This is a genomic window from Belnapia sp. AC561 (genome assembly GCF_979252845.1).
The window spans coordinates 1-55,213 of record NZ_CEEDBP010000027.1 but is presented as its reverse complement, the minus strand read 5'-3'; the positions used below and the strand labels follow the sequence as shown (position 1 = coordinate 55,213).

The 55,213-nt window shown below is 72.4% G+C and carries 53 protein-coding genes (1 of these 53 cut by a window edge); 25 read left to right on the top strand and 28 right to left on the bottom strand.

Annotation, left to right across the window (positions count from 1 at the left end; genetic code table 11):
* From AC0IW9_RS20355 to AC0IW9_RS20330, 6 genes are all read left to right on the top strand, one after another.
* On the top strand, nt 1–829 hold the 3' portion of the coding sequence (locus AC0IW9_RS20355) for a helicase HerA-like domain-containing protein (RefSeq protein ID WP_471650126.1). Its footprint begins 770 nt before the window's first position; only the last 829 of its 1,599 coding nucleotides appear in the window; its start codon lies off the left edge, out of view; the stop codon is at nt 827–829.
* Between the two features lie 38 nt (nt 830–867).
* On the top strand, nt 868–1,701 hold the full coding sequence (gene dapF, locus AC0IW9_RS20350; RefSeq protein WP_471650156.1) for a diaminopimelate epimerase: 834 nt from the start codon (nt 868–870) through the stop codon (nt 1,699–1,701).
* Entirely contained in the window at nt 1,698–2,939 is a 1,242-nt protein-coding gene (mtaB, locus tag AC0IW9_RS20345) for a tRNA (N(6)-L-threonylcarbamoyladenosine(37)-C(2))-methylthiotransferase MtaB (protein WP_471650125.1), read from the top strand. Before dapF ends, mtaB begins: the two co-directional genes overlap by 4 nt.
* A 404-nt stretch (nt 2,940–3,343) precedes the next feature.
* Complete coding sequence (gene ftsY, locus AC0IW9_RS20340; protein WP_471650155.1) at nt 3,344–4,210, top strand: signal recognition particle-docking protein FtsY; 867 nt, start codon at nt 3,344–3,346, stop codon at nt 4,208–4,210.
* Complete coding sequence (locus AC0IW9_RS20335; RefSeq protein WP_471650124.1) at nt 4,207–4,713, top strand: hypothetical protein; 507 nt, start codon at nt 4,207–4,209, stop codon at nt 4,711–4,713. The genes ftsY and AC0IW9_RS20335 overlap by 4 nt, the downstream gene beginning before the upstream one ends.
* Nucleotides 4,710–5,507 (top strand): creatininase family protein, encoded by a 798-nt coding sequence (locus tag AC0IW9_RS20330; protein ID WP_471650123.1) that lies wholly within the window; start codon nt 4,710–4,712, stop codon nt 5,505–5,507. The genes AC0IW9_RS20335 and AC0IW9_RS20330 overlap by 4 nt, the downstream gene beginning before the upstream one ends.
* A gap of 59 nt (nt 5,508–5,566) precedes the next feature.
* Here the strand turns inward: AC0IW9_RS20330 and AC0IW9_RS20325 are convergent, their stop codons facing one another.
* From AC0IW9_RS20325 to tkt, 6 genes are all read right to left on the bottom strand, one after another.
* The gene (locus tag AC0IW9_RS20325) at nt 5,567–6,013 is read right to left on the bottom strand and encodes a hypothetical protein (RefSeq protein WP_471650122.1); all 447 of its coding nucleotides are present in this window, start codon (nt 6,011–6,013) and stop codon (nt 5,567–5,569) included.
* Nucleotides 6,010–6,555, bottom strand: coding sequence for an NUDIX hydrolase (locus AC0IW9_RS20320; RefSeq protein WP_471650121.1), 546 nt, complete (start codon nt 6,553–6,555; stop codon nt 6,010–6,012). The genes AC0IW9_RS20325 and AC0IW9_RS20320 overlap by 4 nt, the downstream gene beginning before the upstream one ends.
* A 71-nt stretch (nt 6,556–6,626) precedes the next feature.
* On the bottom strand, nt 6,627–6,929 hold the full coding sequence (locus AC0IW9_RS20315) for a hypothetical protein (RefSeq protein WP_471650120.1): 303 nt from the start codon (nt 6,927–6,929) through the stop codon (nt 6,627–6,629).
* 89 nt (nt 6,930–7,018) lie between these two features.
* The gene (locus AC0IW9_RS20310) at nt 7,019–8,215 is read right to left on the bottom strand and encodes a phosphoglycerate kinase (RefSeq protein WP_471650119.1); all 1,197 of its coding nucleotides are present in this window, start codon (nt 8,213–8,215) and stop codon (nt 7,019–7,021) included.
* A gap of 127 nt (nt 8,216–8,342) precedes the next feature.
* A complete protein-coding gene (gap, locus tag AC0IW9_RS20305) occupies nt 8,343–9,359 on the bottom strand; it encodes a type I glyceraldehyde-3-phosphate dehydrogenase (protein WP_471650118.1) in 1,017 nt (338 codons plus the stop codon).
* A gap of 32 nt (nt 9,360–9,391) precedes the next feature.
* Nucleotides 9,392–11,440 carry a transketolase gene (gene tkt, locus AC0IW9_RS20300; RefSeq protein ID WP_471650117.1) on the bottom strand — a complete coding sequence of 683 codons (2,049 nt, stop codon included), beginning with the start codon at nt 11,438–11,440 and terminating at the stop codon, nt 9,392–9,394.
* A gap of 136 nt (nt 11,441–11,576) precedes the next feature.
* Here tkt and AC0IW9_RS20295 point away from each other — a divergent pair, with 136 nt between their 5' ends.
* A complete protein-coding gene (locus AC0IW9_RS20295) occupies nt 11,577–12,323 on the top strand; it encodes a VIT1/CCC1 transporter family protein (RefSeq protein WP_471650116.1) in 747 nt (248 codons plus the stop codon).
* Here AC0IW9_RS20295 and AC0IW9_RS20290 read toward each other — a convergent pair.
* Complete coding sequence (locus tag AC0IW9_RS20290; protein ID WP_471650115.1) at nt 12,320–13,564, bottom strand: Zn-dependent hydrolase; 1,245 nt, start codon at nt 13,562–13,564, stop codon at nt 12,320–12,322. The two genes, AC0IW9_RS20295 and AC0IW9_RS20290, sit on opposite strands and share 4 nt — an antisense overlap.
* A gap of 128 nt (nt 13,565–13,692) precedes the next feature.
* On the opposite strand from AC0IW9_RS20290, the gene AC0IW9_RS20285 reads away from it, so the two are divergent.
* From AC0IW9_RS20285 to AC0IW9_RS20265, 5 genes are all read left to right on the top strand, one after another.
* The gene (locus AC0IW9_RS20285) at nt 13,693–14,673 is read left to right on the top strand and encodes a Bug family tripartite tricarboxylate transporter substrate binding protein (RefSeq protein ID WP_471650114.1); all 981 of its coding nucleotides are present in this window, start codon (nt 13,693–13,695) and stop codon (nt 14,671–14,673) included.
* A gap of 49 nt (nt 14,674–14,722) precedes the next feature.
* The gene (locus tag AC0IW9_RS20280; protein WP_471650113.1) at nt 14,723–14,965 is read left to right on the top strand and encodes a hypothetical protein; all 243 of its coding nucleotides are present in this window, start codon (nt 14,723–14,725) and stop codon (nt 14,963–14,965) included.
* 146 nt (nt 14,966–15,111) lie between these two features.
* Complete coding sequence (locus tag AC0IW9_RS20275) at nt 15,112–16,056, top strand: tripartite tricarboxylate transporter substrate binding protein (RefSeq protein WP_471650112.1); 945 nt, start codon at nt 15,112–15,114, stop codon at nt 16,054–16,056.
* A 106-nt stretch (nt 16,057–16,162) separates the two neighbouring features.
* Nucleotides 16,163–16,723, top strand: a complete 561-nt coding sequence (locus tag AC0IW9_RS20270) for a cytochrome P460 family protein (protein WP_471650111.1) — start codon at nt 16,163–16,165, stop codon at nt 16,721–16,723.
* Nucleotides 16,723–16,908 carry a hypothetical protein gene (locus AC0IW9_RS20265; protein WP_471650110.1) on the top strand — a complete coding sequence of 62 codons (186 nt, stop codon included), beginning with the start codon at nt 16,723–16,725 and terminating at the stop codon, nt 16,906–16,908. The genes AC0IW9_RS20270 and AC0IW9_RS20265 overlap by 1 nt, the downstream gene beginning before the upstream one ends.
* Before the next feature lie 69 nt (nt 16,909–16,977).
* Here the strand turns inward: AC0IW9_RS20265 and AC0IW9_RS20260 are convergent, their stop codons facing one another.
* The 10 genes from AC0IW9_RS20260 to AC0IW9_RS20215 all read right to left on the bottom strand — a co-directional run bounded on the left by AC0IW9_RS20260 (nt 16,978) and on the right by AC0IW9_RS20215 (nt 27,576).
* Nucleotides 16,978–17,904: a histone deacetylase family protein gene (locus AC0IW9_RS20260; RefSeq protein ID WP_471650109.1), complete on the bottom strand. Its 927-nt coding sequence runs from the start codon at nt 17,902–17,904 to the stop codon at nt 16,978–16,980.
* Nucleotides 17,901–18,137 carry a sulfurtransferase TusA family protein gene (locus AC0IW9_RS20255; protein WP_471650108.1) on the bottom strand — a complete coding sequence of 79 codons (237 nt, stop codon included), beginning with the start codon at nt 18,135–18,137 and terminating at the stop codon, nt 17,901–17,903. Before AC0IW9_RS20255 ends, AC0IW9_RS20260 begins: the two co-directional genes overlap by 4 nt.
* Before the next feature lie 40 nt (nt 18,138–18,177).
* Nucleotides 18,178–19,011, bottom strand: coding sequence for a TauD/TfdA dioxygenase family protein (locus AC0IW9_RS20250; protein ID WP_471650107.1), 834 nt, complete (start codon nt 19,009–19,011; stop codon nt 18,178–18,180).
* A 60-nt stretch (nt 19,012–19,071) separates the two neighbouring features.
* The gene (locus AC0IW9_RS20245; protein WP_471650106.1) at nt 19,072–20,658 is read right to left on the bottom strand and encodes an ABC transporter substrate-binding protein; all 1,587 of its coding nucleotides are present in this window, start codon (nt 20,656–20,658) and stop codon (nt 19,072–19,074) included.
* A gap of 51 nt (nt 20,659–20,709) precedes the next feature.
* The gene (locus AC0IW9_RS20240; RefSeq protein ID WP_471650105.1) at nt 20,710–21,654 is read right to left on the bottom strand and encodes an isopenicillin N synthase family dioxygenase; all 945 of its coding nucleotides are present in this window, start codon (nt 21,652–21,654) and stop codon (nt 20,710–20,712) included.
* Between the two features lie 90 nt (nt 21,655–21,744).
* Entirely contained in the window at nt 21,745–22,257 is a 513-nt protein-coding gene (locus tag AC0IW9_RS20235) for a hypothetical protein (protein WP_471650104.1), read from the bottom strand.
* Nucleotides 22,254–22,769, bottom strand: a complete 516-nt coding sequence (locus AC0IW9_RS20230) for a D-Ala-D-Ala carboxypeptidase family metallohydrolase (protein ID WP_471650103.1) — start codon at nt 22,767–22,769, stop codon at nt 22,254–22,256. The genes AC0IW9_RS20235 and AC0IW9_RS20230 overlap by 4 nt, the downstream gene beginning before the upstream one ends.
* Before the next feature lie 89 nt (nt 22,770–22,858).
* Nucleotides 22,859–24,499 carry a dihydroxyacetone kinase family protein gene (locus AC0IW9_RS20225; RefSeq protein ID WP_471650102.1) on the bottom strand — a complete coding sequence of 547 codons (1,641 nt, stop codon included), beginning with the start codon at nt 24,497–24,499 and terminating at the stop codon, nt 22,859–22,861.
* 37 nt (nt 24,500–24,536) lie between these two features.
* The gene (gene pyk, locus AC0IW9_RS20220) at nt 24,537–25,970 is read right to left on the bottom strand and encodes a pyruvate kinase (protein ID WP_471650154.1); all 1,434 of its coding nucleotides are present in this window, start codon (nt 25,968–25,970) and stop codon (nt 24,537–24,539) included.
* Nucleotides 25,971–26,280: 310 nt separating this feature from the next.
* Entirely contained in the window at nt 26,281–27,576 is a 1,296-nt protein-coding gene (locus AC0IW9_RS20215; protein WP_471650101.1) for a glycerate kinase type-2 family protein, read from the bottom strand.
* 89 nt (nt 27,577–27,665) lie between these two features.
* Between AC0IW9_RS20215 and AC0IW9_RS20210 the strand changes: the two genes are divergently transcribed.
* The 3 genes from AC0IW9_RS20210 to AC0IW9_RS20200 all read left to right on the top strand — a co-directional run bounded on the left by AC0IW9_RS20210 (nt 27,666) and on the right by AC0IW9_RS20200 (nt 31,306).
* Nucleotides 27,666–27,980, top strand: a complete 315-nt coding sequence (locus tag AC0IW9_RS20210; protein WP_471650100.1) for a DUF1244 domain-containing protein — start codon at nt 27,666–27,668, stop codon at nt 27,978–27,980.
* A gap of 69 nt (nt 27,981–28,049) precedes the next feature.
* Complete coding sequence (locus tag AC0IW9_RS20205) at nt 28,050–28,361, top strand: DUF2312 domain-containing protein (RefSeq protein WP_471650099.1); 312 nt, start codon at nt 28,050–28,052, stop codon at nt 28,359–28,361.
* A gap of 98 nt (nt 28,362–28,459) precedes the next feature.
* On the top strand, nt 28,460–31,306 hold the full coding sequence (locus AC0IW9_RS20200) for a PAS domain S-box protein (protein WP_471650098.1): 2,847 nt from the start codon (nt 28,460–28,462) through the stop codon (nt 31,304–31,306).
* 21 nt (nt 31,307–31,327) lie between these two features.
* On the opposite strand, the gene AC0IW9_RS20195 is transcribed toward AC0IW9_RS20200, so the two are convergent.
* From AC0IW9_RS20195 to AC0IW9_RS20170, 6 genes are all read right to left on the bottom strand, one after another.
* Nucleotides 31,328–31,804 (bottom strand): sarcosine oxidase subunit gamma, encoded by a 477-nt coding sequence (locus AC0IW9_RS20195; RefSeq protein ID WP_471650097.1) that lies wholly within the window; start codon nt 31,802–31,804, stop codon nt 31,328–31,330.
* Complete coding sequence (locus AC0IW9_RS20190; protein ID WP_471650096.1) at nt 31,797–34,736, bottom strand: sarcosine oxidase subunit alpha family protein; 2,940 nt, start codon at nt 34,734–34,736, stop codon at nt 31,797–31,799. Before AC0IW9_RS20190 ends, AC0IW9_RS20195 begins: the two co-directional genes overlap by 8 nt.
* Nucleotides 34,733–35,005 carry a sarcosine oxidase subunit delta gene (locus AC0IW9_RS20185; RefSeq protein ID WP_471650095.1) on the bottom strand — a complete coding sequence of 91 codons (273 nt, stop codon included), beginning with the start codon at nt 35,003–35,005 and terminating at the stop codon, nt 34,733–34,735. The genes AC0IW9_RS20190 and AC0IW9_RS20185 overlap by 4 nt, the downstream gene beginning before the upstream one ends.
* Before the next feature lie 70 nt (nt 35,006–35,075).
* On the bottom strand, nt 35,076–36,344 hold the full coding sequence (locus AC0IW9_RS20180; protein WP_471650153.1) for a sarcosine oxidase subunit beta family protein: 1,269 nt from the start codon (nt 36,342–36,344) through the stop codon (nt 35,076–35,078).
* 300 nt (nt 36,345–36,644) lie between these two features.
* Nucleotides 36,645–37,241 carry a hypothetical protein gene (locus AC0IW9_RS20175; RefSeq protein WP_471650094.1) on the bottom strand — a complete coding sequence of 199 codons (597 nt, stop codon included), beginning with the start codon at nt 37,239–37,241 and terminating at the stop codon, nt 36,645–36,647.
* Nucleotides 37,223–37,717, bottom strand: a complete 495-nt coding sequence (locus tag AC0IW9_RS20170; RefSeq protein ID WP_471650093.1) for a transcriptional repressor — start codon at nt 37,715–37,717, stop codon at nt 37,223–37,225. Before AC0IW9_RS20170 ends, AC0IW9_RS20175 begins: the two co-directional genes overlap by 19 nt.
* Nucleotides 37,718–37,758: 41 nt before the next feature.
* Between AC0IW9_RS20170 and hisI the strand changes: the two genes are divergently transcribed.
* From hisI to AC0IW9_RS20150, 4 genes are read left to right on the top strand one after another with little or no spacing between them, the layout of a single operon-like run.
* Nucleotides 37,759–38,211, top strand: a complete 453-nt coding sequence (gene hisI, locus AC0IW9_RS20165) for a phosphoribosyl-AMP cyclohydrolase (protein ID WP_471650092.1) — start codon at nt 37,759–37,761, stop codon at nt 38,209–38,211.
* Nucleotides 38,208–39,290 carry a CobW family GTP-binding protein gene (locus AC0IW9_RS20160; protein ID WP_471650091.1) on the top strand — a complete coding sequence of 361 codons (1,083 nt, stop codon included), beginning with the start codon at nt 38,208–38,210 and terminating at the stop codon, nt 39,288–39,290. Before hisI ends, AC0IW9_RS20160 begins: the two co-directional genes overlap by 4 nt.
* 54 nt (nt 39,291–39,344) lie before the next feature.
* Nucleotides 39,345–39,995, top strand: a complete 651-nt coding sequence (locus tag AC0IW9_RS20155) for a GOLPH3/VPS74 family protein (protein WP_471650090.1) — start codon at nt 39,345–39,347, stop codon at nt 39,993–39,995.
* A 12-nt stretch (nt 39,996–40,007) separates the two neighbouring features.
* Complete coding sequence (locus tag AC0IW9_RS20150; RefSeq protein ID WP_471650089.1) at nt 40,008–40,349, top strand: STAS domain-containing protein; 342 nt, start codon at nt 40,008–40,010, stop codon at nt 40,347–40,349.
* A gap of 45 nt (nt 40,350–40,394) precedes the next feature.
* Here the strand turns inward: AC0IW9_RS20150 and AC0IW9_RS20145 are convergent, their stop codons facing one another.
* A complete protein-coding gene (locus AC0IW9_RS20145) occupies nt 40,395–41,372 on the bottom strand; it encodes a Bug family tripartite tricarboxylate transporter substrate binding protein (RefSeq protein WP_471650088.1) in 978 nt (325 codons plus the stop codon).
* 97 nt (nt 41,373–41,469) lie between these two features.
* On the opposite strand from AC0IW9_RS20145, the gene AC0IW9_RS20140 reads away from it, so the two are divergent.
* From AC0IW9_RS20140 to lpxB, 3 genes are read left to right on the top strand one after another with little or no spacing between them, the layout of a single operon-like run.
* Nucleotides 41,470–42,069, top strand: coding sequence for a GNAT family N-acetyltransferase (locus AC0IW9_RS20140; protein WP_471650087.1), 600 nt, complete (start codon nt 41,470–41,472; stop codon nt 42,067–42,069).
* The gene (locus tag AC0IW9_RS20135) at nt 42,066–42,935 is read left to right on the top strand and encodes a carbon-nitrogen hydrolase family protein (RefSeq protein WP_471650086.1); all 870 of its coding nucleotides are present in this window, start codon (nt 42,066–42,068) and stop codon (nt 42,933–42,935) included. The genes AC0IW9_RS20140 and AC0IW9_RS20135 overlap by 4 nt, the downstream gene beginning before the upstream one ends.
* A gap of 55 nt (nt 42,936–42,990) precedes the next feature.
* Complete coding sequence (gene lpxB / locus AC0IW9_RS20130) at nt 42,991–44,166, top strand: lipid-A-disaccharide synthase (RefSeq protein WP_471650085.1); 1,176 nt, start codon at nt 42,991–42,993, stop codon at nt 44,164–44,166.
* A 179-nt stretch (nt 44,167–44,345) separates the two neighbouring features.
* On the opposite strand, the gene AC0IW9_RS20125 is transcribed toward lpxB, so the two are convergent.
* Nucleotides 44,346–45,290 carry a Gfo/Idh/MocA family protein gene (locus tag AC0IW9_RS20125; protein WP_471650084.1) on the bottom strand — a complete coding sequence of 315 codons (945 nt, stop codon included), beginning with the start codon at nt 45,288–45,290 and terminating at the stop codon, nt 44,346–44,348.
* Nucleotides 45,291–45,375: 85 nt separating this feature from the next.
* Entirely contained in the window at nt 45,376–47,979 is a 2,604-nt protein-coding gene (locus tag AC0IW9_RS20120) for a PAS domain-containing protein (protein WP_471650083.1), read from the bottom strand.
* 363 nt (nt 47,980–48,342) lie between these two features.
* Between AC0IW9_RS20120 and secD the strand changes: the two genes are divergently transcribed.
* The 3 genes from secD to AC0IW9_RS20105 all read left to right on the top strand — a co-directional run bounded on the left by secD (nt 48,343) and on the right by AC0IW9_RS20105 (nt 53,159).
* Entirely contained in the window at nt 48,343–50,937 is a 2,595-nt protein-coding gene (secD, locus tag AC0IW9_RS20115; protein WP_471650082.1) for a protein translocase subunit SecD, read from the top strand.
* Between the two features lie 61 nt (nt 50,938–50,998).
* Entirely contained in the window at nt 50,999–51,898 is a 900-nt protein-coding gene (locus tag AC0IW9_RS20110) for a tripartite tricarboxylate transporter substrate-binding protein (RefSeq protein ID WP_471650081.1), read from the top strand.
* A gap of 250 nt (nt 51,899–52,148) precedes the next feature.
* On the top strand, nt 52,149–53,159 hold the full coding sequence (locus AC0IW9_RS20105) for an EAL domain-containing protein (protein WP_471650080.1): 1,011 nt from the start codon (nt 52,149–52,151) through the stop codon (nt 53,157–53,159).
* Nucleotides 53,160–53,212: 53 nt separating this feature from the next.
* On the opposite strand, the gene AC0IW9_RS20100 is transcribed toward AC0IW9_RS20105, so the two are convergent.
* Together AC0IW9_RS20100 and AC0IW9_RS20095 are read right to left on the bottom strand one after the other, a co-directional pair.
* Entirely contained in the window at nt 53,213–53,806 is a 594-nt protein-coding gene (locus AC0IW9_RS20100) for a hypothetical protein (RefSeq protein ID WP_471650079.1), read from the bottom strand.
* Between the two features lie 182 nt (nt 53,807–53,988).
* Nucleotides 53,989–55,161: an iron-containing alcohol dehydrogenase gene (locus AC0IW9_RS20095; RefSeq protein ID WP_471650078.1), complete on the bottom strand. Its 1,173-nt coding sequence runs from the start codon at nt 55,159–55,161 to the stop codon at nt 53,989–53,991.
* Nucleotides 55,162–55,213: the final 52 nt, after the last annotated feature.

Sequence of the window (55,213 nt, the reverse complement as noted above, 5' to 3'; positions counted from 1 at the left end):
GCCCAAGCTCGTCTTCTTCTTCGACGAGGCTCATTTGCTGTTCCGCGACGCCCCGCGCGCCCTGGTCGAGAAGGTGGAGACCGTCGTCCGCCTGATCCGCTCGAAGGGCGTCGGGGTCTATTTCGTGACGCAGAACCCGCTGGACCTGCCGGCGACGGTGCTCGGCCAGCTCGGCAACCGGGTGCAGCACGCGCTGCGCGCCTTCACCCCGGCCGACCAGAAGGCGGTCCGCGCCGCCGCCGAGACCTTCCGCCCCAATCCCCGCCTCAAGGTCGAGGAGGTCATCGGCCAGCTCGGCGTCGGCGAGGCGCTGGTCTCGACCCTCCAGGCCGATGGCACCCCGAGCCCGGTGGAGCGCGCCCGCGTCCTGCCGCCGCGCGGCCGGATCGGCGCCGTCACGCCGGAGGAACGCGCCGGGCTGATGCAGCGCAGCCCGCTGGCCGGCCGCTATGACCAGCCGGTGGACCGCGAATCGGCCTATGAGCTGCTCCAGGGCCGCGCCACCGGCGCCCCGGCCAGCGGCCCGCGCCGCAGCGGCCCGGCACCGACCCGCGACAGCAACCCCTGGGGCGGCACCACCCTGCCTCCGCGCGCACCCTTGCCGGAAGCACCGCCCGCCCGCAGCCGCATCCCGCAGGTCTCCCGCACGCAGGACAGCGGCGGGCTTGGCGGCATGCTCGGCGATATCCTCACCGGCCGCGGCGGCAAGCGGGAGGGCGTCGCCGAATCCATGGCCAAGTCGGTGGCCCGCAGCATGGGCAGCTCGGTCGGCCGGCAGATCGGCAATGCCGTGTTGCGCGGGGTGCTGGGCTCCATCCTGAAACGGTAGGGTTGGAACCCGGGCCGCCAGAGGGCATATCTGCCCCGATCATGATCCCCTTCCACAAGATGCACGGGCTCGGCAACGACTTCGTCGTACTCGACGACCGCGCCGGCACCCTGGCCATAGGCCCGGCCCGCGCTGCGGCGCTGGCCGATCGCCGCACCGGCATCGGCTGCGACCAGCTCATCCTGCTGGAGCCCGGCACCGAGGGCGCCGACGTCTTCATGCGCATCCGCAACCCGGATGGCTCCGAGGCCGGCGCCTGCGGCAATGCGACGCGCTGCATCGCCTCCCTCGTCGCCGCCGAAGCCGGGCGCGACCGCGTCGTGGTCCGCACCATCTCCGGCGACCTGCCGGCCGAGAAGCTCTCCGACGGCCTCTGGCGCGTCGACATGGGCCCCGCCCGGCTCGGCTGGCAGGAGGTGCCGCTGGCCCGGGCGATGGAGACCCTCCACCTGCCGCTCGGCCGCGGCGTGCTGATGGACCCGGCGGCCTGCTCCATGGGCAATCCGCACGCGACCTTCTTCGTGCCGGACCTCGATGCCGTGCCGCTCGGGACCATCGGCCCCTCGCTCGAGACCGACCCGATCTTCCCGGAGCGCGCCAACATCGGCGTCGTCCAGGTCCTGAACCCGGAGCACATCCGCCTCGCCGTCTGGGAACGCGGCGCCGGGCTGACCCTCGCCTGCGGCTCCGGCGCCTGCGCCGCCCTGGTCAATGCCGCCCGCCGCGGCCTCACCGGCCGCCGCGCCACCGTCAGCCTGCCCGGCGGCGACCTGACCATCGAGTGGCGCTCATCGGATGACCATGTGCTGATGACCGGCCCGGTCGCCACCGCCTTCACCGGGATGCTCGACCTGGACGCCTTTCCGGCATGACGGTCGAGCTGCTGACCTTCGGCTGCCGGCTCAATACCTATGAGTCCGAGGCCATGCGCGACCTGGCGACGAAGGGCGGCCATGCCGATACCATCGTGGTCAATACCTGCGCCGTCACCGCCGAGGCCGAGCGCCAGGCCCGCCAGGCCATCCGCCGCGCGGCGCGGGACAACCCCGCCGCCCGCATCATCGTCACCGGCTGCGCCGCCCAGATCGCCCCCGCCGCCTGGGCCGCCCTGCCCGGCGTCGAGCGCGTCATCGGCAATGCCGACAAGCTGAACCCCGCCACCTGGGCGCTGGATGCCCCCCCGGCCCCGGTCACCGACATCATGGCGGCGACCGAGACGGCGGCCCACCTCGTCACCGAATTCGCCGGCCGCGCCCGCGCCTTCGTCCAGGTCCAGCAGGGCTGCGACCACCGCTGCACCTTCTGCGTCATTCCCTATGGCCGCGGCCCCTCCCGCTCCGTACCCATTGGCGCCATCGTCGAGCAGGTGCGGCTGCTGGTCGCCAATGGCTACCGGGAGGTCGTCCTCACCGGCGTCGATATCACCAGCTACGGCCCCGATCTCCCCGGCGCCCCGACGCTCGGCCAGATGGTCCGCCGGTTGCTCGCACTGGTGCCGGAACTCCCGAGACTTCGCCTCTCCTCGCTCGACCCGGTCGAGGTCGACGCCGACCTCTGGCGGCTGATCGAGTCCGAGCCGCGGCTGATGCCGCATCTGCATCTGTCGTTGCAACATGGCAGCGACCTGATCCTGAAGCGGATGAAGCGCCGCCACCTCAAGGCCGATGGCATCGCCTTCGCCCGCCGCGCCCGCGCCGCCCGCCCCGACATCGCCTTCGGCGCCGATTTCATCGCCGGCTTCCCCACCGAGACCGAGGAGCAATTCCAGGAAATGCTCGACCTGGTGGCGGAGATGGAGCTGAGCTTCCTCCACGTCTTCCCTTATTCGGAACGGCCCGGCACCCCGGCGGCGAAGATGCCCGCGGTGCCGGTCCCGGTCCGCAAGGCGCGCGCCGCCCGGCTCCGCGCCGCCGGCGAGGCGAGTGCCGCCCGCTTCTACCAGGCGCGGCTGGGCCAGGAGGAAGCGGTGCTCTTCGAACGCGACGACCGCGGCCATACCGCGCATTTCGCCCCCATCCGCCTGCTCGGCGGCAGCGCCACCCCCGGCGAGCTGCGCCATCTGCGGGTCACCGGCGCCGATGCCGCCGGCCTGCTGGCCGAGGTCGCCTGATGGCCCTGAAGGACTGGATCGGCCGGCTCCGCGGCAAGGCCCCCGAGCCGCCGCCCGTCGAGCCCCCCCTCACCACGCCGCCCGGCCAATTGCCGGAGCCGGCGCCGCCGCAGGGCGCGCCGAGCCTGCCGCCCCCGGCCGCCCCGAATATCCCGCAGCCGCCCCAGCCCACGGCGCCGGCGCCCTATACCGTGCCCGCCTCGCGCGAGATCCCGCCGCCGCCACCGCCGCCCGAGCCCTTCCAGGAGGAGGTGCTGCCGCCGCACGAGGATGCCGCGGCGCTGCGCGAGGTCGAGGCCCGCGAGGCCGCCGAGGCTGAGCCCCCTGCCCCGGAGCCCGAGCCCGGCGCCCCCGGCGGCTGGTTCTCCCGCCTCAGGACCGGGCTCTCCCGCTCCACCGCCCGGCTGACCGACAGCGTCACCTCGCTCTTCCGCAAGCGCCGCCTGGATGAGGAGGCGCTGGAGGAACTGGAGGAGACGCTGATCGCCGCCGACCTCGGCGTCGCTGCCGCCGGCCGCATCGTCGCCAGCTTCCGCCGCACCCGCTTCGGCAAGGAAGTCACGGACGAGGAGGTGAAGGCGGCCCTCGCCGAGGAGATCGCCGCCATCCTCGGCCCGGTCGCCCTGCCAATGCCGATCGACACCGCCCGTGCCCCGCATGTGGTGCTGGTGGTCGGCGTCAACGGCACCGGCAAGACCACCACCATCGCCAAGCTGGGCCAGCAGTACCGCGACCAGGGGCTGCGCTGCGCCTTCGTCGCCGGCGATACCTTCCGCGCCGCCGCGGTCGAGCAATTGCAGATCTGGGGCGACCGCACCGGCGCCCGCGTGCATGCCCCGGCCAAGCAGGGCGCCGACGCCGCCGGCCTCGCCTTCGACGCGCTGACCACGGCGCGCACCGACGGCACCCAGGTGCTGCTGGTCGATACCGCCGGCCGGCTGCACAACAAGTCCGCCCTGATGGAAGAACTGCGCAAGGTCATCCGGGTGATGAAGCGGGTCGACGCCACCGCGCCGCACTCGGTCCTGTTGGTGCTCGACGCGACCACCGGCCAGAATGCCGTGCAACAGGTAAAAGTCTTCGGCGAGATGGTGGATGTCACCGGCCTCGCCGTCACCAAGCTGGATGGCAGCGCCAAGGGCGGCGTCGTCGTGGCGCTGGCTCAGGAATTCGGCCTGCCGGTGCATTTCGTCGGCGTCGGTGAGAAGGCCGGCGACCTCCGGCCCTTCGCCGCCAAGGATTACGCGCAAGGCCTGCTGGGCCTTTCGTGAGCCCGGTGCTGCCGCGCCGCGCCGCCCTGCTGCTGGCCCTCGCCGGGACACGCACCAGGCCGGCCGGGGCGACGGAACCGGCGGCGCGCTTCATCGACATCCTGCCGAGCAGCGGCGGCGCCCCGGTGCGGCTGAATGCGCGGCAGGTGGTGCGGGTGGCGCGGCTGGAAGGCACCACCATCCTCGATACCACTGCCTTCGTGCAGCAGCGCTCCAGCGAGCCGCTCGAATCCGTGGCGCAGCGCCTGATCGCCGCCGGCCTGCCGCTGGTGCCGCTGACCGACCTGAACGGCGCCCATACCTACCTCGCCCGCGACCGCATCGTGCTGGTCCGCGCCTCCGAGGAACGCCATGCCGCCGGCGCCCGCGCCGCCATCGTCGTCACCGGCCTGCGCTTCGCCACCGATATCGCGGTGCGGGAAACGGTGGCCGAGGCCATGGCCGCCATCGCCCGTGCGCAAAGTCCCCTGGCCCAAGCTCCCCTGACAGGAACGCCCCCATGACCGAGATCCGCTGGGACCGCATGACCGGCCCCGAACTCAAGGCCCTCGCCGGCCGGGATGCCCTCGTGGTCCTGCCCATCGGCAGCCTGGAACAGCATGGCCCACACCTGCCGGTCTGGACCGACAGCGCCTGCGCCCATGAATTCGCCCTGCGCGCCGCCGCCGCCGTGGCCGAGGACCTGCCCGTCGCCGTGCTGCCGCCGATGTGGCTGGGCCTGTCCGAGCACCATCTGCCCTTCGGCGGCACCATCACCCTGGACCATGCCACCTTCCAGGCGGTGCTCCGCTGCATCGTCCGCTCCCTTGTCGCCGACGGCTTCCGCAAGCTGCTCATCGTCAACGGCCATGGCGGCAACATCGACCCGCTGGCGGTCGCGGGGCGGGAGCTGGCGGTGGAATTCGGCATCCCCATCGTCACCACCACCTGGCCGCAGGCGGCCTCGGCCGCCATCGCCGGCATCCTGACCACCCAGCCCGGCATCCAGCACGCCTGCGAGGGCGAGACGGCGCTCTGGCTGGCCCTCGACGCCACCCAGGTCCGGACCGACAGGCTGGAGGCGGCGCTGTCCAACCCGCCGCCCAACCCGCCCGCCGGCTTCCAGCGCTTCTATTCCTTCGAGGAGCGCGCCCCGCGCACCGGCGTCCGCGGCGACCCGCGCGCCGCCACGGCCGAGAAGGGCGAGGCGATCTTCGCCGTGGTGACCAAGGCGATCGCCGCGGCCATGCGCGACCCGGTCCTCTGGACCACGCCGGACCCGGTCTGGGATGCCGGCCGCGGCCTCAGGCCGCAATAGGTCTCTGTCCTGGCGCGTCATTCACGTCCTTCGGTGAGTCCACCTCGGACGATCACGCTCTAGAAGGAAAAGGGCACGTTCAGCCGGGCGCCGGGCGCCGGGCGGAACAGCTTGTCCTCGAGCAGGTTCGGCGCGCCATCGGCCGCCTGGCCCCGCCCGGGCAGGTTGCGGTTGATGATGCTGGGGCCCAGGCTGGCCCGGTCCTGCGGGATGACCCGCGGGGCGTCCAGGTTGCGGTCCGGCACCGGCGCCCGCACCCCGGCCTGGGCATTGGAATGCCGCGGCGCCTGCAACTGCGGCGGCAGCTTGGCGATCTCCAGCGGCGGCGGCTTGGCCGCAGAAGGCGGCCGCGGCCGGCGTGGCGCGGTTGCCGGCCGGGGTGAGGCCAGGCTTGGTGAGGCCGGGCTGGGCGAGGCCACGCTGGGCGCCGCCGGATCCGGCGTATCCTGAGCCCAGGCCCCCGGCGTTCCCAAGGCCAGCAGCAGGATCGGTACCGTCCACCTCATAGTCCCGCCCCCGTCAGCGGCTGGGTGCCCCGCGCATCCTCCGGCGGATTCATCGACGGCGCCCCCAGGGGCAGCCCCTCCATCTCCCGCCAGCGCTCCAGGGCCCAGCGGACGGTCGGGAAGGCGATCTCCTCCCAGGGGATGTCGTCCCAGTCGAAGAGCCGCACCTCCAGGCTTTCCGGCCCGGCGGCGAAACCGGGCTCGGCCAGGCCGGCGCGGAAGATCACCTGCACCTGCCCCAGCCGGGCGATGGAATAGACCGCGAGCACGCCTTCCAGCGCGATTCGCGCCTGGGCTTCCTCCCAGGCCTCGCGCATGGCGCCTTCCTCGACCGTCTCGGCCATTTCCAGGTAGCCGGCCGGCAGGGTCCAAAAGCCGCGGCGCGGCTCGATCGCCCGGCGGCAGAGCAGGATCTGCCCGCCGACGTCGACGACGCTGCCGACGACGATCTTCGGATTCTCATAGGCGACGTAGCCGCAGTCCTGGCAGGTCAGCCGGGTGCGGTCATCGCCTTCGGGAATGGTCCGGACAAAGGCAGCCATGCGCAGAAGATGCGCGGCGCCCGGCGCTTACGCAAGCATCCCCGGCATGCATCCGCCGGCGATCAGCCGCTTCAGACCCGGAGGTCGAGCAGCGAGCCCCGTGGCAGCGGCCGCGACGGCGCCGCGGGCACCGACTCCAGCTTGAGCTGCGGCGGCTGGGCATCCCCGGCCGGCGCGGCCGAAGCACCGGGCGAGACTCCCCGCACCGGCGTGGCCGGACGGGTCGGGGCCACCTGCGTCGTGAAGGCGGCGAGCGCATTGGTGCTGATCATGCGCAGGATAGTCGCCTGCAAAGCTGAATTCGGGGTGAAGGGCGTTTCGGTCGCGCCGAAGAACCAGGGACGGGGAGCAGGGGCGACCGGACGGATGCGCATGCCGCACCCTGGCGGCAGCGCCCGTTAACTGTCCAGTAAGCTTTGGTCACCGGCGACGCAGAGCCTCCGCCGGCGTTAACCGCCGCCGGTCAGGCCGCTTCCAGCGCCTTCACGCCCGGCAGGGTCTTGCCCTCCAGCCATTCCAGGAAGGCGCCGCCGGCGGCCGAGACATAGGTCATCCGCTCCGCCACCCCGGCATGCTTCAGTGCCGAGACGGTATCGCCGCCGCCGCCGATCGACTTCAGCCCGGCCGACTGCGTCAGCCCCGCCACGGATTGGGCGATGGCGACCGTCGCCGCATCGAAGGGCGGCGTCTCGAAGGCGCCGAGCGGGCCGTTCCAGACCAGGGTGCTCGCCTGCCGCAGCCGGCTCTCGATCATCGCCACCGTATCCGGCCCGACGTCGAGCGCCATCATCTCGGCCGGCACGGCATCGACGCTCACCTCCTTCGTCGGCACATGCGCGGCGAAGGCGGAGGCGACCACCAGGTCGGTCGGCAGGATGATCTCGCAATTGGCCGCCGCGGCCCCGGCCAGGATCTCCCGTGCCGTGTCGTACATGCCCGCTTCCTGCAGGGACTTGCCCATGGCGTGGCCCTGCGCCGCGAGGAAGGTATTGGCCATGGCCCCGCCGATGACCAGCACATCGACCTTCTTCGTCAGGTTGCCCAGCAGGTCCAGCTTGGTGCTGACCTTGGCGCCGCCGACGATCGCCATCACCGGCCGCGCCGGCGTGCCGAGCGCCGCATCCAGCGCCTCCAACTCCGCCTGCATCAGCCGTCCGGCATAGGCCGGCAGCAGATGCGCCACGCCCTCGGTGCTGGAATGGGCGCGATGGGCCGCGGAGAAGGCATCGTTCACATAGGCATCGGCCAGTTTCGCCAGGCCGGCCGAGAGCGCCGGGTCGTTCTTCTCCTCGCCGGCGTGGTAGCGGGTATTCTCCAGCAGCAGGACCTCGCCGTCCTTGAGCGCCGCCGCCGCGGCCTCGGCCGCCGGGCCGACGCAGTCGTCGACGAAAGCCACCGGCCGCTCCAGTGCCGCCGACAGCGCCGCAGCCATCGGCTGCAGCGACATCTCGGAGACGCGCTTGCCCTTGGGCCGGTCGAAGTGGGAGCAGACGATGACCCGCCCGCCCTTGTCCGCCAGTTCCTTGATGGTCGGCGCCAGCCGGTCGATCCGCGTCCGGTCGGTGATGACCCCGTCCTTAACCGGCAGGTTCAGGTCGGCGCGCAGCAGGATGCGCTTGCCCTGGGGGGAGAGGTCGTCGAGCGTGCGGAAGCGGGGCATCGAAGGGCTCCGGAAGGAAGCAAGACGGGGGAGCGAACTCCCCCGCCCCCCTCCTTTTTTTATTAGTTAACTAATAGAAATAGATGAGGGGTCCGGGGAGAATACCTTCTCCCCGGCCTTCTCTTTCCTACAGGCTGCCGAACAGCGCGGCGGTGTCGCTCATCCGGTTGGAGAAGCCCCACTCGTTGTCGTACCAGCTCATCACCCGCGCCATCGCGCCATCGACCACCGCCGTCTGCGTCGCATCGAAGGTCGAGGACGCCGGGTTGTGGTTGAAGTCGATGCTGACCAGCGGCGCGGTGTTGTAGGCGAGGATGCCCTTCAGCGCGCCCTCGGAGGCCGCCTTCATCGCCGCGTTAATGTCCTCCTTCGTGACGCCTTCCTTCTTCAGGTTCACGTCGAGGGAGACCAGCGAAACGTTCGGCGTCGGGATGCGGATGGCGGTGCCGTCCAGCTTGCCCTTCAGCTCCGGCAGCACGAGGCCCACCGCCTTGGCCGCGCCGGTGCTGGTCGGAATGGCGGAAACCGCCGCCGCGCGGGCGCGGTGCAGGTCCTTGTGCAGCGTGTCGACGGTGTTCTGGTCACCGGTATAGGCGTGGATGGTGACCATGTAGCCGCGCAGGATGCCGAAGTTGTCGTGCAGCACCTTGGCGACCGGCGCCAGGCAGTTGGTGGTGCAGGAGGCGTTCGAGACGACCGTCATGTCCTTGGTCAGCGTCTGGTGGTTGACGCCGTAGACGATGGTCGCATCGGCATTGTCGCCGGGGGCCGAGATCAGCACCTTGCGGGCGCCGGCCTGGATCAGCGCGGAGGCCTTCTCCTTGCTGGTGAAGATGCCGGTGCACTCGAGCGCCACGTCGACGCCCTGGAAGGGCACCTTGGTCGGGTCGCGCTCGGCGCTGACCACGATCGGCGCGTACTGGCGGCCATTGGCGCTGATGATGATCTTGTTGCCGTCCACGGCGACCTCGCCGGGGAAGCGGCCATGCACGCTGTCGTAGCGGAACAGGTGCGCATTCGCCTCGACGCTGCCGAGGTCGTTGATCGCGATGCATTCCACATCGGTCCGGCCGCTTTCGATCAGCGCCCGCAGCACCAGGCGCCCGATGCGCCCGAACCCGTTGATGGCGACCTTTACGGCCATGTCCCGACTTCCTTCTTTCTGCTTAAGCCAAACTACCCAAGGCGCTTCTTCACCGCCGCCACGACGGCATCCGGCGTGATCCCGAAATGGCGGAACAGGTCATCCGCCGGGGCGGAAGCACCGAAGCCCCCCATCCCGATGAAGATCCCGTCCGGACCCAGCCAGCGTTCCCAGCCGAAGCCCACCGCCGCCTCGACCCCGACGCGGAGCGCCGAGCCCAGGACCTGGTCCCGATAGGAGGCGTCCTGCGCGGCAAAGAGTTCCCAGCACGGCAGCGACACCACCGCGGTGGCGATACCTTCGGCCTCCAGCGCCGTGCGGGCAACCAGGGCCAAGGGCACTTCCGAGCCAGTGGCGATCAAGGTTGCGCGTCGTTCGCCCGAGGCCTCCTCGGCGACGTAACCGCCGCGGGCACAGCGATTCTCGCCGCTGTCGGTGCGGAAGGGGGTCAGGTTCTGCCGCGACAGCGCCAGCACGCTCGGCCCATCCGCCCGCTTCACCGCGAGTTCCCAGCATTCCGCCGTCTCCATCGCATCGCCCGGGCGGAACACCGCCAGGTTCGGGATGCAGCGGAGCCCGGCCAGGGTCTCGACCGGCTGATGCGTCGGGCCATCCTCGCCGAGGCCGATGCTGTCATGCGTCAGCACATGGATGACGCGCTGGCGCATCAGCGCCGCGAGGCGGATCGCCGGCCGCATGTAGTCGGCGAAGACCAGGAAGGTGCCGGAATAGGGAATGATCCCGCCATGCAGCGCCATGCCGTTCATGGCCGCCGCCATGCCGTGTTCCCGCACGCCCCAATGGATGTAGCGCCCGGCGAAATTCCCCCGCACCACCGCGGGGATGCCCTTCACGTTGGTGTTGTTGGACCCCGTGAGGTCGGCCGAGCCGCCCACCATCTCCGGCACCGCCGGCACCAGGGCCTCCAAGGCCCGCTGGCTGGCGATGCGGCTGGCGATCTTCGGCATGTCCTCGGCGGTCTTGGCCCGCAGCGCGGCCAGCGGCTCGTGCCAGGCTTCCGGCAGGCGGCCGGCGATGGCGCGCTCGAAATCGGCCTGCATCGGGTGCTTGGCCAGGCGCTTCAGCCAAGCCCGGCGGGTGCCGCCGCCCCGCTTGCCGGCGGTCTCCCAGCTGGCCCGCAGGCCTTCCGGCACCTCGAAGGGCGGGTAGTTCCAGCCCATGGCCGATTTCGCCGCCGCCGCCTCGGTACTGCCCAGCGGGCTGCCATGGCTGCCCGCGGTGCCAGCCTTGGTCGGGGCGGAGAAGCCGATGATGGTCCGGCAGGCCAGCAAAACCGGCTTGTTCACCCGCATCGCCCAGGCCATGGCCGAGGCCACCGCCGCCGGGTCATGCCCATCGACGCGCCGCACCGCCCAGCCATAGGCGGAGAAGCGCTTCAGCGTGTCGTCCGTGAAGGAGAGGCTGGTATCGCCATCGATGGTGATCTGGTTGTCGTCATACAGCACCGTCAGCTTGTCGAGCTGCAGATGCCCGGCCAGCGAGGCCGCCTCATGGCTGATGCCTTCCTGCAGGCAGCCGTCGCCGGCGATGGCCCAGGTCCGGTGGTCCACCAGGGACTTGCCGAATCGCGCCGCCAGCAGCCGTTCCGCCAGCGCCATGCCGACCGCATTGGCGATCCCCTGGCCCAGCGGCCCGGTGGTGGTCTCGATCCCCGGGTGCTCGCCGAACTCGGGGTGCCCCGCCGCCGGCGAATGCAGCTGCCGGAAGCGCTTCAGCTCTTCGATCCCCATGCCGTCATGGCCAGTGAGGTTGAGCAGCGCATAGAGCAGCATCGAGCCATGCCCGGCGCTGAGCACGAAGCGGTCGCGGTCCGGCCAGCGCGGGTCGGCGGCGTCGAATTTCAGGAATTTGGTGAAGAGCACGGTCGCCACATCGGCCATGCCCATCGGCATGCCGGGGTGGCCGGACTTCGCCTGCTCCACCGCATCGATCGCCAGGGCCCGGATGGCATCCGCCATCCGCCGTTCCTCGGTGGCCGGCCGGGCCAGGATGGCGGCCTGCGCCGCCCAGGCGGGGTTGGGCTTGGACTGCGGCTGGATATCGGGCTCGACGCTGGCCAAAACAGTAATCCTCTGGACTGCCGCGCCCTATACGGCGCAGGGCCGCCAGGGGCAACCGCCCGGCCCTCGCCCCGCGGCGGCAAGTTTCATCGCCCGGATGATTCCAGTCCGGCCCCGCATGCTCTAGCCTGCGGCCATGGATACCCCCGCCCCTGCCCCCTACCGCGAGGGGCTGCCGCCGCAGCCACCCGGCCCGCCCGAGGGCGAGCAGCATTTCACCGCCTCCGAGACCATCCGCGACCTCGTCATCGGCATGGCCGATGGCCTCACCGTCCCCTTCGCCCTGGCCGCCGGCCTCTCCGGCGCGGTCGCCGCCAATCCGCTGATCGTCACCGCGGGCCTGGCCGAGATCGCCGCCGGCTGCGTCGCCATGGGCCTCGGCGGCTACCTCGCCGCCCGCACCGATGCCCAGCACTACGTGGCGGAACGCGCGCGGGAGGAACAGGAGACCAAGGACTACCCAGACCGCGAGAAGTGGGAAGTCGCGGCCATCCTGCACCGCTACGGGCTGCGCGGTGAAACCCTGGCCCGCGCCAGCGATGCCATCGCCGCCGACCGCCGCCGCTGGGTCGATTTCATGATGCGCTTCGAGCTGGAACTGGCCGAGCCGGCCGCCGACCGGGCGGCGAAATCGGCCGCGACCATCGGCGGCGCCTATCTGGTCGGCGGATTGATCCCGCTCTCGCCCTATATCCTGATGGCGGAGACCGGCCCGGCGCTGGCGGTCTCGGCCGGGCTGACCGGCTTGGCGCTGTTCGGCTTCGGCTGGCTGAAGGCGCGGGCGACCGGGCTGCCGGCCTTCCGCGGAGCGGCGCAGACGCTGGCGATCGGCGGGCTGGCGGCCTGCGTCGCCTATGTCGTGGCCAAGGCGGTGGGTGGCTAGAGGGGCCGATTCGCCCGCGCCACCACCGCCTCGAACAGCACCTGGCACCCGGCCTCCGCCTCGCCCGGCTCGATGCTCTCCGCCTCGTTGTGCGAAAGCCCATCCTTGCAGGGCGTGAAGATCATCGCCGTCGGCACGCTGCGCGCCACATAGACCGCGTCATGCCCGGCACCCGAGACGATCTCCCGTGCCGGCAGCCCCAGCCGCGCCGCCGCCTGCCGCACCAGGTCCACGCAGCCCGCATCGAAGGGCTGCGCCGCCAGGCGGAACAGCTCGGTCAGCACCAGCCCGACGCCGCAGTCGCGCGCGATGAAGCCCGCCTCGCGCGGGAATTGCGCCGCCAGCCGGCCGATCTCGGCGGTATCGGGGTGGCGGAATTCGACGCTGAAGCGCACCTCGCCGGGGACCACGTTGCGGCTGTTCGGCAGCACATGCAGCTGGCCCACCGTGCCGCGGCCATCCTCGCCGCGCGCCCGCATCATCCGGTCCACCAGGTCGATGATCCGCGCGGCGCAGACCAGCGCATCCTTGCGCGCGGAAGGCGGCGTCGTGCCCGCATGGGCATCCTGGCCGGTCACCACCGCGTCGTACCAGACCTGCGCCTGGGCGCCGGTGACGATGCCGATCTGCCTGCCCTCCCGCTCCAGGATCGGCCCCTGCTCGATGTGCAGCTCGAAATAGGCATCCGCCGGGAATGGCGCCGCCGGCACCGCGCCCTTGTAGCCGATGGCGGTCAGCGCTTGCTCGACCGTCACGCCCTCGACGTCGGTCAGCCCATAGACCTTGTCCAGCGGATAGACGCCCGCCCAGGCGCCGCTGCCCATCAGCGAATGGCCGAAGCGGCTGCCTTCCTCGTCGGTCCAGTTCACCAGCTCGATCGGCGCCTCGGTGGTGATGCCGAGGTCGTTGAGGCTGCGCATCACCTCGAGCCCGGCGATCACGCCCAGCGCCCCGTCGAACTTCCCGCCCGAGGGCTGGCTGTCGAGGTGGCTGCCCAGCAGCACCGGCAGGCGCTTGGGGTCCCGCCCCTCGCGCCGGGCGAACATGTTGCCGATGGCATCGACCCGCACCGTCAGGCCGAGCGCCTCGCACCATTCCGAGAAACGCTGGCGGCCGCGCTGGTCCACCTCGGTCAGGGTCAGCCGCTTCACCCCGCCCTTCGGCGTCGCGCCGATCTCGGCCATGGACATCAGGCTGTCCCACAACCGCTTGCCGTCGATCCGCTGGTTGGTGCCGCTCATGAGGATGCCCGCCGCCGCTGGTTGCGCTGGCGGGGCTGTAGTCCCAGCCGCCCGAGCCTGTCCAGGCGGCACCGCAGCGGGCATGCTGGCGGCAAGGCCGACAAGGCCAGAGACCGGAGGACTGTCCCATGCCCCACCTGCCCCGCCGCGCCCTGCTCGGCGCCATCGCCGCGCCGCTGGTCGCCCGCCCCGCCCTCGCCCAGCCCGAGCCCTGGCCCAGCCGGCCGCTCCGCCTCGTCATTCCCTTCCCGCCGGGCGGCTCGGTCGATATCGTCGGCCGGCTCCTGGCCGAGCGCCTGGCGCCGCTGCTCGGCCAGCCGATGGTGGTGGACAACCGCCCCGGCGGTGCGACGGCGATCGGCGCGGTGCAGGTCGCCCGCAGCCCGGCCGATGGCTATACCCTGCTCTACGGCACGCCGGCGACGCAGATGGTGAACCCGTCGCTGATGCGCAGCCTGCCCTATGACCCGGACCGCGACTTCGCCGCCATCGTCAGCGTCATGCGCGCGCCCAACCTCCTGGCAGTGCATCCCTCGCTCGGCGTGACCGACGTGGCCGGGCTCATCGCCCTGGCGAAGCGCCGCCCCGGCGCCCTCAGCTATGCCAGCAACGGCATCGGCACCAGCAACCACCTTTCGGGCGAGATGCTGAAATCGATGGCCGGCATCGACCTGCTGCACGTCCCGCACCGCGGCTTCGCCGCCTATGCCGGGGACCTGCTGGCCGGGCGCATCGGCATGGCCTTTGGCACCATCTCGGACATGCTGCCGCATACCCGCTCCGGCGCCCTCGTCGCACTCGCCGTCACCAGCGCCGGGCGCACCCCGCTGCTGCCCGAAATCCCCGCGATCGCCGAGACCGTGCCGGGCTACGAGGCGGTTGCCTTCAACTACATCGCCGGCCCCGCCGGCCTGCCCGAACCCGTCGTCGCCCGGCTCAACGCCGCCTTCAACCAGGTCCTGGCCGAGCCGGACGTGGTCCGCCGCATGGCCGAGACCGGCGTCGAGGCGATCAGCGGCACCACCCCGGCGCAGACCGAGGCGACCATCCGCGGCGAGCGCGCCCGCTGGAGGCAGGTGATCGAGGCTGCCGGCATCCAGCCGGAATAGCCGCCGGGGAACCCTGGCACGCGCCGTCCGGCCTCCCGATATCCATCGGATGCACCGCCGCCGGCTGCTCATCGCCCTCGCCCTTGCCGCCTCGCCCGCCGCGGCCGAAACGCCACCCGCCGAGCGGCAGCGGCAACTGGAGGCCTGGTGGGCCCGCCAGCGCGAGAAGGAGGCCGCCGAGCGCGCCCGCAATGCCCCGAGCGAGGCCCGCCGCGACCAGACCCGCGACCAATTCGAGCGCTGGAACCGGCAGAACGACCGCCGCCGCGGCATCGCCCCCTACCCCTTCTGAAGGGGGATGCACGTCACCATTCGCGTCCCCACCGGGCCGGTCGGCCCGGGGCTGATCATGCCCGGAACGCTGCGCTCCCGGCCTTTGGCTGGAAAGTCCCGCCGCCCCTGCTAGCGTCGCCGCAAAGCCCGGGGATGGAGACAAGGATGATGCGCTGGCTGCTCGCGCTGCTGCTCGCCTGCGGGACGCTGCCTGCCCAGGCCGAATGGCCGGATCGCCCGCTGACCATCATCGTCCCCTTCGGCCCCGGCGGCGGCGGCGACGTCGCCGCGCGCAGCATCGCCCGCTGGATGGAACCGCGCCTCGGCCAGCCCGTGGTGGTGGTGAACCGGCCCGGCGCCGGGGGCGAGATCGGTTTCGCGGCGACCCGCCGGGCAGCGCCCGACGGCTATACCATCGGCGTCGTCACCCTGCCCAACCTCGTCACCATCCCGATCGAGCGCCGGGCGCAATATGCCGTCGACGACCTCGAGCCGGTCGCCAACCTCGTCGACGACATCGGCGGCATCTTCGTCCGCGCCGACAGCCGCTTCCGCAACCTGGCCGACCTGCTGCAGCAGGCGCGCGGCAATCCCGGCGGCGTCAGCTTCGGCACCACCGGCGTCGGCAGCTATGCCCATTTCGGCATGCTGGCGCTGGAGCGGCTGGCCGGCGTGAGCCTGACCGCCGTCTCCTACGGCGGCACCGCCGCCATGCGCAGCGCCCTGGTGCAGGGCGGGCTGCTGGTCGCCGGCCTGAGCATGGCCGATGCGGCGGAGGAGATGCAGTCCGGCCTGTTCCGCCCGCTCGGCCAGATGGCGGCGGAACGCTGGGCCGGGGCGCCGATGGTGCCGACCCTGCGGGAACAGGGCTTCGATATCCGCTACAGCTCCATGCGCGGCTTCGCCGCCCCGGCCGGCACCCCGCCCAGCGTCATCCGCCAGCTCTCGCAGCTCATGGGCGAGGCGACGCGGGACCCGGACTACCGCCGCGTCGCCGAAAGCCAGGCGATGCCGCTGCGCTTCCTGGACCACAAGGCCTTCGCCGCCGAGATCGCCCGCCAGCAGGCGGAGTATTCCCGGATCTGGCGCGAAAGCCCCTGGCGGGAGTGAGCGGGTGGGGCGCCAGGGTCCGCGGCGATCCGGGCCGGCCGCAGGCAAGGCTTGCGCCCCCGCCTCCGGCCGTTGTCCACTCGCCCTTCCCCGGGAGGATCCCAAGATGCCGCGCGCCCATCCCCTGCTGCTGGCGGCCGCCCTGGCGCTGCCCATCGCCCTCCCGCTGCTGGGCACGGCGCTTGCCCAGCGCCCCGCCTATACCCCCGGCCCGGAGAACATCACCCTGCCGGAGGGCTGGGAGAGCCGCTTCATCCGCTTCGCCACCCTCGACAATGCCCAGCGCAAGATCGTGCGGAATTTCTACGTGAACCCGGAAGCCTTCGCCGCGGCGAAGCCCGGCCAGCCGCTGCCCGAGGGCACGCTCATCATCCTGGCCGACAACCGCGCCCGGCTCGCCGCCGATGGCACGCCGCTGCGGGACCAGCAGGGCCGCCTCATCCCGGAACCCGGCTGGGCCGCCATCGGCGTGCAGCAGAAGGAGCCCGGCTGGGGCGAGGGCTATGGTCCGGAGAAGCGCAACGGCACCTGGGAATACGCCCGCTTCAACGGCGACGGCAGCCGCAACCCCGCCAGCGTGGAGGCCTGCTTCACCTGCCACTTGCAGACCCGCCCGCAGCAGGACTTCGCCTTCAACTTCTGGGACTTCGTGCAGTCGCGGCAGTAATGGACCCGATCGCCCGGCTCTCGATCCGCCTCGCCCGGCTGTTCCGCCACCCGCCCGGGCGGCGCAAGGCCATCGTCATGCTGGTGGCGCTGGTCCTGGCGCTGGCCATCGGCATCGCCGACCGCGCCTTCGACCTGTTTCCCAGGACGGAGCACGGCCACGCCCGCCTGCTCCGCTGGCACTAGGCCAGGTCCGGCGCTCCTGTCGGCACCGACCTCGGTCTCGTCGCGTGGTTCACCTCAGGCCATCACGCCCTAGGCCCGCATCAGCACCCGCACATGCGCCGCCGCGCTGCTCGCCAGCGCCTCCAGGTCGTAGCCGCCCTCCAGCGTGCTCACGACATGCCCGCCGCAGTGCCGTTCGGCGAGGCCGCAGAGCTCCGCCGTCAGCCAGGCGAAATCCGGCTCCCGCAGCCGCAGCTGCGCCAACGGGTCGCGCGCATGCGCATCGAAGCCGGCCGAGATCACCAGCAGCCCCGGCGCGAAGGCCTCGATCTCCGGCAGCAGCCGGGCCCAGGCCTCCCGGAACGCCACCCCATCGGCGCCCGGCCGCAGCGGCGCGTTGAAGATGTTGCCGACGCCGCGTTCCCGCGCATCCCCGGTGCCGGGATACAGTGGCCATTGATGCGAGGAGGCATAGAGGATGCTCGCATCCCCCTCGACGCAGGCCTGGCTGCCGTTGCCGTGGTGGACGTCGAAATCGACCACCGCAACCCGCGCCACGCCATGCGCCGCCTGGGCATGCCGCGCCGCGACGATGGCATTGGCAAACAGGCAGAAGCCCATCGGCTTGCCCGGCTCGGCATGGTGCCCCGGCGGCCGCACCGCGCAGAAGGCCCGCCGCACCCCGCCCGCCAGCACCGCATCCACCGCGGCGACGCCGGCGCCCGCCGCCCGCAACGCCGCCTCGGCGCTGCCCGCGCTCATGATGGTATCGCCATCAAGCGCGACGCTGTCGCCCGGCGCCGGGCGGATGCCGCAGATCGCCGCCACGTAATTCGCCGGATGCACCCGTTCGAGCTGCTCGGCCGTCGCCTCCGGCGCCTCGTCGCGGATCAGGTCGGAGAACTCCTCCCGGTCCAGCGCCTGCAGCACCGCGCGCAGCCGGTCGGGGCATTCGGGATGGCCCTCGCCCGGCTCGTGCAGCAGGCAGGCCCGGTGGGTCAGCAGCAGCACGCTCATGCCGGCTCGGCCCGCTTGCGCAGGGTGAAGCGCCAGACCCCGGCATTCTCCTCGGCCGCGAGCAGCGCGTGGCCGGTCTCCCCGCAATAGGCTGGGAAATCCTTCGCCGCGGCCGGATCGGTCGCCAGCACCACCAGCACCGCCCCGGGCGCCAGCCCACGCATCGCCTTGTTCGCCTTCAGCACCGGCAGGGGGCAGGCCAGCCCCTGCACGTCGAGCAATGTTTCCACCATGCCGGCGAGTCCAGCACCCGGCACCCGCGCTGACAAGGCTTCAGGTGAGCGCGGTTCCTTCCAGGGTGATCCGGTGCAGCAGCCGCCGCTCCCCCTGGTAGTCGTTGGCGGCGTAATGCCAGGTCGCCCGGTTGTCCCAGAAGGCCAGCGAGCCCTCCCGCCAGCGGAAGCGGCACTGGAATTCCGGCCGGGCGGCGTGGCGGTAGAGGAAGTCCAGCAGCGGCCGGCTCTCCTCGTCGGTCCAGCCCTCGAAGCGCAGGGTGAAGCCGGGGTTCACATACAGCGCCTTCCGGCCGCTCTCGGGATGGGTGATGACCACGGGATGCACCGCGTCCTGCACCGCCTGGTCGGGGTTGCGGTAGCGGCCATCGGCCTCCTTCTTCCCCGGGCCGAAGACATGCCGGCTGGAATGCACCGCCCGCAGCCCCGCCAGGGTCGCCTGCAACCCGGGGGAGAGCGCGTCATGCGCGGCATACATGCTGGCGAACAGCGTATCGCCGCCGTTCGGCGGCAGCTCCCGCGCCAGCAGGACGGAGCCCATGGCGGGGATCTGGTCGTAGCTGTGGTCGGTATGCCAGCCGCCGCCGATGTTCTTGCTCTGCCCCGGCTCCTTCCGCACCTCGGCGATCTCGGGGAAGCCGGCCGCCTGGGCGAAGAAACGGTTGACGTTGATGGGCGCGAAGCGCGCGGCGAACGCGATGTGCTGGTCCGGCGTCATCGCCTGGTCGCGGAAGAAGACCACGCCGCGGTCCGCCAGGGTCTTCCGGATCAGCCCCACTTCCGCCTCGCCCAGCGGCGCCGCCAGGTCGATGCCGCGGATCTCGGCGCCGACCGCCGTGGTCAGCGGCTCGACCTCGATGGAATTGCTCAGCATGGTGCACCTCCCTTTTGCCGCGCATTCCGCACGAAACGCCTCGCCGCTTCAAGCGAACCGCTAGGGCCGCCGCTCGATCCCCCAGAAGACCGGAAAGCTGAAGGGCACCACCCCCCGCAGGTTGGACCGCCAGGCCGGTGGCCCGGCGAATTGCCCGCCCGGGACGAAGGTCACGGCGTCATGCACCAGCGTCTGCAGCTCGTCCGCCACCGCCCGCTGCGCCTCCGGCGTCGCCGCCTCGGAGAAGCGCGCGACCACCGGGGTGATCCGCAGGTCGCAGTACCAGCCGGGATATTCCGTGCAGTTGTAGGCGATCAGCGGATTGGCCAGCGGATTCACCATGTCCACGCCATTCAGCACGATCGGCGCCACGCTCCAGCCGCCGTTCGCCACCGTCGCCCGGCTCAGCCGCTTCTGCGCGACCGTCGCATAGTCCGAGCTGCGCAGATCGACGTTGAACCCGGCGCGGCGCATCTGGTCCGCCATCACCAGCCCGATCGGGTTCAGCAGCGCCGAGGCCTGGGCATGCAGGAAGACCACCGGCTCGTTCGCGTAGCCCGACTCCCGCAATAGCTGCCGCGCCCGCTCGGTGCTGGCCGCCTGCAGCGCGGCGGTGCCCGCCGTGGTCGAGCCCGCGGCGTTGCACATGTAGATCGAGCCGCAATAGGGCACCACCATGTCGTCCGGCAGCCCCATCGCCGCCATGATTTCCGGCTGCAGGATCGCCGCCTGCAGCGCCTGCCGCACCTTCGGGTTGTTGAAGGGCGGCACCGCATGATTGATGTTCAGCACGGCGAGGAACTGGTCGATGCCGCGCGGCTGGCCGACGGTGATGGCGCGGTTCCGCCGCATCGGCGCGATGAAGTCGAAGGGCACGATCTCGAGGAAATCCAGCTCGCCGGATTGCAGCGCCGCCGCCCGCGTCGCCTGGTCGGCGATGCTCAGCAGCTCGATCCGCTCCATCCTCGCCACCTTGCCGCCCGAGAGCGCATCCGGCGCCTCCTCCCGCGGCCGGTAGCGCGGGTTGCGGACGAAGCTGGCGCGCTCGCCCGGCCGCCATTCGGATTGCAGGAAGCGATAGGGGCCGGAGCCGATGATCTCCGGCACCGCGGTCATCGCATCATGCGCCGCGAGCCGCGCCGGCATCATCACCGGGATGGTATGGCCGGCCTTGCCCAGCGCCTCGATGACGAAGGCGAAGGGCCGGTTGAGGACGATCTCGAAGCGCTTCGCATCCACCACGCGCATCTCGCGGGTCGCCGCCATCAGCTGCCCGCCGAGCGCCTCCCGCTTCGCCCAGCGGCGGATCGAGGCGACGCAATCCTCCGCCGTCACCGCCGCGCCGTCGCTCCATTCGAGCCCGTCGCGCAGGGTGAAGCGATAGGTCAGCCGGTCCGGGCTGATCTCCCAGCCGGCGAGCATCTGCGGCTTGTAGTGGCCCTGGCTGTCCAGCGAGACCAGTGTGTCGAAAACCAGATAGGCGAAGACCCGCGTCGCATTGATCGTGGTGACCAGCGGATCGAGGATCTGCAGCTCGGTATTCAGCGACACGCGCAGGGTGCGGTCTGGCACACGCTCCTGGGCCCCCGCCGGCGTGGCGCCGAGGGCGAGCAGGGCCAGCAGCCCAGCCAAGGGACGAATCATCATCGGCACGATCCTCGCTCGGGACAGGCCGCAGTCTGGCGTTATTGGGATGCGCTAGGCAGCAGCATCCTTGCGGAAATGCGCGTAATTCTGGCCGCGGAACCAGGCCATGTAGTCGCCCACCGTCTGCGCCGGGAAGCGCGCCGGGTTCTCCGCCGAGACGCAGCCCGGCAGCGCCTCGATCATCGTCTCCGGGTTCGGGTGGAAGAAGTAGGGGATGGCATAGCGCGCCGTCCCCATGGTGTTGAAGGCGCGATGCGGCGTCGACAGGAAGCGCCCGTTGGTCCAGCGGTTCAGCACGTCGCCGGTATTCACCACGAAGGTCTCGGGGATCACCGGCGCCGAGATCCACTCGCCGTCCTGGGTGCGGATCTGCAGCCCCGGCACCGGGTTCTGCGCCAGCAGGGTGAAGAAGCTGCTGTCGGTATGCGGCGCGATGCCATACTCGTCGGCACCATAGGCCACGGGGGGGTAATGCGTCAGCCGCAGGCTGGACAGCGAGCGGTCGCAGAGCGGCCCGAAGTAATCCGCCGGCAGGTCCAGCGCCCGCGCATAAATGGGCAGCAGCCGCATCGACAGCGCCTCGAGCGCGGCGAAGTAGCGCAGCGTGATGTCGCGGAATTCCGGAATGGCCGCCGGCCAGCGGTTGGCCGGCTTCGCCGGGTCGCGTTCCGGATTGACGAAGAAGGCCTCGTTCTCGTTCGGCTTGCGCACCGCGACCAGCCCATTGGCCCGCGTCGTGCTGCTTTTGTACGGCAGGTAGCCCTGCATCGCGTCGTCGAGCTTGACCTCGAGCTTCGCCTCCATCGGCTGCGCGTGGAAGCGCGCCGCCATGGCGAAGCAGTTCTGCACCAGGGTGAAGGGCACCCCATGGTTCGCGATGAACAGGAAGCCCACCGTCTCGCAGATGCGGCGCAGCTCGGCGGCGGTGGCCTCCAGCGCGCCGGGCTCGCCGGCGAAGGCCGGGCCGAGGTCAAGCAGGGGAATCGAATCGGGCATCGGATCAGCTCCTTCGGCTGGCGTCGCATTCCGTCCCGGCCGGAGCATGCGGGACGGAATGCAGCCGGTCAAACCTCGGCGCCAATCGGCTCAGCGCGGTGGCCTGCTGTAGTCCGCCGGGGCATTCGGCACGGGGCCGCCGTCGGCCCGGCGCAGCAGCTGGGCCACTGGCGGGTCGCTGCGCGATTCCTCCAGTCGCAGCAGGCCCTCGGCATCCGGCAGGAAGGCCATGCTGCCGCCACCCGGCGTCTCCACCTGCAGCACGCAGGCTCGCTGCGTCGGCGGGCCGAGACGCGCCAGCGCCGGGGCGTGGATGGCCGCGACCTGCGGCAGCGCCGCCGTCACCGCCTCCAGCGGGCGTTCCCGGATATCCTGGGCCGGTCGCAGCGGGATGCGGCTGCCGGCCGCGCCGGCATTGACGACGACCGCTGCCGCATCGATGGCGAAGCGGTCGCCGCGACCATCGGCGCCGACCCAGCTTCCCTGGAACTGGCCGAGCCCGCAGGCTGCCATGGACGGTGACGGCAAGGCCAGGCCGCAGATGAGCAGGGCGCCGGACAGCCACCAGGCGGCAGCGCCGCGGCGCGGCAGAGGCCGGCTCACATCGTGATCCCTGGCAGGTATTGCGTCTTGCCGGTGTGCTTCTGCTTCATGGCAGTCAGCACCTGGCCCCGGTTGCCGGAGGGCACGACCGAGCAATGGACCCAGCCCGAATTCGGCTCGCCCTGGGTGTAGAACTCCAGGATCAGCTGGTCGAAGACCAGCGTGTCCTTGATCCATTGGCAGATCTCGCCATTGGCGACACCGTCGATCTCGAAATCCACCGCCTCTCCCTTCATGTGCTGCGACGTCGTCGATCCGCCGATCCGGGTATTCAGCGCGGGCGACCGGTAGCCGCTATTGACCCGCACCGGCTTGCCATATTGGCTGCGCACCTTCTCGAGGATGTAGGTGCAGCAATAGCGCAGCTTCAGGATGGTTTCCGGCTCGGTGGGCCAGTTGTCGATGCCGGCCTGGTTGGACTTGATCAACTCCCGGAGCCGGAAATGCGGGGTCAGCAGGATGTCGCTCCGAGTCCGAATGACCTCGGCCAGCCCCTCGGTTGTGTAATCCATCGATCGATCTCTCCACCCCGGGTGATCCGGGGCGAAGTGATGCTATACCAGAACGACAGCCTTGACATTCCTGCAATGATACCGTCCGCCTACCGCAGCAGCGCCCGCAGCCAGACCGCGACCGCAGCCGCCCCGGCATCCGGCACGCCCAGCACCCGGTCGCCGAGATAGCTCGCCCGCCCGAGCTTCGGCGACATCCCCGCCGTCGCCGCGACCCCGGCCTCCGCCGCCGCGACCGCCGCCGCCAGCCCGGCCGTGGCGAAGGCCGCCGCCGCCGGCACCAGCGCATCCAGCATGGTCCGGTCGCCCGGCTTCGCCCCACCCAGCTCGCCGATGGCCGCGACGCCGGCTTCGAAAGCCGCCGCCCAATCCGCCGGCGAGGGCCGCGGCGGCAGACGTCTCGCCGCCCGCAGCAGCGCCGTCGCATAGAAGGGACCGGAACTGCCGGCGATCGCCCGCCGCAACGCCTCCCCCATCGCCGCCAGCGCGGTCGGCGGCTCGGCCCAGGCGCCATCCGGCAACGCCCGCAGCGCCGCCGCGCCGCGCACCATGCTGAGGCCGAGGTCGCCGTCGCCCGCCGCGGAATCCAACTCGGTCAGCCGCACCTCCGCCGCCTCCAGCGCCGCCGCCACCGCCAGCACCGCATCCCGCAGCACCGGGTCGGCCGGCCGTCCCGCCGCTGGCGCCGCCCGCGCCACCGCCGGCACCACCACCCGCTGCGCGATCCGCCCCGCCCCCGGCCAGGCCGGCGCGCTCCCGGGCGCGTCCAGCAGCGCCAGCCGCGCCGCATCCAGCCGCAGCACCGACAGCGAGCACCCCGGCATCTCCAGCGCGGTGAGGAAATCCCCGGCCCAGGCCCGGTCCACCACCAGCCCGGCCTCCCGCAGCACCGCGATGGCGCGGCGGGCGATGATCGCCAGCTCCATCGGCGGCGTCCCGCCCAGCCCGTTCACCAGCAGCGCCACCCGCTCCCCGGCCACCAGCCGGCCATCCGCGATGATGGTCGCCATGATCCGCTCGACCAGCGCATCCGCCGGGGCCAGCGCCGCCCGCTCCACCCCCTGCTCGCCATGGATGCCGAGGCCCAGCTCGATCTCGGCATCGCCGAGGACGAAGCCCGGCCGCCCCGCTGCCGGCACGGTGCAGGCGCCGAGCGCGACCCCCATGCTGCCGAGCTCCGCCGCCGCCGCCCGCGCCACCGCGGCGACCTCGGCCACCCCCTGCCCCGCCGCCGCCGCGGCGCCGGCCAGCTTGTGGATCAGCACCGTCCCGGCGATCCCCCGCCGGCGCTCCGGCGGCACGGTCTCGCGCAGCGCCACGTCATCGGCGACCACCACCACCTCGCAGGGGATGCCCTCGCCGCGCGCCAGCTCCGCCGCCAGGCCGAAGTTCAGCCGGTCCCCGGTGTAGTTCTTCACGACCAGCACCGCGCCCGCCGGCCCCGCCGCCGCCCGGATGCCGGCCAGCACCGCATCGACGCTGGGGGAGGTGAAGACGTCGCCTGCGATGGCGCCCGCCAGCAGCCCCGGCCCGACATAGCCCGCATGCGCCGGCTCATGCCCGGCCCCGCCGCCCGAAAGCACCGCGACCGGCCGCGCCCCTGGCTCGGGCAGCCGGGCGCGGACCACCACATCCTCGTCCTCCAGCAGGGCCAGGCCCGGATGCAGGTCGCAGAGGCCCTCCAGCATCTCCCGCACCACCCGGCGCGGGTCGTTCACCAGCTTCTTCATGGCCGCTCCTCCCGAGGCGCGGCCATGAGCCGGGCCGCTACTTCACGCTAGCAACCCGCAGCGCGTTTGTGGTGCCCGGCGTGCCGAAGGGCACGCCCGCCGTCACCACCACCTCCTGCCCCGGCTGGGCGAAGCCCTCGGCCTGGGAAGCCCGCAGCGCCTTGGCGACCATGTCGGTCATCGAATGCGGCTCCTGCGAGAGCAGCGGATGCACGCCCCAGACCACCGCCATCCGCCGCGCCGTCTCGATGCTCGCGGTCAGCCCGAGGATCGGGCAATCCGGCCGCTCCCGCGCGACACGCAGGGTGGTGGAGCCGGTGCTGGTGAAGGTCGCGATCACCTGCGCCTTGATGGTATGCGCCACCTGCCGCGCCGCCGCGGCGATGGCACCCGCGCTGTTCGGCTCCGGCTCCGGCCGGGAGTTGTCGGTCAGCTGCCGCCAGCCCGGATCCTGCTCCACCCGCGCCACGATGCGGTCCATGATGTTGACCGCCTCGAAGGGATACTGCCCCGCAGCGGTCTCAGCCGAGAGCATCACCGCATCGGCGCCGTCGAAGACCGCCGTCGCCACGTCGGAAGCCTCCGCCCGGGTCGGCGCCGGGGCGGAGATCATGCTCTCCAGCATCTGCGTCGCGACCACCACCGGCTTCCCGGCCGCCCGCGCAGCGCGGACGATCCGCTTCTGCACCAGCGGCACTTCCTCGGCCGGCAACTCCACGCCGAGGTCGCCGCGCGCCACCATCACGCAATCGGCGAGGGCGATGATGCCGTCGAGGTTCTCGACCGCCTGGGGCTTCTCCATCTTCACCATGACCAGGGCGCGGCCGGCGCAGATCGCCTGGCATTCCGCCACATCCTCCGGCCGCTGGACGAAACTGAGGCCGATGTACTCGATCCCCAGCGGCAGCACGAAGTCGAGGTCCTCGCGGTCCTTGGCGGTCAGTGCCGGGATCGGCAGCGCCACGTCGGGGACGTTGACGCCCTTGCGGTCGGACAGCGGCCCGCCGACCATGATCTCGGTCTCGAGGTGGTCGCTGCGGACATGCGTCACCCGCAGCCGCAGCTTGCCGTCGTCGAGCAGCAATGACGTGCCGATCTGCGCCGCGGCGATGATCTCGGGATGCGGCAGCTGCACCCGCCGCACGTCGCCCGGCGTGGGGCTGAGGTCGAGGCGGAAGGGCTGGCCGGTCTGCAGCTGGACCCGGCCGCCCTGGAAGCGCCCGACCCGCAGCTTCGGCCCCTGGACATCGGCCAGGATGCCGATCGGCCGCCCCACCTTCTGCTCCAGCGCCCGGATGATGCTGATGCGCTCGGCATGGTCGGCATGGCTGCCATGGCTGAAGTTCAGCCGGAAGACATCGGCGCCGGCGCGATAGAGCCGCTCGATCACCTCGGGCGTCGAGCTGGCCGGGCCGAGGGTTGCGACGATCTTGGTCCGCCGCCGGCGGCGCAGCGGAATACGGGTGGCCATGCGAGGGCTATTCCCTTCAGGGAGGCTGGCTTGGGATGTCTCGGGCGGATGCAGGTCGGGTGGATGCAGGTCCGGCCGCAGCCGGTGCGGCGGCAGGTCGAGCAGGCGGGCCAGCTCCCCCACCCGCTCCGCCGGGATGCGCTGCCACTGGGAGACGGCGGCGGGGGAGATGCCGAGGCCGGTGGCGATCCGCGTCACGGCGCCGCGGCGGGCCAGGATGTCTTCGAGGGCTTGATCACGCATGCATCCTACTTACGGATTGTAAGCTGCGTCGCCAAGCCCCCGCTTTACCTTAATATTCAGCCAAATGTTAAGCTATGATGACCGCCCGCACGTCGTTCACATTGGTCAGGGTCGGCCCGGTCACCAGCAGATCGCCCAGCGCGGCGAAGACCCCGTAGCTGTCGTGCCCCGCCAGCATCGCCCGCGGGTCCAGCCCCGCCGCCTTCGCCCGCGCCAGGGTATCCGGCGTGGCAACCGCGCCGGCGGCATCGGACTTGCCGTCGATCCCATCGGTATCGGCCATCAGCGCCCAGATCCCCGCATGCCCCTCCAGCGCCAGCGCCAGGCCGAGCAGCCCCTCCATGCTCCGCCCGCCCCGGCCGCCGCCGCCGCTCGGCAGGGTCACGGTGGTCTCGCCGCCCGAGAGCAGCACGCAGGGCGGCGCGAGCGGCAGCCCATGCAGCGCCGCGCTGCGCGCAACGCCTGCCAGCACCTTGCCCAGCACCGCGGCCTCGCCCTCCAGCGCATCGCCGAGGATCAGCGGCGCCAGGCCCAGCGCCCTGGCCTCCGCCGCCATGGCCTGCAGGGACAGCATCGGCGTGGCGATCATCCGGAGGTCGATGGCCCCCAGCCGCGGGTCGCCGGGCTTCGGGCTTTCCTCGGCCGCTGCGGCCAGCTGCCGCACCACGGCCGGCGGCAGCTCCATCCGGTAATGCGCCACCAGCGCCCGCGCCTCGGCGAAGCTGGTCGGGTCCGGCACGGTGGGGCCGGAGGCGATCACCGCCGGGTCGTCCCCCGGCACGTCCGAGATCGCCAGCGTCACCACCCGCGCCGGATGCGCCGCCACCGCGACGCGGCCGCCGGAGAAGCCGCTGAGGTGCTTGCGGATGCAGTTCATCTCCTGGATCGGCGCGCCCGACCGCAGCAGCTCCCGGTTCACCGCCATCAGGTCGTCGAGGCTCAGCCCCTCGGCCGGCAGGGTCGAGAGCGAGGAGCCGCCACCCGAGACCAGGAACAGCACCAGATCCTCCGGCGCCAGCCCGCGCAGCAGCCCGAGCATCGCCGCCGCCGCCGCCGCCCCGGCCGCATCCGGCACCGGATGGCTGCCGAAGCGCACCGCGATCCGCCGGCCCGGCGGCGGGTCGGGGACATCCGCCCCATGGGTGGTGATGACCATCCCGCTCAGCGGCACCGCGGGCCAGGCCCGCTCCACCGCCAGCGCCATCTTGGCCGCCGCCTTGCCGACGCCGATGACGATGGCCCGGCCGTGCCGGGGCGGCTCCGGCAGGTGCCGGGCCAGCGCCGTCAGCGGGTCCGCCGCGGCCAGCCCCGCCTCGAACAGCCGGCGCAGGGCCGCCCGCGCCGCCGCGTCATCCCATGTCATCCCTCGGTCTCCCGCCTTTCTCCGCCGGAGTATGGCGAAGCCGCCCCCGATGGGCCATCTAGGGGGCAACCCCCGCGAGGAGACCCACCATGCCCGTCCCCGAGATCGACCCCGCCACCCGCACCGAACTCGAAGCCGCCGCCTTCCGCCGCCTGGTGGCGCACCTGCGCGAGCGGACCGACGTGCAGAACATCGACCTGATGAACCTGGCCGGATTCTGCCGGAACTGCCTCAGCAAGTGGTACCGCGCCGAGGCCGAGCAGCAGGGCGTCCCGCTCTCCGACCCCGATGCCCGGGAAATCATCTACGGCATGCCCTACAAGGACTGGCAGGCGCAGCACCAGACCGAGGCTTCAGGGGAACAGAAGGCGAAATTCGCCGCCGCCAATCCTGGTCACGGCTAAGCGACCGTTGCTGCGAGCCCCCCGGCGCGCTAGGCACGCCGCCCGCGCGACCATCCGGAGCCCCGCAGCATGAGTGACATCGAAGACGCCCCGTTCGACGAAGCCCGGGCCAGCCGCGCACGCCAGGAAGCCGATCCGGACCCGGAGGTGGGCGGCATCGCCGTCGACCGGCTGCGTTCCATCATCGAACGCATCGAGCGTCTGGAGGAGGAACGAAAGGCCCTGGCGAACGATATCAAGGATATCTACGGGGAGGCGAAATCCGCCGGCTTCGACGTGAAGGTCGTGCGCACCCTGATCTCCCTGCGCAAGAAGGAACCCGCCGAGGTTGAGGAACAGGAGACCCTGCTCGACCTCTACAAGCGGGCCCTCGGCATGTGACCGGCGCCGGGCCGCCAGCGGCGCGCCCGGCCTGCCTCGCCGATACCTCGGGACGCCGCCGCCGGGCTGCTGTATGCCCGGCCGGTGAGACCCAGCTGATGCAGCCCGAGATACCTCCCTCCCCCATGGCCGCGCCTGCCCCCCTCGCCTTCCTCACCGGTGGCGGCGAGCTCGGTGCCTCCATGGCCCGGCATGATTGGCGCGGCTGCTCCCTCGGCCCGCCCGAGGGCTGGCCCGTCAGCCTCCGCAGCGTCGTCGGGCTGATGCTCACCGCCCGCCATCCCATGTTCGTCGCCTGGGGGCCGGAGCTCGCCTTCCTCTACAACGACGCCTATGCGCCCATCCTCGGCGCCCGCCATCCCTGGGCCCTGGGCCGCCCCTTCCGCGAGATCTGGGGCGAGATCTGGGACGAGATCGGCCCGCTGGTGGACCGCGCCCTGGCCGGCGAATCGACTTGGTCGGAGAACCTCCACCTCGTCATGTCCCGCCACGGCTATGCCGAGGATACCTGGTACACCTTCAGCTACAGCCCGGTGCGGGACGAGGCCGGAACCGTCGCCGGCATGTTCTGCGCCTGCATCGAGACCACCCGCCAGGTCCTCGCCGACCGGCAGCGGGCCGAAGCCGAGGCGGCGCTGCGCGAGAGCGAGGCCCGCTTCCGCAACATGGCCGACAATGCCCCGGTGATGATCTGGACCACCGATCCCGACGGGCACTGCACCTGGCTGAACCGCCGCTGGTACGAGTTCACCGGCCAGGCGCAGGGCAGCGGCGAAGGCTTCGGCTGGCTCGACGCCATCGACCCCGCCGACCGCGGTACCGCCGGCGCCATCTTCCTCGATGCCAATGCCGCCCGCCGGCCCTTCCAGTCGGACTACCGGCTGCGCCGCGCCGATGGCGGCCATGCCGCGGTCATCGATGCCGCCGCCCCCCGCTTCAGCGAGTCCGGGGAATATCTCGGCTACATCGGCTCGGTCATCGACATCTCCGAGCGGCAGGCGGCGACCGCCGCCGTGGCCGAGAGCGAGGCCCGCTTCCGCGCCCTGGTCGAGGCCTCGGCGCAGATCGTCTGGAGCTGCGACGCCGAGGGCCGGACGCGGGAGCCAAGCGCCTCCTGGCTCGCCTTCACCGGCCAGTCCGCCGCCGATTGGCTGGACAAGGGCTGGGCTGATGCCATCCACCCCGAGGACCGGGAGGCGGCGATGGCCCATTGGCACGGCTGCATCGCCACCGCCCGCCCCTATGAATGCACCTACCGGCTGCGCCACCACGCCGGCGGCTATCGCTGGACCCTGGCGCGCGGCATCCCGCTGCTGGAAGCCGATGGCCGCCTGCGGGCCTGGATCGGCATGAACACCGACATCGATCCGCAGCGGCAGGCGGAGGCCCGGCTCCGGGCGCTGAACGCCTCCCTGACGGACCGGGTGGAGGAACGCACCCGCGAGCGCGACCGGATGTGGCTGCTCTCGCAGGACCTGATGCTGGTCGCCGGCTTCGATGGCCAGGTCGAATCGGTGAACCCGGCCTGGACCAAGGTGCTCGGCTGGGACCTCGCCGCCATGCGCGGCACCCGCTTCCTCGACCTGGTCCATCCGGAGGATCGCGACGCCACGCTGCGGGAAACCTTCCGCCTCGGCCAGGGCCTCGCCACCCATCGCTTCGAGAACCGCTATCGCCACCAGGACGGCGGCTGGCTCTGGATCTCCTGGACGGCGGTGCCGGCGGAGGGGCTGATTCATGCCGTCGGCCGCGACGTCACCGCCGAGAAGGCCGCCGCCGAGGCGCTGCGCGCGGCCGAGGAGCAGCTGCGCCAGGCGCAGAAGATGGAAGCCGTCGGCCAGCTCACCGGCGGCATCGCGCATGACTTCAACAACCTGCTCACCGGCATCATCGGCTCGCTGGCGCTGCTGAAGAAGCGGGTCGCCGAAGGCCGCGCCGCCGAGACCGGCCGCTACGTGGAGGCCGCGACCCTTTCGGCCCAGCGCGCCGCGGCACTGACCCAGCGGCTGCTGGCCTTCGCCCGGCGCCAGCCGCTGGACCCCCGCCCGGTCGATGTCGCCAGCCTCATCCGCTCCATGGAGGAGCTGCTGCGGCGCACGATCGGCGAGACCATCGCCCTCTCGATCGAGATCATGCCCGGGCTGCAGCCGACCCTCTGCGACCCCAACCAGCTCGAGAACGCCGTCCTCAACCTGGCCATCAATGCGCGGGACGCGATGCCCGAGGGCGGCCGGCTGGTGATCCATGCCGGCACCACCCGGCTCGAGCAGGACGACGAGGTGATCCCGGGCGACTATGTCTGCCTCAGCGTCGGCGATACCGGCGTCGGCATGCCCCCCAGCGTGATGGCCCGCGCCTTCGACCCCTTCTTCACCACCAAGCCGACCGGCCAGGGCACCGGCCTCGGCCTGTCCATGGTCTATGGCTTCGTCCGCCAGTCCGGCGGCAATGTCCGCATCCGCTCCACCCCCGGCGAGGGCACCACGGTCCGGCTCTGCCTACCGCAGCACCTGGGGGACGAGGCCGCCGGCGCCGCGGAGGCGGCCGAGCCGCTGACCGGCGAGCAGGCCGCCACCGGGGAGACGGTGCTGGTGGTGGAGGATGAGCCGGTGGTGCGCGACGTGGTGGTCGAGGTGCTGCGCGACCTCGGCTACCGCGCCCTGCAGGCGCCGGATGGCCCGGCCGCCCTGATGCTGCTGCGCTCCCGCCTGCGGCTCGACCTGCTGGTGACGGATGTCGGGCTGCCCGGCGGCATGAACGGCCGCCAGCTCGCCGATGCGGCGCGGGAGACCCGGCCGGGGCTGAAGGTGCTCTTCGTCACCGGCTATGCCGATGTCGCCGGCCTGGCCGGCGACGTGCTGGAGCCGGGGATGGCGCTGATCCCGAAGCCCTTCGAGGCCGCCGTCCTCGCCCGCCGGATCCGCGAGCTGATCGAGTCGCGCTGAGGCGCCGACTCTGGCCGGGCCTCAGTCCTGGTCCGGCGCCGCCTCCGCCAGCAGCGCCCGCAGATAGGGCGCGAAGGACCGCGCCACTTCCAGCCGGAACCAGTCCTCCGCCCGGCGCCAGAGGATCACTTCCGCCTTGCCGAAGACCGTGCGGGTGCAGCCGCCTTCCGGCAGCAGCGCCAGGTCGAGCGGACAGCCTTCCGCCAGCAGCTCGAGCGCCTGCGGCCCCTCGACATCCACCGCCACCTGCCGGTCGGAGATATCGACCAGCGAGGCCGGCGCCCCGCCGAGCGCCGCCGCCAGCACCGGCAGCAGCACCGCGGCCGGGGCATCCTCGGCCAGCAGCAGCCATTCGTCGGGGCCGAGCCGCAGCGCCGCCCGGGCCATGCCCGCCTGCGCGGTCAGCATCGCCTCCGGCAGGGCGATGCCGAAGGCCTCCCCCAGGGCGGCGACAGGGCCGGGGCCGCAGCGCAGGCTGATGCGCGCGGTATCAACCATGGAGGCGTTCCCCTTCCGGGTCCCAGAAGACCGGCGGCACCACGGTCAGCGGCTGCGGCGGGCCGTCCAGCCTCGTGGCGAAGACGGTCTGGCCATGCCGGGCCCGGCCGCCGGCCAGCAGGCCCAGCGCGAAGGGCCGGCCGAGGCAGGCGCTGTCATAGGCCGAGGTCACATGCCCCTCCGCCCGCCGCGCCCCCGCTTCGGCCAGCAGCTGCGCGCCTTCCTCCGGCCGCCTGCCATCGGCGGGAGCGAGGCCGACCAGCTGCCGCCGGTCGGGCGCCGCCATGCCGTCCCGCGCCATCCCGCGCTTGCCGATGAAATCCCGCTTCTTCCGGCCGATCGCCCAACTCAGCCCGACGTCGTCCAGGGTCACCGTGCCATCGGTCTCCTGGCCGACGATGATGAAGCCCTTCTCGGCCCGCAGCACGTGCATCGCCTCGGTGCCATAGGCGGTGAGGCCGAGCGGCCCGCCGGCATGCCACAGTGCCGCCCAGAGCTCGGCCATGCGGCCGGCCGGGACATTCACCTCGAAACCCAGCTCGCCGCTGAAGCTGACGCGGAACAGCCGCGCCGGGATGCCGGCGACCCGGCATTCGGCGACGGCCATGTGCGGGAAGGTGCCGAGGTCCAGCCCCTCGACCAGCGGCGCCAGCAGCGCCCGCGCCTTCGGCCCCTGCAGCGCGGCCACGCCCCAATGCTCGGTGGTGGAGGTCAGCCAGACCTGCAATTCGGGGAATTCGGTCTGCCGGTAGTCCTCCAGCATGTGCAGCACCCGGGCGGCGCCGCCGGTGGTGGTGGTGACATGGAAGCGGTCCCCGGCCAGCCGGGCGACCACGCCGTCGTCGTAGAGGAAGCCATCCTCCCGCAGCAGCAGCCCGTAGCGGCAGCGGCCGGGGGCCAGGCCCTTCCAGGCATTCACATAGGTCCGCTCGAGGAATTCGGCCGCATCCGGCCCCACCACCTCGATCTTGCCCAGGGTCGAGGCATCGAGGATCCCGACCGCCTGCCGCACCGCCAGGCATTCCCGGGCGACCGCGGCATGCAGGTCCTCGGCTCCCCGCGGGAAGGCGCGGGCGCGCTGCCACTGCCCCACCGGCTCGAAGACCGCGCCCTGCGCCGCGGCCCAGTCGTGCAGCGGCGCGGTGCGGATCGGCTCGAACAGCGCGGCGCGATGCCGGCCAGCCAGCGTCCCGAAGCTGGTCGGGGTATAGGGCGGGCGGAAGGTGGTCAGCCCCACCGCCGGCACGTCCTGGCCCAGCAGCGCGGCGGTGACGGCCAGGCCCATCATGCCGCTGGTCTTGCCCTGGTCGGTCGCCATGCCGTTGGTGGTGTAGCGCTTCACATGCTCGATCGCGTGGAAGCCCTCCCGCACCGCCAGCGCCAGGTCGGCGGTGGTGACGTCGTTCTGGAAATCGACGAAGGCCTTCCTCGCCCGCAGCGCCGTGGCGGCGATGGCGCGGACCGGCAGCGCGCTGGGCTCGGCGGCCGCGGCCGCGTAGGCCTCCCACCGCCCGGCGGCGGCGGCCTCGGCCAGGGTTTCCGCCAGGTCCATCGTGCCGTTGCAGGCGCCGGCGCTGACCTGCGCCTCCGGGCTCTCGCCCGGCAGGAAGGCATCGGCGGCGGCATCCCAGCGCAGCCTGCCGCGGGACTGGGAGAACAACTGCACATTGGGAGTCCAGCCCCCGGCCATCAGCAGCAGGTCGCAGGCGATGGCGCCGGCGCGGCTGCGGTCCGGCCGGCCATCGGCCAGCAGCGGCGCCGCCAGCAGACCGGTGATCCGCCCGGCGCCCTTGGTGCCGACCACGCCATGCCCGGCGAGCACGGTGATGCCGCGCGCCGCCGCCGCCTCCAGCACCGCCGCCGGCGGCTCGGGCCGCAGGTCGAGGATGGCGGGAATGCCCGCCCCGGCATCGGCCAGGGCGAAGGCCGCGTCATAGCCGCTGTCATGCGCCGCCAGCAGCACCGCGCGGCGGCCCGGCAGCACCGCCCAGCGGGCGGCATAGGCGCGGGCGGCATCGGCCAGCATCACCCCGGGGCGGTCGTTGCCCGGGAAGGGGATCGGCCGTTCGATCGCCCCGGTCGCCAGCACCACCCGCCCGGCCCGCACCTGCCAGAGCCGTTCCCGCAGACCCCCCTCCCCATGGCCGGGCCGGTCCAGAACCTGCGCGAGCGAGACGAAATTCTGCAGCCCGTAGTGGAAGGCGGTGGTCCGCGTCAGCAGGGTGATGCGCGGATGGTCCCGCAGCGCCTCGACTGCCGCGGCCAGGCTCTCCCAGCAGGGCTGGCCATCGATCAGCGTCTCCGGCGTCGCCAGCAGGCTGCCGCCCGGCTCGGATTGCTCGTCGCACAGGATGACCCGACCGCCCGATTCCGCGGCCGCCAGGGCGGCGACAATCCCGGCCGGGCCGGCGCCGACCACCAGGGTCTCGCAATGGGCGAAGCGATTGGCGTAGCGGTCCGGGTCCAGCGCCTCCGGTGCGCGGCCGAGCCCGGCCATGCGGCGGATCAGCGGTTCCCAGAGCCGGTGCCAGGAATCCCGGCCGGGGCCGAGGAAGGTCTTGTAGTAGAAGCCCGCCGGCAGCAGCGGCGCGGCGAGCCCGGCCAGCGCCCCGGCATCGAAGCGCAGGCTCGGCCAGCGGTTCTGGCTGCGGGCGACCAGCCCCTCCTCCAGCGGCACCATCGTGGCGCGCTGGTTCGGCTCCCGCCGGCCAGGCCCGCGGTCGATCTCGACCAGGGCATTCGGCTCCTCGGCGCCGGCCGCCAGCAGCCCGCGCGGGCGATGGTACTTGAAGCTGCGGCCGAAAAGGGTGACGCCGGCGGCCAGCAGCGCCGAGGCCAGCGTATCCCCCTGGTATCCCGTATGGTCGCGGCCATCGAAGCGGAAGCGCAGCGGGCGGTCGCGGTCGATCCGCCCACCGGTCGGGAGCCTCACGCGGGTGGCTCCCCGCCCGGCGGATAGCTGCCAAGGAAGCGGTCCGTCAGCGTATGCCGCACCGCGTTGAAGTACTGGCCGCAGCCATGCACATGCCGCCAGCGCTCGCGGTAGAGGCCGCGCGGATTCTCCCGCTCGTACAGGAAGCGGGTCCAGTCGGCGTCGGAGACGGCGGCGGGATCGGCCGGGCGGGTCACATGGGCCTCGCCGGCATGGCGGAATTCGAGCTCCGGCCGTTCGCCGCACCAGGGGCAAAAGATAAGAAGCATTATTCTGGTGCCTCCGGCGCGCCGGCCGATTCAGATCTGCGCACCTGCGGCGCTCCGGTCATCGGGCGGCTCAATGCGCCACAGCGGCGGCGGCGGCCTCGTCGATCAGCCGGCCGCCGGCGAAGCGGTCCAGGCTGAAGGGCGCGGCGATCGGGTGGGGCTCGCCGCGGGCGATGGTCGCGGCGAAGACATGGCCGGAACCCGGCGTCGCCTTGAAGCCGCCGGTCCCCCAGCCGCAGTTCACGAACAACCCCGGCACCGGCGTCCGGCTGAGGATGGGGGAGCGGTCCGGCGTGACATCCACGATGCCGCCCCAGGCCCGCAGCATCCGCATGCGGCGGAAGATCGGGAACATCTCGCAGATCGCCTCCAGCGTATGGGTCAGGATCTGCACCCCGCCGGCCTGCGCATAGCTCGGGTACTGGTCGGTGCCGGCGCCGATGACCAGCTCGCCCTTGTCCGACTGGCTGATATAGGCATGCACGGTATTGGACATGACGACGCAGGGGAACACCGGCTTCACCGGCTCCGAGACCAGCGCCTGCAGGGGAAAGCTTTCCAGCGGCATCCGCACCCCGGCCATGGCCATCACCAGGCTGGTGCTGCCGGCGGCGACCACGCCGAGCCTGCTCGCCCGGATCGGGCCCTTCGTTGTCTGCACGCCGGTGACCGCGCCGCTGGCCGCATCACGGTCGATCCCCGTGACCTCGCAGCCCTGGATGATATCGACGCCGAGCGCGCTCGCCGCCCGGGCATAGCCCCAGGCCACCGCATCGTGGCGGGCCACGCCGCCGCGCCGCTGCAGCGCGGCGCCCAGCACCGGGTAGCGGATGGCATCCGAAGTATCCAGCGGCGGGCAGAAGGCCTTGGCCTGCGCCGGGCTCAGCCATTCGTTGTCAACGCCGGCCAGCCGGTTGGCATGGACATGGCGCATCCCGGACTGCACGTCGTGCACCGAATGCGCCAGCATCATCACCCCGCGCGGGCTGAACATGACGTTGTAGTTCAGCGCCAGGGACAGCCCTTCCCAGAGCTGCACCGCATGGTCGTAGAGCGCGGCGCTTTCGGGGAAGAGGTAGTTGCTGCGGATGATGGTGGTGTTGCGGCCGGTATTGCCGCCGCCGATCCAGCCCTTCTCGAGCACGGCGATGCGGCCCTGGCCCAGACCGGCCCGATGCTCGCTGGCGAGGTAATAGGCGGTGGCCAGGCCATGCCCGCCGCCGCCGATGATGACCACGTCATATTCGGGCTGCGGCTGATCGGGGCTGCGCCACTGCCTTGGCCAGCCGGAATGCCCGCGCAGCGCCTCCCGCGCCAGGCTCCCCCAGGAAAAGCGCATCGTCACCAGCCCGCCATCCCGACCTCGAGGTACCCCCGCGGGTTTACCCCCGGACCGGCCGACGGACCAGCCAGGATCGGCGCGCGGGGATCAGCGGGAGAGGTTCACCGCGGCGGCCGCGGCGACGAGGCCGAAGGCCCAGGGGAGAATGCTCAGCAACTCGTTCATGACCAGGTCCTCGAGGCCAGCCGCGGTCACCGGGAGGTGCCCTGAAACATGGCGCGGACGCAATCTGAACCCCTTTTGCATTACCGGCTAATCATTCGTGCGGATTGCTGCCATGCAGCAATGGAATGGCCGTCAGGTCGCATCGCCCTCGGCCTTGCGCCGCTGCTCGCGCAGCCGCTCCGCCCCGCCGGGCATATGCGGGTTGATCGCCAGCGCCGCCTGCAGGCTGCGCAGCGCGCCCCGGGCATCGCCGGCCTCGGACTGGATGGCAGACAACATGGTCAGGGCCGGCCAATGCCGCGGCTCCAGCCGCAGCACCTCCTGCAGGTCCCGCGCCGCGGCCTGGCCGGAGCCGGCGCTGAGATTGGCCTGGGCGCGGAGGAACCAGCTCTCGGCGAACTCCGGCGCCAGGGTGATGGCGGCATCGTAATCTTCCAGCGCCTCGGCCGGCAGCCGCGCCTCGAGGTTGCGGCCGCCGCGGCGCAGCAGCAGCCCGACCGAGGGCGTCGCCGCCTGGGCCCAGAGCATGCGGATGCGGCTCTCGACCAGCGCCGCGCCTGTTTCGTCCGGTGCGGTCCGCAGCGCCTCGAAGGCGCGGTCCAGCTCGGCCTTCCGCGCCTCGGCACCCCGCGGCGGGGCGGCGGGCGCGGCCGGCTGGGCACCCGCCATACCTGGCGCCAGCACGAGCAGGGCCAACAGCCGCCGGCGCATCAGGCCGCGGCCTGGCACTGGGCGCAGATCCCCTCCGCCTCCACCGTCGCCCGGGCCAGGGCGAAGCCGACGGCGGCGGCGGCGCGGGACAGCGCCAGGGAAACCCCGTGATTGCTCAGCTCCGTCGTGGTGCCGCAGCGGGAGCAGATGAGGAACTGGTGCGGATGGTCATGCCCGGCATCGCAGTCGCAGTCGGCCGGATGCTCCTCCACCTCGGTGCAGCCGATGAAGGCGCCGAGCCGCTCCACCTTGTGGATCAGCCCCTGCTCGACCAGGAAATCCAGCGCCCGGTAGATGGTGGGCGGCGCCGCCCCGCCGCGACTGGCCTTCAGCCGGTCCAGCAGCGCATAGGCGCCGACCGGCTGCGCCGATTCCAGCACCAGCCGCAGCACCTGCCGGCGCAGCTCGGTCAGCTGGGCGCCGCGCCGGGTGCAGAGCGCGGCGGCCCGGTCGAGGCTGGCATCCAGGGCGGCATCCGCGGCAATGGCCGGCATCGGGGCTCCTCCATCGGTGGCTCCGGGTCCTATATAGGGTGATGACCCCCGATCCGACGAGCCCGACCGCCGCTCATGTCCCCCCCTATGTCCCCCCGGCGCCCGAGGCCCGCGCCCGGCTGCTGGAGGCGATCCGCTTCGACCTGCGCGGCTTGGTCCCCGCCATCGCCCAGCAGCACGACAGCGGCGAGGTGCTGATGCTGGCCTGGATGAACCGCGACTCGGTGGAGGAGACCCTGGCCACCGGCCGGGCCTGCTACTTCTCCCGCTCCCGCAACCGGCTCTGGCGCAAGGGGGAGACCTCCGGGCAGGTGCAGCGGTTGGTGGACCTGCGCGTCGATTGCGACGGCGACACGCTGCTGCTGCTGGTCGACCAGACCGGGGTCGCCTGCCACACCGGCCGGCGGAACTGCTTCTTCGTCGCCCTGCGGGACGGCGAGGTCACCGAGATCGCCGCACCGATCATGGACCCGGAGGCGCTGTACGGCCGATGACCCCCCCCATCCCGGTTACCGTCCTGACCGGCTTCCTCGGCGCCGGCAAGACGACGCTGCTGAACAGGCTGCTGCGCCACCCCGACCTCCGCGACACCGCCGTGCTGATCAACGAATTCGGCGAGATCGGCCTGGACCACCTGCTGGTCGAGCGGCTGGACGGCGACACCGTGCTGCTCAATGCCGGCTGCCTCTGCTGCACCGTGCGCGGCGACCTGGTGAAGGCGCTGCGCGACCTGGCGGCGCGGGTGGCGGCCGGCCACGCGATCCGCCGCGTCGTGGTCGAGACCACCGGCCTCGCCGACCCGGCGCCGATCCTGCAGACCCTGATGAGCGACCCGCTGGTGCTGGCCCGCTTCCGGCTGGACGGCGTCGTCACCCTGGTCGATGCGGCGACCGGCATGGCGACGCTGGACGCCCAGCCGGAGGCGGTGAAGCAGGCCGCCGTCGCCGACCGGCTGGTGCTGACCAAGACCGATCTCTCGACGCCCGAGCAGGTCTCCGCGCTGTGGCAGCGGCTGCGGGCGCTGAACCCCGGCGCGCCGCTGCTGAACGCGCTGCATGGCGACATCGCCCCGGCCGACCTGCTGGACTGCGGCTTGTACGACCCCGCCGCCAAGCACCCCGACGTCCGCCGCTGGCTGGATGCCGAGGCCTATGCCGCGCATGACCACCATCACCATGGGCATGGGCATCATCACCACCACGACCCCAGCCGGCACGATGCCCGCATCCACAGCTTCTGCCTGAGCTTCGACGAGCCGCTGCCCTGGGACGGCATCTCCACCTGGCTGGAGGTGCTGACCATGACCCGCGGCGAGAGCGTGCTGCGGATCAAGGGCATCCTCAACCTCGAGGGCCAGGACCTGCCCATCGCCATCCATGGCGTGCAGCACCTGTTCCACCCGCCGGCCCGCCTCGCCGCCTGGCCGCGCCGCGCCGACGGGACCGAGGACCGCACCTCCCACCTCGTCTTCATCCTGCGCGACCTCGACCGTGCGGTGGTCGAGAAAGGCCTCGCCGCCTTCGCCGAGAGCGCCCGGCAGCAGCGGGAGGTCGCCTCCGGCGCGGCGCGTTGACAGCATGCGGCGCCCGCCGCTGTAATCCGCAACGAAACGGCCGGAGGGCGCCCCATGCCATTGACCATGCCGGAGGAGCTGCTGCTCCTCATGCTCGACGACGACACCGGGCGGCTGATCGACCGGGCCATGCCATCCGGCGACTACGCGCTGATCGGCGCCGTGCTGGCCGAGCTGGCCCTGGCCGGGCGCATCGACAGCGACCCGCAGCGGATGTTCGTCGTCGACAAGTCCCCGATGGGCGACGCGGTCCTGGATGCGGTGCTGCTGCGCATGGCCGCCTCGGCCGAGGACCACGACAGCCGCTGGTGGATCGAGCATCTCGCGGTCGGCGCCACGGTGCTGCGGGAGGAGCTGTTCGCCCGGCTGGTGGCGCATGGCGTGCTGCAGCAGGTGGACAGCAAGTTCCTCTGGGTCTTCCCCGAGCGGCGCTACCCGCCGACCAGCGGCCGCGAGGAGCGCGAGGTGAAGGCCCGGCTGCTCGGCGTCATCTTCAACGACGAGATTCCCGAGCCGCGCGACACCATGCTGATCGGCCTGGCACGGGCGACCGGGCTGCTGGCGCTCATCCTCTCGCCGGCCGAGCTGGAGCGGGCGCAGCCGCGGATCGACCAGGTGGCGAACCTCGAGGAGCTGAACCGCTCGCTCTCGGCGGCCGTGCAGGAGATCCTCGCCCAGGTCGCCCGCTACGGTTACCTGAGCTGAGGAGCAGCACCGATGGACATCGTGGAATCGGACGCCCAGGGCGTCATCCTGGCGACCTGCAGCGGCCGGCTGGACGTGACCTCGGCGGCGGCGGCGGAGGCGGCGCTGCTGGCGCTGGTGGCGCGGCGCCAGCCGGTGCTGATGGACCTCGCCGGGTTGGGCTACGTCAGCAGCGCCGGGCTGCGGGTGATCCTGAAGGCCGCGAAGGAAGCGCGGGAGACCGGGCATGGCTTCGCCCTGTCCGCGCCGCAGCCCCCGGTGCGGGAGGTGCTGGAGATCAGCGGCTTCCCCAGCATGGTGCCGCTGCATGCCACCCGGGCGGAGGCCCTGGCCGCGCTGCGGCGGGACCTCTAGGCGGCCCCCGACGGGCGAGGAACGGGATGCCGGTGCCCTGCCCCCTCATCCATCGATCCTGAGGTTGGCCTCGCGGATCACGCCCTTCCAGAAGGCGACCTGGCCCTGGACGAAATCCTGCGCCTCCTCCGGCGACCAGGGCGGCGGGATGACGGTGCCGGTCGCTTCCAGCCGCTCCCGGTACTCGCCGCCGGCGAGCCCGGCCAGCAGGTCCGCGTTGACCTTCCGGATGATGCCGGGCGGCGTGCCGGCCGGGGCGAACAACCCGGTCCAGCCGACCACGTCGAAGCCGGGCACCACGGTATCGCCGATGCTGGGGATGCCGGGCAGGCCGGGGACGCCATGGCCGCCGGTGAGTGCGAGGGCGCGCAGCCTTCCGGCGCGGACATGCGGCGTGGCGCTGGCGACGCTGTCGACCATCGCCAGCACGGTCCCCGCCAGCGTATCCGTCACCGCCGGGCCGCTGCCGCGATAGGCGATGTGGTTCAGCTTCAGCCCCAGCCGGTGCCGCAGCAGTTCCCCCGACATGTGCTGCACCGTGCCCGGGCCGCCGGAGGCGTAATCCAGCGCATTGGCCTTCGTATAGGCCACGAATTCCTGGATGGTGGTCACCGGCAGCGAGGGATGCACCACCAGCAGCAGCGGGGTGATCGAGAGCATCGCCACCGCGGCGAAGTCCTTCGCCGGGTCGTAGGGTACGTTGGGCACCATGGCGGGCAGCACGGTCATCGGCCCGATCGAGGTATAGGCATAGGTATAGCCATCGGGCGCGGCGCGGGCCGCGGCCTCCATGCCGATGGAGCCGGCGCCGCCGGCGCGGTTCTCGACCACCGGGCGATGCGGCCAGCGGGCGGCCAGCGCCTCGGCGGCGATCCGGGCATGGGTATCCCCGGCCTGGCCCGGCGGGAAGGGCACGAGGAAGCGGACCGGGCGGTTGGGGAAACCGGCCTCCTGCGCCCGTGTCGGCGATGCGAGGGCGGCGGCGGCGAGGCCGAGGGCGGCCCGGCGGGGCAGGTAGGGCATGGTGTCTCTCCCGGGATTTTGCCGCAGCCTGCCATGGGTGCGCCGGGCCGCAAGCGGCAAGGTTGCCGCGGCCGTCACGGCCGATTATGCGGGAGGCATGACCTCCCCTCCCCTGCGGATCGAAACCATCGGCGGCGCGGCGCTGGCCGAGGCGCTGCCCATGCTGGCCCGGCTGCGGGGCAGGGTCTTCGCCGCATGGCCCTACCTGTACCAGGCCGATCCCGGCTTCGAATCCGGCTACCTGGCGACCCTGGCCGCCAGCCCCGGCGCGGCGATCACCGTCGCCTTCGACGGCGCCGCCCCGGTCGGCATGGCCACCTGCCAGCCGCTGGCCGAAGCGCATGCGCCGGTGCAGGCGGCCTTCCGCCGGCGCGGGCTGGATGGCGCGGGCTTCTGCTACTTCGGCGAGAGCGTGCTGCTGCCGGAATACCGCGGCCGCGGCGCGGGGGTCGGCTTCTTCGCCGCGCGGGAGGCGCATGCGCGCTCCCTCGGCCTGCGGGCCGCAGCCTTCTGCGCGGTGGTGCGCAATGCCAACGACCCGCGCCGGCCGGCGGACTACCAGCCGCTGGACGGCTTCTGGCGGCGCCGGGGCTTCGTGCCGCGGCCGGACCTTTCCTGCGTCTTCTCCTGGAAGGAAGTGGGCGACGACCGGGAGACGCCGCATAGCCTCGGCTTCTGGCTGAAGGACCCGCTGTGACCGCGCTGCGGCTCGGGGCCTTCGCCTGGCCCGTCGGGAGACCCGGCGATGTCGCCGGCTATGCGGCGCGGCTGGAGGGCTTCGTCGCCGAGGCCGCCGGCCGGGCCGACCTGCTGCTGATGCCGGAATATGCCAGCGTCGAGCTGGCGGCGGGCGCCGCGGATGAGGCCGGCGAGCTGCTTGACATGGTCGCCCAGGCCCCGGCGGTGCTGGCGGCGATGCGCGACGTGGCGCGGAAGCACCAGGTCTGGCTGCTGCCGGGCAGCCTGCCGATGGCAGCGCCCGACGGGCGGGTGGTGAACCGGGCGCCGCTGATCGCCCCGGACGGCCGCCTCGCCTTCCAGGACAAGATGGCGATGACCCGCTTCGAGGCGGAGCGCTGGGGCATCGCCGCCGGCGCCGGGCCGCAGGTCTTCGACACGCCCTGGGGGCGGCTCGGCGTCTCCATCTGCTACGACGCCGAATTCCCCAAGCATGTCCGCTCCCAGGTGGAGGCCGGGGCCTGGCTGGTGCTGGTGCCGACCTGCACCGACAGCCTGCATGGCTTCAACCGCGTCCGCTTCGCCTGCCAGGCGCGGGCGCTGGAGAACCAGTGCTTCGTCGCCCTGGCGCCGACCGTGGGCGAGGCGCCCTGGTCCGCCGCGCTCGACGTGAACCGCGGCTTCGCCGCCGTCTTCGGCCCGGTGGACCGCGGCTTCCCCGAGGATGGCGTGCTGGCCCGCGGCGCGCTGGATGCGCCGGGCTGGACCTTCTGCACCCTGGACCCGGCGCGCATCGCCACGGTGCGGCAGGAGGGCGCGGTGCTGAACCACCGGGACTGGCCGACCGGTCCGGTCGAGCCGCCCCGCCCCGCGGTATTCGCATGAGGCGGCACCGATTCACGCCCGCGGGCCTGCGGCCCTTGGACGATCGGGGCCGGGCATGACCCTCATCTACATCGCCGCCGGCGAGGCCTCGGGCGATATCCTCGGCGCCCGGCTGATGGCGGCCTTGCGGGCGCGGCGGCCGGACCTGGAATTCGCCGGGATCGGCGGGGAGCGGATGGCGGAACAGGGTCTCGGGAGCCTCTTCCCGATGCGCGAGCTGTCCCTGATGGGGTTGCTGGAGGTGATCCCCAACCTGCGCCGGCTGGCGCGGCGGATGGACGAGGCGGAGGCCGACGTGCTGGCCCGCCGCCCGGCGGTGCTGGTCACCATCGATGCGCCGAGCTTCACCCTGCGGCTGGCCGCGCGCATCCGCCCGAAGGGCATCCGCGTGGTGCATTACGTCGCGCCGCAGGTCTGGGCCTGGCGGCCGGGCCGGGTCGCCGAGATCGCCGAGCGGGTCGACCGCATCCTGGCGCTGCTGCCCTTCGAGCCGCCCTTCTTCGAACGCGCCGGCATCCCGGTGACCTTCGTCGGCCATCCGGTGCTGGAAAGCGGCGCCGCCGAGGGCAATGCGGCGCGGTTCCGCGCGGCGCATGGGCTGGGCACGGGCGAGCGGGTGGTGCTGGTCATGCCGGGCAGCCGGCGGTCCGAGGTGCGGCGGCTGCTCGGCATCTTCGGCGAGGCCCTGCGGCTGGCGGCGGCCACCCAGCCGGGGCTGCGGCCGGTGATCGCCCTGGCCGGGCCGGTGGAGGCCGCGGTGCGGGCCGGGACCGCGGACTGGCCGGTGGCGCCGGTCTTCGTGCGGACGGCGGCCGAGAAGCACGACGCCTATGCGGCGGCCGCCGTCGGGCTGATCAAGTCCGGCACCTCCAGCCTGGAGGTGGCGGTCGCCGGCGTGCCGCATGTGGTGGGCTACCGGGTGAACCCCATCACAGCGGCGATCGTGCGGCGGCTGATCCAGGTGCCCTTCGTCTCCCTGGTCAACCTGCTGGCGGAGCGGGCGGTGGTACCGGAGCTGCTGCAGCAGGACTGCACCCCGGCGCGGCTGGCGGCGGCGCTGCTGGCCTTGCTGCGCGACCCCGCCCAGGTGGCGGCGCAGCGGACAGGGTTCGCCGAGGTCCTGGCGCGGCTGCGGGCACCGGAGGGCCTGCCGAGCGCCGCGGCCGCGGTGGCGGTGCTGGACGTGCTGGACGGGCGCTCAATTCCGCACAATCCTACTCAAGATGACTAAATTTCGCTAAATTCGGCTCAATTCCGTAAAATTCCGCTCAATTTCCAGCCGAAATTTTATGCCAAGCCTTTGAATTCATTGCATTGGCTTGGCTGGATGGCGGCATTTCCGCCGGATGCCGCCGCCACGGGCCGGCGGTGACGGCGCAGCCTAACGGAACGTAACGAAAACATCAAGGCTCAGCCGGCGGCGATGGCCGCCTCGATCCGCAGCGCCGCATCCAGCGCGGCGAGGCCGGCCGCGCCGCTGGCCTCGACCGGGGCGCCCTGCTCGATGCTGGCGATGAAGGCGGCCTGCTCGGCGTCCAGGCTGTCGTGCTCCACCCAGGTGGACCGGGTGATGCCCCAGCCGGGCATGGTCTCGACCGGCTCGGCGCCGCCGGGGTGCACCCGCTCCAGGCTGCGGGCGAGGAAATCGACCCGCGTCTCGCCGCCGGGGCCGAGGATGCGGAGCCGGCGTTCCATGGCCACGCTGACCCGGCTGGCGGTGACCGTCGCCGCGGCGCCGCTGGCGAAGCGCAGTTGCGCCACGGCGAAATCCGGGTGGGCCGACATCACCCGGGCGCCGGTGGCCCGGACCTCGTCCAGCGGCGAGGCGGCCAAGGTCAGCAGCAGGTCGAGGTCGTGGATCATCAGGTCGAGCACGACCGAGACGTCGAGGCTGCGCGGCCGGAAGGGGGCGACGCGGGTCGCCTCGAAGGCCAGCGCGCGCCCCGGGACCCCCTGGCCCGCGCCGGTCGCGTGCAGGGCGCGGATGGCGGCCGAATAGCGCTCGATATGGCCGACCTGCAGCACCAGCCCGGCGGCGCGGGCGGCGGCGATCAGGTCTGCGGCCTGGGCGGTCGTCGCGGCGATCGGCTTCTCGACGAAGACATGCCGGCCGGCGGCCAGCGCCTGCAGCGCCAGCGCATGGTGATGCGCCGTGGGCGCGGTGATGACGACGGCATCGGAGGCTGCCAGCAGCGCCGGGACGGGCAGCGCCGGGGCGCCGGTCTCGGCGGCGATCAGCGCGGCACGGGCCGCATCGGCATCATGGATGCCGGCCAGGGCGCCGCGGGCGGCCAGCTTCAGCGCATGGAAGCGGCCGAAATGCCCGGTGCCGAGGACGCCGATCCGAATGCCCATGCCCTGCCCGCCCCCATCTGCCACCGGTCCCATCTGCCACCGATCCGGGCTTGTAGCGGCGCCGAGGCCGGGCGGCAAAGCGGGATCAGCCGCCCTGGATCATCTCCCGGATGCGGGTGGCCAGCGCCTCCATGGCGAAGGGCTTGGTCAGCACCTGCATCCCCGGCTCCAGCTGGCCATGGCCGAGCGCCGCATTCTCGGCATAGCCGGTGATGAACAGCGCCTTCAGCCCCGGCCGCAGCGCCCGGCCGGCATCGGCCAGCTGCCGCCCGTTCATCCCGCCGGGCAGGCCGACATCGGTCACCAGCAGGTCCACCCGGGCGGTGGTGCGGAGGATGGCGAGGCCGGCGGCGGCATCCTCGGCCTCGATCGCGACATAGCCGAGATCCTCCAGCACATCGGCGACCAGCATGCGGATCGGCGCCTCGTCGTCGACGATCAGCACCGTCTCGCCGCTGCCGGCGCGGGGCGCATCGGGCAGCGGCTCGGGCGCCTCGGCCGCCTCGGCCTCCCCCAGGTGGCGCGGCAGGTAGATCCGCACCGTGGTGCCCTGCCCCACCTCCGAGTAGATCCGCACCTGGCCGCCGGACTGCCGGGCGAAGCCGTAGATCATCGACAGACCGAGCCCGGTGCCCTGGCCCAGCGGCTTGGTGGTGAAGAAGGGGTCGAAGGCCTTGGCGATCACCTCCGGCGTCATGCCGGTGCCGGTATCGCTGACGCTGAGCGCGACATAGTGCCCGGGCGCCAGCTCGCGCAGCGCGGTCGCCTTGCGGTCGAGCTGGACATTCGCCGTCTCGATGGTGAGGCGGCCGCCATCCGGCATGGCGTCCCGGGCATTGATGCAGAGGTTGAGCAGCGCATTCTCGAGCTGGCCGGGATCGACCATGGTGGTCCAGAGCCCGGCGGCGCCGACCACCTCCACCGCGATGGCGGGGCCCACGGTGCGGCGGACCAGCTCCTCCATGCCGGCGACCAGGGCATTGATGCCGGTCGGCCGCGGCTCCAGCGTCTGCCGGCGGGAGAAGGCGAGCAGCCGGTGGGTCAGGGCGGCGGCGCGGCTGGCGGCGCCGCGGGCGGCGGTGACGTAGCGCTCCACATCCGCCATCCGCCCCTGGGCGATGCGGGTGCGGATCAGCTCGAGGCTGCCGGAGATGCCGGTCAGCAGGTTGTTGAAGTCATGCGCGATGCCGCCGGTGAGCTGGCCGACCGCTTCCATCTTCTGCGACTGGCGCAGCGCCGCCTCGGTTTCCATCAGCGTCCGGGTCCGGGCGGCGACCTGGGACTCGAGCTCCCCGGCCAGGGCCCGGAGGTCCTGCTCGGCGCGGCGGCGGGCGACGGCCATGCGGGTGCGCTGGCTGACCTCCCGCACGAAGGCCAGTTCCTCGGGCAGCCATTCGCGCGGCGCCGCATGGGTGAGGTAGAGCAGCGCCACCATGTCGCCGGCCTCGGTGATGGGCATGTTGATGGCGGCGATGGCGGCGACGGTGCGCAGCGCCTCGGGATCGGTGCGGGGGTCGGTGGCGGCATTGGCGAAGACCACGGTCTCGCCGCGCTTCAGGTCCTCGATGTAGCGGCCGTAGTCGCGGAAGTTCAGGGTGCCGGCGAGGCTCGGGATGCCGGGGGCGGTCCAGTCGCGCTCGATGGTGATGGTCTCGGCCACCGGGTCGATGGTGCCGTAGCCGGCGCGGCTGACCGCGAGGGTGCGGCCGAGGATCTCGGCGGCGGCGAAGGCGATGTCGCCCGGGGCATCGAGGCCGCGGAAGCGGTCGTCGAGTTCGAGCAGGGCGCGGTCGTGCCGTTCGGCGTGGCGGCGGCGGGTGATGTCCTGGGTGGTGCCGGCGAGGCGGAGCGGCGTGCCGTCCACGGCGCGCAGCAGCTGGGCGCGCATCGCCACCCAGCCGGTGCCGCCATCCGGCCGCAGCACCCGGCATTCCACGGCATAGTCCTGGCCGGTGGCGACGCTTTCGGCGATGGCGGCCTCGACCGCCGGGCGGTCCTCCGGATGGATGGCCCGGCGGATGGTGGCCTCGCCCAGCGGCGCCTCCGGGGTGCGGCCGAAATGCGCCTTGCAGAGCGCCGAGGCGGTCAGGGTGCCGGTCGGCAGGTCCAGCTCCCAGATGCCGAGGCCGCCGGCCTGGGTGGCGAAGCGCAGCCGCCCCTCGCTTTCCTCCAGCGAGCGGAGGCGGTCGCTCAGCGCCGCGAGCAGGGCGGCGTTATGGCTCTCGAGCCCGGCCAGGCGTTCCCGCTCCAGGGTCACGTCCACCTGGCTGGCGAAGAAATAGGCCAGCTCGCCGGAGGCGTCCCATACCGGGGCCAGCAGCAGCCGGTTCCAGAAGGGCGTGCCGTCCTTGCGGTGGTTGCGGATGTCGATCTCGATCGATTCCACCGCATCGACCGCGGCGCGGATGCGCTTGGTCGTCTCCGGGTCGGTTTCCGGGCCCTGCAGGAAGCGGCAGTTGCGGCCGAGGATCTCCGACCGGCTGTAGCCGGTGAGGCGGCAGAAGGCGTTGTTGGTGAAGATGACCGGGTTGTCCGGCAGCCGCGGGCTGGTGATGATCATCGGCATGCGGGTGGCGCGGACGGCCGAGACGAAGGGATCGGTGCTGGCTTCGAGGCTCGCCATCTCGGCCTGGATGCGGGCCTTGTCGCTGGTCACCTGGGTGCGGAGGCTGTTCAGTCGTTCCGTCATCGGCTTCGATCATCGCCTTGTGCTGCGGCGCCCGGGCGGCGGAAGGGCCTCGGACGAATGGGGCAACCGGGATGCCATCCATCCGGGCCTCGAGCCAGGGGGCTGTCAGGACCGGGGTGGGCGGGGCCTGGAGGTCGGCAGGGACATCGGGCTGCGGCGGGAGGGAAAGGCTGGTCGGTTCCGCCGGCGGGGTCTGTTACGGAGGGAACACCCTCGGGCGCTGGCGGTTGCATGGCCCGCCTCGTATCTGCGGTTGCATGACGGCGCATCCCGGGTGCGCGCGGGTCCGGCGCCGTCCCGGGTGTTTCATGCCGGGCCGTGGCGCGGTAAGGGTGCGCCCATGTTGAAGAGACGCCCCGCCCCATGATGTTCTTTGCCCGCTGGAAGACCCTGGCGATCCTGGCGGTCTGCCTGCTCGGCGCGCTGCTGTGCGCGCCGAACCTCTTCCCCAAATCCGCCCTGCCCGGCTGGGCGCGGCAATTCTCCCTCGGCCTCGATCTGCGCGGCGGCTCCTACCTGCTGCTCGAGGTCGACATGGACGCGGTGGTGAAGGAGCGGCTGGAGAGCCTGGCGGATGCCAGCCGGACCCGGCTGCGACAGGCCAATATCGGCTACGTCAACCTGGCGGCCGAGCCGGCGAACCGCCGCGTCACCCTGCGGGTGCGGGACCTCGCGCAGGTGCCGGCGGCGGTCGCGCAGATGCGCGAGCAGGCCAACCAGATCCCGACCAGCATGGGCGCCACCACCCCGGACATCGAGGTGGCCTCGACGCCCGAGGGCGTAGTGACGGCCAGCCTGACCGAGGTCGGCCTGCGGGCCAAGGCGACCGGCGCGGTGGAGCAGTCGATCGAGATCGTCCGCCGCCGGATCGACGAGACCGGCGTCTCGGAGGCGCTGATCGCCCGGCAGGGGCAGGCGCGCATCCTGGTGCAGCTGCCCGGCGTCGAGGATCCGAACCGGATCAAGGAACTGCTCGGCAAGACCGCGCGGATGACCTTCCACCTGCTGGACGAGACGGCGAATATCGGCGCGGCGACACCGCCGCCCGGCGTGATGTTCCTGATGGGCGAGGGCCGCCCAGGCCAGCCGGAGACGCGCTATGCGGTCCGGCGGCGGGTCGAGGTGGATGGCGCCAACCTGACCGATGCGCGGGCCGGGCAGGACAACCGCACCGGCGAATGGGTGGTGAATTTCACCTTCGATTCGATCGGCACGCGGCGCTTCGCCGACGTGACCCGGGCCAATGTCGGCCGGCCCTTCGCCATCGTGCTGGACGACAAGGTCATCACCGCGCCGAATATCCGGGAGGCCATCACCGGCGGGCGCGGCCAGATCAGCGGCAATTTCGATGCCCGCGGGGCGAACGAGCTCTCCGTCCTGCTGCGGGCCGGCGCGCTGCCGGCGCCGCTGACGGTGGTCGAGGAACGGACGGTCGGGCCGGAGCTGGGGGCGGATGCGATCCGCGCCGGGATGCTGGCGCTCGGGCTCGGGGCGGTCTTCGTCTTCCTCTACATGGGCCTGGCCTATGGCCTGTTCGGCTGGTTCGCCGACATCGCACTGCTGGTGAACATCCTGCTGCTGCTGGCCGCCCTTTCGGTGCTGGAGGCGACGCTGACCCTGCCGGGCATCGCCGGCATCGTCCTCACGCTGGGCACCGCGCTGGATGCGAATATCCTGATCAATGAGCGCATCCGCGAGGAATTCAAGAACGGGCGGCCGCCGCTGAGCGCGCTGGAGGCGGGCTTCACCAAGGCCTCCGGCACCATCATGGACAGCAACCTGACCAACCTGATCGCCATGGCCTGCCTCTACGGCTTCGGCAGCGGGCCGGTGAAGGGCTTCGCGGTCACGGTCGCCATCGGCACCATCGTGCAGATGTGGACGGCGACGACGCTGGTCCGGCTCATGGTGTCCTGGTGGTACAAGGCGACCCGGCCGAAGACCTTGCCGGTGCTGGAGGATGGCAAGGGTCTCTGGGGCCGGCTGGCGCGGCCGCTGTTCCGCATCATCCCGGACGTGACGCATATCCCCTTCATGAAGGGCGCCCGGGTCGGGCTGCTGGTCTCGGCCGTGCTCTCGACCGCCTCGCTGGTCGGCGCCTTCTACCCGGGGCTCGAGAAGGGCATCGACTTCAAGGGCGGCATCGTCATGGAGGTCCGGACCCCGGGCCCGGCCGACCTGGCGGCGCTGCGGACCAAGGTCTCCGGCCTCGGCCTCGGCGATGTCGGCCTGCAGCAGTTCGGCGATGCCGAGACGGTGCTGGTGCGGCTGCCGGTGCAGGCAGACGAGGGCGGCACCCAGCAGGCGGTGAATGCGGTGCGGGCCGGGGTGGAGCAGGTGGCGCCGGGGGCGCGCATCCTGCGGGTAGAAGCCGTCGGCAACCGGGTCTCGGACGAGCTCTTCCTCGGCGGCATGATCGCGCTCGGGATCAGCCTGCTGGCGATGCTGGTCTACATCTGGTTCCGCTTCGAATGGCAGTTCGCCATCGCCGCGATCATCACCCTGATCCTGGACACCACCAAGACGGTCGGGTTCATGGTGCTGTTCGGGGTCGAGTTCAACCTGACGACGGTCGCCGCCATCCTCACGGTCATCGGCTTCTCGGCCAACGACAAGGTGGTGGTCTTCGACCGGATGCGGGAGAACCTGCGCAAGTACAAGACCATGCCGCTGCGCCAGCTGGTCGACCAGTCGATCAACGAGACGCTGAACCGCTCGCTCGGCACCTCGATGACGCTGCTGCTCTCGGCGCTGCCGCTGGCCTTCTTCGGCGGCGACACGCTCTCGGGCTTCGCCTGGGTGATGCTGTTCGGGATCGTGGTCAGCGCCTCCTCCTCGGTCTTCATCGCGGCGCCGATCGTGCTCTACACCGGCGAGAACCGGCTGCGCCGCGGCGGGCCGGAGGCGACGCCGCCGGCGGCCCAGGGCGGCAAGGCGCGGGCCCCTGCCGGGGTCTGAGCCACCGCGCCGGGCGCTGCTGGCCCTGCTGGCAGCGCCCGGGATCGCCAAGGCCCAAACGGTGGCCGGCCAGCCGGCGGCCGGCCAGGCGGTGGCGCTGCTGGTCGGCGCCGCGGCGGGCAGCGGGCCGGATCTCTGGGCACGGTCCTTCGCGCCCTTCCTCGAACGGCATTGGCCGCATGCAGCGGTCATGGTGCTGAACCGGCCCGGCGAGGGCGGGCTGCTGGCCGCCCGCGCGCTGGCGGCGGCGGCCCCGGACGGCCGGGTGATCGGCAGCGTGACGACGCCGCAGCTGCTGGCCCGCGCCGTGGAGGCCGGGACGGCGGATATCGGGGAGCGGCTGGAATTCCTGGCGGCGGTGGCGGAGGAGCCGCTGGTGCTGGTCGGGCATCCCGGCACCGTCGCGGATCTCGCGGCGCTGCGCGGGCTGGCGGGGCCGGTCATCCTCGGCACGCCGGCGCCGGGCAGCGCCGCGCAGCTCGCCGGGGTGGCGCTGGCACCGGGGCTGGCGGCAACGCCGCCCGGGCTGCTCGCCTTTCCCACCGCGGCGGGGGCGCGGCAGGCGGTGATCGCCGGGAATATCCCCTGCGCCATGCTGGCGGCGCCGGAGGCCATCGCCGCCCTGCGGGACGACCGGCTGGTGGCGCTGGGGGTGGCGCAGTCCAGCCGCAGCCCCCTGCTGCCGGAGGTGCCGACCCTGACCGAACAGGGCCTGCCGCTGGTCCTGGTGGCGCGGCGCGGCTTCGCGGTGCCGGCGGGCGTGGCCCCTGCCCTGCTGGAGCCGCTGCTGCGGGCGATGCGGGCGGCGGTGGCCGACCCCGAATTCGCCGCCCAGGCGGAAGCCAAGGGCTATGTCCCCCGCTTCCTCGGCCCGGCCGCCTGGGCGCCGGAGGTGCGGCGGCTGTCGGGCGAGCTGGCGGCACGCTGGGTCGCCGACCCCTGGATCGCGCGCCGGGGTTGAGGACCCGCAGCACGATGCATGCATAATTCTTTGAATAATCTTATTATTTGATCAATATTTTGCTTTTCCGGCATGGCTGGCTGGCGGGATGCGTCTTAATATAACGGAGACGTTATAGGAAAGATCACCCCTCCATGACCGCTGCCGCCGGCGCACCGGGCCCGACCCGGGATGCACCCATGGGGCGCTTCGCCAGGGAAAGCCCGGTAGTCCTGGGCCTCGCCACGCCTCCCGCCGAGGCGCGGCGCTGATGCCGGGCATGCCCGGGGCCGGCGCGACGGCGGTTGCGGCAGCCGGGGCGACCGCACACATCCTGGGGGAGCGGCTGGTCCCATGCGACCTGCCGCGTCCCGTCGCGGAGGCGACCCAGATGCAGCCCGGGGTGCCGAGCCCGACCCGCCTCGACAGGCGGATGCCGAACCCAGCCGGCCGGCGCGGTGGCGTGCTGCCGCTGCCGGCCGCCCTTCCCCCGGCGCCGAGCCCCGCCCTGCGGGCCGATGCGGCGGCGCTGGCGGCGGGGCTGACCAATGGCGAGGTCTCGGTGCATTACCAGCCGGTGGTCCGCCTGGCGGACCGGCAGCCGGTGATGGTGGAGGCGCTGGCGCGCTGGCACCTCCCGCCCGTCGCGGTGCCGCCGGACCGCTTCGTGCCCCTGGCCGAGAGCACCGGCCTGGCGCGGGCCCTGTCCGTCCTGGTCGCCAGCCGGGCGGCGGCGGAGATGGCGCCCCTGTGGCAGACGCTGCGGCTGCGGGTCTCGGTCAACCTGCCGCTCGGGCAATTGCTGGCCCCGGACCTGGTCGCCTGGCTGCAGCGGGCGGCGCGCGCGGGCGGGCTGCGGCCGGGCCAATTGGCGCTGGAGCTGACCGAGACGACCACGGTGCGCGACCGCTCGGCCCTGCGCCGCGCCCTGCTGCGGCTGCGCGCCGGCGGCTTCCGCGTCCTGCTGGACGATTTCATCCTGCATGACGAGCGCGACTGGCTGCTCGGCCTGCCCTTCGGCGCCATCAAGCTGGACCGGTCGCTGGTGGAACGGCTGCCGGCCGAGGCCCAGGCGCGGCGGCAGGTCCGGCGCCTGGTGCGGCGGGCCGAGGCGGCCGGGCAGAAGGTGATCGCCGAGGGTGTCTCCGACCGGCGGCTCTGGGCCGTGGTGCGGGACCTCGGCGTCCACCATGCCCAGGGCTACCTGATCGGCCGGCCGGTCCCGGCCGCGGGGCTGACCGCCTGGTGCCGGGACTGGCGCGGGGTTTCCGTGCCAGCCTGAGGGGCCAGCCTGAGGGGCTAGCCTGAGGGGGCCGGCCCGAGGGCCGCTGCGTCCTAGGGCAGCAGGCGGCGGGCGATGCTGGCGCGGAGGCCGGGCTGGGCCAGGCGATGCATGACCGCCTGGGCTTCCTCCAGGGCGGCGGTGGCCTCGCCCAGGCGCTGGTCGGCCAGGGTGCGCTGGCGCTGGGCCTCTGCGAGCGCGCGTTGCAGGCTCTCGACCTGGGTATGCGCCGCGGCGGCATCGTCGCGGTAGTGGGCCGCCTCGCGCTGGGCGGATTCGAGGGCGAGGCGCGCCTGTTCCCGCGCCGTCGCCGTGGTCTGGCGCAGCTCCGCGGCCTCGCGCTCCGCCGCATCGAGGCCAAGGCGGGCCTCGGCGAGATCGGCCAGGGTGCCCGGCAGGGTGCGGAGCTGGGCCTCGCGCTCGGCGACCGTCGTGGGCAGATAGGCGGTGTCGCCGGCCAGCAGCGCGGCGAGGATGGCGCGGGCGGGCTTCACCAGCTCCTTCGGCACCCAGCCGGTGACCTGGGCGCGGCCGAGGGCGGTCTGCTCGTCGATGATGCGCTGCTTCTCGGCGCGGACTTCCTCCTTGGAGAGGGTCCTGCCGGCGGGGGCTTCGGTGCCTTCGACGAGGGCTTCGGAGTCACTCATGCCTGTTCCTTCCGCGGCGCGGCCGCGACAGGACGCGGCGCCTCAACCGCCAATGCGAGACGGGCGGCGGATACCACCGCCCCAAGGCGTGACGATCTAGCGCAGGATCGGGTGGCGCAACAGGGCCGGCAGGCGGACCAATGTCTCGTTTGGTATGCCCCGCCCCGGCTCCGGTCCCGGCTTCAGCTATAGGCGCGGCGGTAGAGGTCGATGATCGCCGCCTCGTCCGGCACCCGCGGGTTGTTGGCCGGGCTGCCGGAGGCCAGCGCCTGCTGCGCCATCAGCGGCAGCAGCCCTTCCCAACGGTTGCCGCCGATCCCGTAGTCCTTGGGCGTCGGCACCCCGAGCTCCTGGTTCAGCGCCCGCAGTTCCTCGAGCAGCTTGGAGCCGGCGGCGGCATCGGTGTCCTCCCGCGTGGCGACGCCCATGGCGCGGGCCGCCTCGGCATAGCGGGGCAGCGCCTCGGTCAGGCCGTATTCGGTGACGACCGGCAGCAGCATGGCGTTCGAGAGCCCGTGCGGGACATGGAAATGCGCGCCGATCGGGCGGGACATGCCATGCACCAGGGCGACCGAGGAGTTCGAGAAGGCGAGGCCGGCCTGCATCGCGCCGAGCATCATCGCCTCCCGCGAGGCGGCATTCCTTGGCTGGTGGTAGGCCGGGCGGAGGTGGCGGCCGATGAGCTGCATCGCCGAGAGCGCCAGGCTGTCCGCATGGGGGTTGGCGCGCTTCGAGACATAGGCCTCGAGCGCGTGGGTCAGGCTGTCGATGCCGGTATCGGCGGTGGTGCGCTGCGGCACGCTGAAGGTCAGCTCGTAGTCGACGATGGCGGCGAGCGGCAGGGCGCCGAGGCCGGCGATCAGCATCTTCTCGTCGGTCTCGGTATCGGTGATGACGGTGAAGCGCGTCGCCTCAGAGCCGGTGCCGGCGGTGGTCGGGATGCAGAGGATAGGCACCAAGCCGTGGTCGGCCTGGGCGGGGACCTTGAAGGCCCGCATCTTGGTCCCCGTGGGCGCGGCGGCCAGGATCGCCATGGCCTTGGCGGTGTCCATCGGGCTGCCGCCGCCGAAGCCGATCAGGCAATCATGGTCGCCGGATTGCAGCACCGCGGCACCGGCCTCGATGACGGTATCGGTCGGGTCCGGGACGGTCTCGCTGAAGACCGCATAGGCGATGCCGGCGGCGCGCAGCGGGGCCAGCAGGGCGCGGTCGATGGTGCCGGAGGAGACCATCCAGGGGTCGGTGACGACCAGGGGGCGGGACAGGTTCAGCAGGCGCAGGACCTCGGCGGCCTGGGCGACGGCGCCGCCGCCGATGCGCATCAGGCGCGGCGAGACGATGGTGGCGATGGTCATGGGTTGGGTTCCTCCCCGGGGGGTTTGGGGCGGAGGATAGGCGGGGTTGGGT

Coding starts and splice junctions, on each gene's coding strand:
- AC0IW9_RS20095 (WP_471650078.1), bottom strand. CDS start 55,161: ATGACCATCGCCACCATCGTCTCGCCGCGCCTGATGCGCATCGGCGGC.
- AC0IW9_RS20250 (WP_471650107.1), bottom strand. CDS start 19,011: ATGCTGAGCAATTCCATCGAGGTCGAGCCGCTGACCACGGCGGTCGGC.
- mtaB (WP_471650125.1), top strand. CDS start 1,698: ATGACGGTCGAGCTGCTGACCTTCGGCTGCCGGCTCAATACCTATGAG.
- AC0IW9_RS20240 (WP_471650105.1), bottom strand. CDS start 21,654: ATGCCCGATTCGATTCCCCTGCTTGACCTCGGCCCGGCCTTCGCCGGC.
- lpxB (WP_471650085.1), top strand. CDS start 42,991: ATGACCCTCATCTACATCGCCGCCGGCGAGGCCTCGGGCGATATCCTC.
- hisI (WP_471650092.1), top strand. CDS start 37,759: ATGACCCCCGATCCGACGAGCCCGACCGCCGCTCATGTCCCCCCCTAT.
- AC0IW9_RS20290 (WP_471650115.1), bottom strand. CDS start 13,564: ATGAGCGGCACCAACCAGCGGATCGACGGCAAGCGGTTGTGGGACAGC.
- AC0IW9_RS20320 (WP_471650121.1), bottom strand. CDS start 6,555: ATGGCTGCCTTTGTCCGGACCATTCCCGAAGGCGATGACCGCACCCGG.
- AC0IW9_RS20120 (WP_471650083.1), bottom strand. CDS start 47,979: ATGACGGAACGACTGAACAGCCTCCGCACCCAGGTGACCAGCGACAAG.
- AC0IW9_RS20245 (WP_471650106.1), bottom strand. CDS start 20,658: ATGATGATTCGTCCCTTGGCTGGGCTGCTGGCCCTGCTCGCCCTCGGC.
- AC0IW9_RS20210 (WP_471650100.1), top strand. CDS start 27,666: ATGCCCGTCCCCGAGATCGACCCCGCCACCCGCACCGAACTCGAAGCC.
- AC0IW9_RS20330 (WP_471650123.1), top strand. CDS start 4,710: ATGACCGAGATCCGCTGGGACCGCATGACCGGCCCCGAACTCAAGGCC.
- AC0IW9_RS20160 (WP_471650091.1), top strand. CDS start 38,208: ATGACCCCCCCCATCCCGGTTACCGTCCTGACCGGCTTCCTCGGCGCC.
- AC0IW9_RS20185 (WP_471650095.1), bottom strand. CDS start 35,005: ATGCTTCTTATCTTTTGCCCCTGGTGCGGCGAACGGCCGGAGCTCGAA.
- AC0IW9_RS20105 (WP_471650080.1), top strand. CDS start 52,149: ATGCCGGGCATGCCCGGGGCCGGCGCGACGGCGGTTGCGGCAGCCGGG.
- AC0IW9_RS20180 (WP_471650153.1), bottom strand. CDS start 36,344: ATGCGCTTTTCCTGGGGGAGCCTGGCGCGGGAGGCGCTGCGCGGGCAT.
- AC0IW9_RS20150 (WP_471650089.1), top strand. CDS start 40,008: ATGGACATCGTGGAATCGGACGCCCAGGGCGTCATCCTGGCGACCTGC.
- AC0IW9_RS20205 (WP_471650099.1), top strand. CDS start 28,050: ATGAGTGACATCGAAGACGCCCCGTTCGACGAAGCCCGGGCCAGCCGC.
- AC0IW9_RS20230 (WP_471650103.1), bottom strand. CDS start 22,769: ATGGATTACACAACCGAGGGGCTGGCCGAGGTCATTCGGACTCGGAGC.
- AC0IW9_RS20145 (WP_471650088.1), bottom strand. CDS start 41,372: ATGCCCTACCTGCCCCGCCGGGCCGCCCTCGGCCTCGCCGCCGCCGCC.
- AC0IW9_RS20170 (WP_471650093.1), bottom strand. CDS start 37,717: ATGCCGGCCATTGCCGCGGATGCCGCCCTGGATGCCAGCCTCGACCGG.
- AC0IW9_RS20155 (WP_471650090.1), top strand. CDS start 39,345: ATGCCATTGACCATGCCGGAGGAGCTGCTGCTCCTCATGCTCGACGAC.
- AC0IW9_RS20310 (WP_471650119.1), bottom strand. CDS start 8,215: ATGCCCCGCTTCCGCACGCTCGACGACCTCTCCCCCCAGGGCAAGCGC.
- AC0IW9_RS20325 (WP_471650122.1), bottom strand. CDS start 6,013: ATGAGGTGGACGGTACCGATCCTGCTGCTGGCCTTGGGAACGCCGGGG.
- AC0IW9_RS20265 (WP_471650110.1), top strand. CDS start 16,723: ATGGACCCGATCGCCCGGCTCTCGATCCGCCTCGCCCGGCTGTTCCGC.
- AC0IW9_RS20215 (WP_471650101.1), bottom strand. CDS start 27,576: ATGACATGGGATGACGCGGCGGCGCGGGCGGCCCTGCGCCGGCTGTTC.
- AC0IW9_RS20275 (WP_471650112.1), top strand. CDS start 15,112: ATGATGCGCTGGCTGCTCGCGCTGCTGCTCGCCTGCGGGACGCTGCCT.
- pyk (WP_471650154.1), bottom strand. CDS start 25,970: ATGGCCACCCGTATTCCGCTGCGCCGCCGGCGGCGGACCAAGATCGTC.
- AC0IW9_RS20200 (WP_471650098.1), top strand. CDS start 28,460: ATGCAGCCCGAGATACCTCCCTCCCCCATGGCCGCGCCTGCCCCCCTC.
- gap (WP_471650118.1), bottom strand. CDS start 9,359: ATGGCCGTAAAGGTCGCCATCAACGGGTTCGGGCGCATCGGGCGCCTG.
- AC0IW9_RS20255 (WP_471650108.1), bottom strand. CDS start 18,137: ATGGTGGAAACATTGCTCGACGTGCAGGGGCTGGCCTGCCCCCTGCCG.
- AC0IW9_RS20285 (WP_471650114.1), top strand. CDS start 13,693: ATGCCCCACCTGCCCCGCCGCGCCCTGCTCGGCGCCATCGCCGCGCCG.
- secD (WP_471650082.1), top strand. CDS start 48,343: ATGATGTTCTTTGCCCGCTGGAAGACCCTGGCGATCCTGGCGGTCTGC.
- AC0IW9_RS20315 (WP_471650120.1), bottom strand. CDS start 6,929: ATGCGCATCCGTCCGGTCGCCCCTGCTCCCCGTCCCTGGTTCTTCGGC.
- AC0IW9_RS20100 (WP_471650079.1), bottom strand. CDS start 53,806: ATGAGTGACTCCGAAGCCCTCGTCGAAGGCACCGAAGCCCCCGCCGGC.
- AC0IW9_RS20270 (WP_471650111.1), top strand. CDS start 16,163: ATGCCGCGCGCCCATCCCCTGCTGCTGGCGGCCGCCCTGGCGCTGCCC.
- AC0IW9_RS20260 (WP_471650109.1), bottom strand. CDS start 17,904: ATGAGCGTGCTGCTGCTGACCCACCGGGCCTGCCTGCTGCACGAGCCG.
- AC0IW9_RS20125 (WP_471650084.1), bottom strand. CDS start 45,290: ATGGGCATTCGGATCGGCGTCCTCGGCACCGGGCATTTCGGCCGCTTC.
- AC0IW9_RS20280 (WP_471650113.1), top strand. CDS start 14,723: ATGCACCGCCGCCGGCTGCTCATCGCCCTCGCCCTTGCCGCCTCGCCC.
- AC0IW9_RS20225 (WP_471650102.1), bottom strand. CDS start 24,499: ATGAAGAAGCTGGTGAACGACCCGCGCCGGGTGGTGCGGGAGATGCTG.
- AC0IW9_RS20140 (WP_471650087.1), top strand. CDS start 41,470: ATGACCTCCCCTCCCCTGCGGATCGAAACCATCGGCGGCGCGGCGCTG.
- AC0IW9_RS20195 (WP_471650097.1), bottom strand. CDS start 31,804: ATGGTTGATACCGCGCGCATCAGCCTGCGCTGCGGCCCCGGCCCTGTC.
- AC0IW9_RS20295 (WP_471650116.1), top strand. CDS start 11,577: ATGGATACCCCCGCCCCTGCCCCCTACCGCGAGGGGCTGCCGCCGCAG.